Genomic DNA, 57671 nt, shown 5'->3' on the forward strand with positions numbered 1-57671 from the left:
AAATAAAATTTGTTTAGGATAGTGAAATATTAGTATATTTATATGAGTAGAATTTTTCATATAATTTTTTTTTAGACCGCGTTATGCGGTCTTTTTATATTAAGAAGTTGATGATTTGATATAGAATAAAACACGCTAATTAAAATTTTAATGTTATTCTACCAGTAAAAAAAATTCAAGTTTTAGTAAGTACTTAACTCTTGGGAGCTTAAATAATACTTTGATATAATTGTCTTATCTGTAAAACTTTTCAACAAAGTTTATTAACATAACAATTCCAGATATTACCATAGTGGAAAAGCCAAGAGTATAAAACCATTTTATACTAATCCGTAATATAATTTTCTTCATAAGATAAGAAGAAAGTATTGCGGCGCATCCTACAACAATTCCTATTTTAAAAGAGGTGATTGTAAATAATCCGAGGTATATATAGGTGCTAAGTTTTACGATATTCAGTGTAATCTCATTTGCAGCCCTTGTAGCAACAATTTGCTGATTTGTCATTCCGATTTTCATGTAAAATTTATTAAAAAGAATTCCTCCGGCACTGATAAAACCTGAAGTAAGACCTGCAAAAAGACCTATGGTAAGTAAATTTACTACTCTTAATTCTTTTTCTTCAGTTTTATAATCTTTACCTTTAAATATTTGTGGTAGATTTCCAATAAGGAAAAGAGCCATGATTAATTCAACCCATAAAGGTTCAACATATGTAAGCATCCAACTTCCCAACAATACACCTGGTAACGCTGTCGGTAAAAAAAACGAACAATCTTCCAGTTAATATCCTTATAAAAAATAACAATACGGGAGAAAGAGCTGCTTGAAGTCCCAATTGATAAAACAGCAGGAACCTGAATCACAGGTAGAAATCGATTAAGAACAGATAACAATATCAGTCCCGCACCACCACCACAAACCACACTTATCCCAAATGCAATAAAACTGCATGCAAAAATTACTACGTAAAGCATATTAATAAATTAATGGAGGGGGTGACAATTGTGTAAGAAATCATCCGTCGGAATCATAGAAAATAAATTGACCAAAGGACGTTGAGCAATTGAAATAAGAATGTGAAAAAGAATTGCACATCTTAAATAATTTTGAAAGCTATATATCAAGTCAATTGAACTTATTATTTCAGTTTTAGAATAAAGCTGAATTCTATTATATCTGGAATAAAGTTTTTTCCAGGTCGAAAGAATTTTTATCATTATGTTTTTTTTAATATTAAAATTATAATATATTGCCTTTATGCTTAACTTATTGAATAAAAAAGGTCTTTATATGCTTAATTTTCAACAAAAAGCATATTGTATATTTTTTATATTCGTATTTTGACTTTTTTTAAAACTATTATAAAATGTGAAGTCAAATTAAATCAACTCTACATTTATTTTTATCTACTAAAACTTCCGGTAGGGAAAGAGCTAAAATTTTGCGTCATGGAAAGTACTGTATGAACTGCTGCATTAGCTGGAATTGTCTGCAACAAAGGCTTTAATGTAAATGGTAATGGGCTGTTATCAGGATAAGGTTCTATGCTAATGACAATCGTTTTTTCTTTAAGATCAGTAGGAAATGTAAGCCCTGTCGGTGCATTTTTCAAAAAATCTTCCCCAGGAAAAGCAGGCCCGTTATTCGCAGATTCTTTATATTGAGATGTATTAGCATTATCGTCTGCAATGGATGGACTGGTAAAAGTTCCTGTACTTACAAATATTCCGTTTATTACTGCCCATCCCTCATACTTCCAACCTTCCGGTAATGTAGGAAGCGATAAACCCGCAACAGCAGAACCAGATGAATTATCCAGAAACCAAACACCACTTTCTTCGTTGGTCATAGCCCCACCATCTGTAGGTGTTGCCAAGATGTATTTTCCCGCTGTTGTAGAAAAATTATTGCCTAAAGCTGCAGTGTGATATATACTTGCAGTACCTGTATTTCCGTTAAAGTCTCCAGCCAGAATATGAACTTTGCTTGGTGCAGGATCGTCATTTGTAGAAGGCTCTATAGTAAGTATAAAAGCTTTAGCTGTGCTCAATTGTTCATAAGGAACAGGGAACAATGTTTGTGACAATTGTCCGGAAGAATTTACAGTAAATCTACCACTAGAAACAGGCACTCCGCTTACCATAAGCCAACCTTCATAGACATAATTACTTCCTAAATTTTCTAAACCGTGAATACTTAATGTAAGATTTTTTGTAGTTGGAGGATCATTATCATTATTACAAGAGCTAAGTAATAAAGAAGTGATTGTCAATGAGCTAAAAACTATTTTTTTCATATTATTAAAATTGTAATACAAAGTAAATGTGAAAAATAATTATACATTGTTAGAATTCTAACAAAAATTTATTTTTCAATAAAATCTTACCTTTTTCCCATAGAAGAAAATCATCTTCCTGCAGTTCGTTGATTAAAAGATTAAAGGTAGAGCGTGATGTTCCTATCAATTTTGCCATTTCGGATTGAGAATAGGGATTTTGTACTAAAATTTCACCATTCAATAGTTTTTGAGAAGCAAAACCGTCATCCATCATTTCTTTTATAAACTCAATGGCTCTGGTCTTGGTATTTCTAAAGAGCATTATTTGATATTTCCGCTCTATTTTTCTGAATTTATAACCAATAAATTTATAAATACTGACACTGAAATTATTATTACCTTTCATTAGCTCTTCAGCTTGTCTCAGAGTTACATGGCAAAGCTCAGTCTGGTTTTCTACTGCTTGTGCAAATTCTTTTCTTGTTTTTTGGTTCAGCATCACACTTTCGCCAAAGATTTCTCCCTTTTTAAGGTAAGCGGTTACAATCTCTTCACCAGATTCTTCCCTAAACCCAATTTTTACCTTTCCTTTACTTATCAGATAGAATTTTTTTGCAACATCTCCTTCCATGTATATAAAGTCATTTTTCTTAAAATGCAGAAAAGTATGGGTATCTGCAAAAGATTTGAACTTATGCGGACAAAGCAAGTCGAATAAATTAATATTCTCGAAATACCAAAATTGATTCATTGTATATTTTTGTATTTTAAAGTTGTGTAAAGTAAAAAGAAAGAATATTGTAAATAATCAAGGTATATATTAAGTGTTAAGCTTTACAATATTCAGTGTAATCTCATTTGCAGCCCTTTTAGCAACAATTTGCTGATTTGTCATCCCAATTTTCATGTAAATTTGATTAAATAGTATTCCTCTCGCTCTGATAAAACCTGAAGTAAGGCCTGTAAAAAACTAATGGTAAGTAAAATCTACTATTCCTAAATCTTTTTCTTCGGTTTTATAGGTTTCTAATAAGGAAAAAGAGCCATGATCAATTCATAAATGTGAACATATGTAAGTATCCAACTTCACGGCAATATATAAGGTAAGGTTGTTGGTAAAAAGCGAACAATCTTCCAGTAAATAGCCTTATAAAAAATGACAATATGTGAGAAAGAGCTACTTGAAGTTCCAATTGACAAGACATTAGAAACCTGAATCACAGGTAGAAATCGATCAAGAATAAATAACAATATCGGACCTGCACCACCACAAACCACATTTATCCCAAATGCAATAAAACTGCATGCAAAAGTTATCACGTAAAGCATATTAATAAATTAATAAAGGGTGAGAATTTTGTAAGAAACCATCCGTTGGAATTATGGAGAAAAAATTAACCAAAGGACGGTGAGCAGTTGAAATAAGAATGTGATAAAGAATAGCACATCTTAAATAATTTTGAAAGCTATACACCAAGTCAATTGAGCTTATTATTTCAGTTTTAGAATAAAGCTGAATATTATTATATCTGGAATAAAGTTTTTTCCAGGTCGAAAGAGTTTTTATCATTATGTTTTTTTAATATTAAAATTGTAATATATATTGCCTTTGTGTTTAATTTATTAAATAAAATCAGTTTTTTTATGATTAATTTCAAACAAAAATATAATATCTATTTTTTTTATACTTTTTTTATTAGCGAAAAAAATAAATGACGCTAATAGATATTAACAATTAAATTAAAAAAGTCATCCGATTGCGAGAAAAATATTTTAGAGAAAATTGAGAATAATTGCGTCTTATTTTTGGGAGAGTATTTTGATGAAGAATTTGCGTATTATGAATTTTAAATAATGAAGTATGTTAAATTATTTACTCTTACTTACTTATTTTTTGATAGATAATATTTTATATTGGTAATTGATTTGTACAATTGGAAAAGCAATAATATTAAAAGTGGGTAAAGAGCTATTCTATAATAATATTTGATTTTTAAAACTATGTTTCGGCGGCGGCAAAGCCGCCGCCGAAACATAGTTACAACATCGGATGCCGTTCAAATTCTTTTTCTCTATCGAATAAGTATCTGTAGGTGGCTAGTTTTCTTGTCACCGTCGTATCCAGATTCTCTGCAATTTTTACCATTTTTGGGTTAAAATCACCAATCCATTGCAATTCGGTCACTTTAAAATCAGTATATTTTCTCAAATGTTGAGTTCCTTCCCAAATCATATAGCCATCGATACCTTTTGTTTGCCATTCGGGAACAACTCCAAAAACAAGCCCTACCATTTTCTCATTTTTCTTAAATTTTTTTATCCAAAGGAACTTAAGCTTTTCCCATAAACCAAATTTTCCGTTTAAGTATTTAAGCCATTGATTCAGATCCGGAAGATTCATCCACATGGCAATCGGTTTTTCCTTTTCATAGACAAACCAGGAAATATGTTCGTTTAAAATAGGCTTCATTTTTTTAAACATTTTTAATACCTTCCCTTCGCTCATCTGTTTCCCTTCTCCGTGTGTGGCCCATGCTTTATTATAAATTTCGGTGAAATCTTTTGAAAATTTTTTCAGTTGATCCTTTGTCATCGGTCTTGCAGATATGTCGGGATTTCTGCTGTGTTTGGCATGCATTACAGTGAAGACCCTTGAGACATCGGCAAAGATAGGCCTTGAAAAGCACAGCTGCTCAAAATAAATTTTTAAGCCATAATTCTCAAAAAGCCCTTTATAATAAGGAAAATTATAGTTCATTCCATAAAGAGGTTCGATAAAATCTTCAATCAGGAGCCCCCAGAATTTATCACGCTCCCCGAAATTGATAGGTCCGTCCATCGCTTCCATTCTTCGCTCCTGAAGCCAGTTTTTGCAATAGTCAAAAATAAAATTGGCAGTTTCCTGATCATTGATACAGTCGAAGAAACCAAACCCTCCCGTAGGCTGCTGCTGCTTGTAAAGTTTGTTCACAAAAACAGCAACTTTTCCCACAATTTCACCTTGCTTATTTCTGAACAAAAACCTGCTGCATTCTCCATTTTTGAAGAACTTATTTTTTTCAGGGTTAAAAATTTCCTCAATATCCTTATTTAAAGGTCTGATGTAGTTTTTGTCATGTTGGTAAAGTGTTGACGGGAATTCTAAAAAATCCTTTTTCTGAGTTTCATTTTTTACTTCTTCGACAATAATCATAGTATAAACTGAGAGTGGTGGTGAAAGATAATGTTTTTCGGTCAAAATAAATATGATCAACAGATTTTATCCGTATTTTTGTGCAAAATAAATAAAAATGGTTGATTTTACTGATAACGACGATGATATTTTCACAGGAAAAGAACATACGCCTATAAGGAAAGATGCTTTTGATAAATCACCACAGGAAAAAATAGAAAAAATTACAAATCTTTTCGGAGAAATTATGGAAACATTGGGGCTTGATATGACAGACGATTCCCTGAAAGATTCTCCGAGACGTGTTGCTAAAATGTATGTCAATGAAATTTTTGGAGGGCTTCTTCCCGAAAATAAACCGGGAATTTCTACTTTTTCAAACAAATATAAATACCGCCAGATGCTGGTAGAAAAAGATATTACGGTATATTCTTTCTGTGAGCATCATTTTTTACCAATCATTGGGAGAGCGCATGTTGCTTATATTTCAAATGGTGAAGTAATTGGTCTTTCCAAAATCAACAGGATCGTAGATTATTATGCTAAAAGACCGCAGGTTCAGGAGAGATTGACAATGCAAATCGTCGCTGCTTTAAAAGAAGCTTTGGGAACAAAAGATGTGGCTTGTATTATCGATGCAAAACATCTTTGTGTAAACTGCAGAGGAATAAAAGACACGGCAAGTTCTACGATTACGGCAGAATTAAGCGGAATTTTCAGGACCAATCCTATTACAAGACAGGAATTTCTACATTATGTAGGAAGTCATGCGAAATTAGATTAAATTTGAATTAATGGATTATCAGATTCTTAAAAATATTGTTGATGAACAGCTTCTCAGATTTGAAGAAATGTATGAAGAAGACTGGTCGTATAAAGCTTCTCCCGAAAAATGGTCTAAAAAGGAAATTTTAGGGCACCTTTGTGATAGTTCTTTGTCAAACATCAGAAGATTTATAATCACACAGTATAAAGAAAACGAGAATATTGTTTATGATCAGGATTTTTGGGTAAAAGCTCAGGATTATCAGAATACTCCCACTTCGGATATTATCAACCTTTGGAAGTTTCTGAATTACCAGATCGTCCGCACCGTGGAAAATTTACCGGATGAAGCTCTGCAGAGAAACTGCGATATGACAAAAAACGAACCTCAGATTTTCACGCTGGAATTCATCATCAATGATTATATTGGTCATTTACAACATCATTTAAAAGCGATATAATAATGATAAAATTTAAAAAAGTTTCTGATAAAATTTTCATCACGACCATTATTTGTTGTGACAGGATTTGTTTTGACTAATTTTTAAATCTTTAATCATTAAATCTTTTAATTAAAAAAATAAATGCAACTAAAAATATACAACTCGCTTACCAGCGAAAAAGAAATATTTAAACCCATTTTAGACGGAAATGTAGGAATGTACGTGTGTGGACCGACGGTTTACAGCAATGTACATTTGGGAAATGTAAGGACTTTCCTGTCTTTCGATTTCATTTACCGAAGTTTGATGCATTTGGGGTATAAGGTGAGATACGTAAGAAATATCACCGATGCAGGTCACCTCACCGACGATGGAGACGTAAATAACGACCGTTTCGTAAAACAGACCCGCCTTGAAAAATTAGAACCTATGGAAATTGTACAAAAATACACAGTAGATTTTCATAAAGTTCTGGATTTGTTCAATCTATTACCTCCTAATATTGAACCTACAGCAACCGGCCATATCGTGGAGCAGATTGAATTAACCCAAAAATTAATTGAAAAAGGATTCGCTTACGAAAGCAATGGCTCCGTATACTTCGATGTATTGGAATACAATAGAAGAGGTTTAAATTATGGTGAATTGTCAAAAAGAAATATCGAAGAACTTTTCGCCAATACCCGTGATCTGGACGGGCAAGGTGAAAAGAAAAACCCACAGGATTTTGCCCTTTGGAAAAAAGCTTCCCCGGCACATATTATGCGATGGAATTCGCCTTGGGGAGAGGGCTTCCCGGGATGGCACCTTGAATGTACTGCAATGAGCACGAAATATTTAGGTGAAACTTTTGACATTCACGGAGGTGGAATGGATTTGAAATTCCCACACCACGAATGTGAAATCGCACAGGGAAAAGCCTGCAATGATACAGCTCCGGTGAATTACTGGATGCATGCTAACATGCTGACCATGAACTCTCAGCGTATGAGTAAATCTACAGGCAATTATATTTTGCCAATGCAGTTGGTAACTGGTGAAAATGATTTCTTTGAAAAGCCTTTCCATCCGTCTATTGTCCGTTTTTGCTTTTTACAGGCTCATTACAGAAGTGTTTTGGATATATCCAATGATGCGATGATTGCGAGTGAAAAAGGTTTCATCAGATTGATGGAAGCGTTGAAATTATTACCTTCAATCCAAGAAAATTACAAAAGTAACAAGGATGTTGATCTTTTTAATAATTTATCACCTAATGCTCTTCCTTTTGACGTAAAATCATGGGTTAATAAATGTTATGAAGCTCTCAATGATGATTTTAATTCTCCTATTCTAATTTCTTATATTTTTGAAGCTGTTAATAATATTTATAAACTTAACGCTGTAAAATCTGAAATTAAAATACTATCAATAGAGGATCTGGAGTTACTTGAAAAAACATTGAATGCCTTTGTTTTTGATGTTTTAGGACTTCAGACCATTGAGGAAAGCAACAACGAAAAGCTTGATCAGACCTTGAACGTTTTAATTGAATTGAGAAATCAGGCCAGAAAATCTAAAAACTTTGAGCTTTCAGACCAAATCCGCGATAAGCTCCTTGCAGAAGGCATTGAGCTCAAAGACGGAAGAGACGGAACAACCTACGTTTTGAATTAGAAGAAGTTAAAATTTTAAATATATCTCTCGCAGATTATGTAGATTTTATAATAAAGTCATCTGCGTAATCTATAAAATCTGCGAGAGTTTTTATGCATAAAAGCTGTCTTCCTGAATGACGCAAAGCGGAACGAGGAACCTTTTTGTTTAACTTTAATAGAGATTCTTCCTTCGTCAGAATGACATAATTTGTGGATAACTTAGCAGAGTGAAGCATCTTTGTGAACCAAAATGTTCTCGATAATTTAAAATTGATCTGGCGAACGTTGCGTTTAAAATAGATTCTTATTCCAACCTTGGATATTTTTTATTAACGAATTAAAAAATTATGTAACTTAGTCATACTAAAATGATTAAACCAAAATTTATATATTATGAAAAAACTTTTATTCCCTTTATTTCTGCTTGCATTAGGAGCAAATGCCCAGGCGCAGCAGGATTTCTTTGCATTGGTCGGAAAAGATACACCTAATATTATTTTCAGCGATTTCCGTGCAATAGATGTAACAAACGGTATTTCCGGAGAGAAAATTTTCACCGCTGATTCTCCGGCAAGAGTATTTTCACAAAACAAAAAGGGAATTGTAACCGAAGATAAGAATGCATATAACAACTCTCAGGCTGTGAATATGGCTGCCTTGGCTTACGATCCGTTTAATAACAATCTAGTGTATATGCCGATGTTTTCATCTAATATTTATGTTTTAAATTCCAAAACAAAAGAAATTACTTTGGTGGAAAATAACCTTTCAAAAATTACTTCCTGTGATGTCAACTCTCACATGACAAGAATGGCAACGGGATATGACGGCAATATTTATGCGATCAACAATGCCGGAACCCAGTTTCTACAGATCAGCAGAAAAGGAAATCAATATATTGTAAATGATTTGGGAATTATCAAAGACGATGCTTCTAATGGTAAAAATTCTTTCACAACCATACAGACCGGATTTGGAGGGGATATGATTGCCGATGCAGAAAATAATTTCTATGTTTTTTCAGTTTCGGGGAATGTCTTCAAGGTTTCAACAAAAGAATTGAAGGCGAAATTTATAGGTAAAATTTCCGGAATTCCTGAAAATTATTCAGTAAACGGTTCCGCAGTGAATGCTAAAGGAAATGTAGTCATAGCAAGTGCAAAAGGGGCTCCTCTGTATGAGGTAGATTTAAATACTTTACAGGCAAAACAGTTGGGGGGCGAGCAAAACCTGCATATCTATGATTTGGCAAGTAAATATTTTGCAAACGATAAGGCTGTTTCAGGGAACGTTTTTGCTAACCTTGATATTTATCCGACCCGCGTTGATGAGCATTTTATCAATGTTAAGGTCAATGATAAAGCCGTAAAAGAAAATATTAAATTCAATGTTTTTGATCTTTCAGGAAAAAATGTAATGATGCAGAATTTATCAGTAAAAGAAGGATCTTTAAATCAGCAGATTTACCTTAAAAATCTCGTTGCCGGAGCTTATCTGGTAAGCATTACTGATGAATCAGGAAAAATTTTATTAAATAAAAAAATCCTTATTATAGAATAAACTGTTGTTTTCTAAATGGAATAAAAACCTTTTCAAAATATGAAAAGGTTTTTTAATGGATATTTGATATTCAATAAGTTTTATTTTTCGAGATTAAAATGTATTTTTATAAAAAAATGTAAATGAAGCTTTATTTTAATGTAGATTACAGTGCAAAAGTAGGAGAAAAGTTGCTGCTGATTATCAATGAAGAAGGAGCTGTATCGCAAGATCACATCATGTTTTATACTGAAAATGGTTTATGGAAATGTGAGGTTGATTATTTTTCAAAATCTATTTCTTATAAATACCAACTGGTAGATGACAGAGGAATTGTTCTTCGGGAAGAATTTGTTTCACATCATCTTAATTTTCCTCACAACTATAAGGAATTCCTGATTTTTGATGAATGGAATAATAAAAATTTTCCTGAAAATTATCTGAACAATAAAATTCTTTACAATAAGCTAAATCAGTTTTCTCCTGAAAAAATTTCAGTTGTAAAAAAGCATACCCATTTATTTAGAATCGAAGCCCCGATCTATAATCAGCACTGGAAAATAGTCTTGTTCGGAAGTACACCTTCTTTGGGAAGCTGGGATTATGAAAAGGCCATTCATTTGTCTCAAACAAGCTTCGGGGTTTGGGAAACTTCAGTTGAAATTCCTGAAAATGAATATATTCAGTTCAAGTACTGCCTGTATGATGTACAGGTCGGAAAAGTAATCGATGTAGAGACCGGAGAAAACAGATTCACAGCTCCCAACCAGCTGAAAGATGTCCTGCAGGTTGTTTCCAATCATTATTTTAAGTTCAAGCTGTATCAGCTGTATCATGATGCAGGGGTTGCAGTTCCGGTTTTTTCATTGAGAACTGAGGATGGTTTTGGGGTTGGGGAATTTTCTGATATTAAAAAACTTGCAGATTGGGCTAATGAAACGAATCTTGGGATTATCCAGATTTTACCGATCAATGATACAACGGCAAATTACTCATGGACGGATTCTTATCCTTATGCCGCAGTTTCGGTATATGCGCTGCATCCACAGTATATTTCACTGGAAAATCTTGATTTCCAGTTACCGAAAGAATTAGTTGAAGAATATCAGTCTGAAAAAACGGCTTTGAATTTATTAGAATTAATTGATTATGAAAGAATGATCTCTTCTAAATGGAAGTTTCTGAAAGCTGTTTTTTATGAAGATAAAGACAATATTTATAAAGACAGGAATTTTAAAAAATTCATAAAAGATAATGAAAGCTGGCTGGTTCCTTATTCGGTATTTTGTGTCCTGAGAGATAAGTACAAAACCCCGAACTTCAACGAGTGGAAAACACATAGAAAATTTATAGCAGGAAAAATTTCACAATTTTTTACAGCGAAAAGTAAAGACTATGATGCTTCGATGCTTCACGCCTGGGTGCAGTATCAGCTTCATAAACAGCTAAAAGATGCTGTTGACTATACTCACAATCTGGGCATTTCTTTGAAAGGAGACCTGCCGATCGGAATTTACAGGTATTCTGTCGAAGCTTGGACGGAACCTGAGTTATTCGGGATGGAGTTTCAGGCGGGTGCACCACCGGATCAGTTTACGGAGCTGGGGCAAAACTGGGAATTCCCGACCTATAATTGGGAAGCCATGAAAGCCGACGATTACAGGTGGTGGAAAAACAGGTTCAAGGCGTTGGAGCAGTATTTTGATGCCATGAGGATAGACCATATTTTAGGCTTTTTCCGGATTTGGAGGATGCCAATTTCTGCTACACAAGGCATCTTGGGTTATTTTTATCCTGCTGTTCCCATTACTTTGGAAGAGTTCAATGCGTGGCATATCCCGTTTAATTTTGACAGGTATTGTAAACCTTTCATCAATGATCAGATTCTCTGGAAATATTTGGGTGAAGATAGTGGTAAAGCCCTTGAGTTTATCAATAGTAACGGAGATGGAACTTATTCTTTTAAAGAAGAATTTAATACTCAGAGAAAATTAACCGATTTCTTTAAGAAGAATCCAAGAGGCATAATTGAGGAGCAATTAATTTCACTTTGCGCTAATGTTTTATTTTTAATTGAAGAAAAAGGGGGGCAAATTGTTTATCATCCTAGATTTAATATTTATAATACAGATTCTTATCAATTTTTATCAGACTGGGAAAAGAAAGTCATCTATGATCTTTACCATGATTACTTCTTCAGCAGACAAGATCACCTTTGGTATCAAAAGGCGATGGAAAAGCTTCCAATGATCCTGAATTCTACAAAAATGCTGATTTGTGGAGAAGATTTGGGCATGGTTCCGAACTGTGTACCTGTAGTAATGGATGAGTTGGCAATTATAGCCTTGAAAGTACAGCGTATGCCTTCTGATAATATTCCGTTCTACAATCCTAAAAATGCTGGATATTTAAATGTGGTAACAGCTTCGTCGCACGACAGTTCCACATTAAGGCAGTGGTGGAAGGAAGATCCGGTGCTTACACAAAAATATTTTAATCAGCAGTTGATTCAATACGGAAGAGCGCCTGAAGAAATGGATGCTTATCTTGCTGAAATTATAATGAAGCAGCATCTTTATAGCAATGCAATGCTCGCCATTTTCCCGATTCAGGAGTTTCTGGCTATTGACAAAGACCTTACAAACCCTAAAATGGATGATGAAAGAATTAATAATCCAGCTGTTTTTCCGCATTACTGGAGGTATAGAATGCATCTGAAATTAGAAGATCTGAAAAAGCATGAAAGCTTTAATCAAAAAATTGCTTATTGGGTGGAAGATAGTGGGAGATTATAAATTTAACATTTGATTATCAATTAGTTAATAATAAATTAAAAGAAGTTTTGTCGAAAGATTTAACTTCTTTTTTGTATTTATATCCAAAAGATAGAATTAAATATTCTACTATATTAACCAATAACGACTATAAAAATGAAAAAAATATTAATCGGTTTTGCTATGAGCCTGGCGGCTTTTTCGTTCGCTCAGCAGTACCCAAATAACGGATGGGGAAATGATGACGGATATTATAATGGAGGAGGAGGGTATTACAGTGATCAGGATGATCAGAATTATTTCCCGGATGACTATTATTATAATTATCCGCAGGATTATTATCCTAATGATTATTATCAAAGTAATTACAATGACTACAGAAACAGTATCGTAAGTATCAACTGGAATATTTTCTTTGCTCAAAACAGATTATCCCGGTGGCAGATTGATCAGATTTTAAGACTGAATAATTTATATGTAAGCTTCTCAGCATGGAATGATTTCTATAGATACAATCCGGACAGATGGTACTACGACAGGTTCTATGCACTACAAAGAATAATGGGGCCAAGAGTATTTGTCGTTTTCCAGAATAATTATTATAGAGGATACAGTCCGGTAGTGTATTTCCAGAATTACAGAAGAACACACTATGCTGCAATATGCAGACCAATACCAAGATATAGAAATGTAAATATTAATATTTACAGGGTTGACAGAACAAATTTCCATAGAATGAATAACCCTACATTTAATATTGTAAGAGGCAGCGACAGACCAAACAACGGTTTTAGAGGGTCGGTGAGAGATGGTAACAATGGTGGTTTCCGTAATCAGGTAAACAATAACAATAATTCCGGCTTTAGAAATGAAAATAACGGAATAAGAAGCGGAGGTTTCAGGGGAGATGGTAACACCGAAGTAAGAAATAATGGTGGTTTCCGTAATCAGGTAGACATTAACAATAATTCCGGCTTTAGAAATGAAAATAACGGAATAAGAAACGGAGGTTTTAGAGGGAATGGTAACCCGGAAGTAAGAAATAATGGTGGTTTCCATAATGAAAGAGCAGAAAATGAAGGTAGATTCAGAGGTGGTGAAATGAGAAGAGAAAGTGCTCCAAGAAGAGAAAATAATGGGGGAGGTTTTAGAAATGGAGGTGACGGCGGTTTCAGAAGAAGTGAAAATTCAGCTCCAAGGCAGCAGAATAATGGCGGCGGAGAAAGGCACGGCAATGGAGGCTTCCGAAATGGATTTGCAAAAAATTAATTTTCATATATTATATTTAAGTGGTGTGAGGGCAGATTTTAGGATCTGCTCTTTTATTTTATTCTTGTTTTTAAATTAATATTAAAATTTAACATTTTTTATGAAATTTTCTTTTTAACTTTAGTTTTAACTAATAATCAAAAAGATGTATAACAATTAATTAAAAATTTAATAAGATGAAAAAATTAGTTTTAGCAATAGCATTTATCGGATTTGGAAGCTTTGCAATGGCACAACAGACTACTCCTCAGGACAGACAGGCAAAAAGAGCAGAAATGCAGCAAAAAATGCAGCAGAGAGAGCAGGAACACTTAGCACAGATGCAGAAAGATCTGAATCTTAATGCGGGTCAGGTTGAGAAAATCAAAGCGCTTCATGAAAGTAGAAAAGCTGAAATGAAAGCGGATTTTGATAAAAACAAAGGTCAAAGACAGGACAGAATGGAGCAGATGAAAGCTAAAAAAGCACAGATGGATGCTGATATGAAACAAATCCTGACTCCTGAACAATACGACAAATGGCAGGCAGACAGAAAAGCTAAAATGGAGCAAAGAAAAGCAGCTATGAAAAATGGAAAAATGATGAAAAGATCAATGAATACGGCTGCTCCGGAAACGAATTAATAGTTTGTAATTTTGATTTTTTAATGTTATCTGGGCGGGATTTATTCCGTCCTTTTTGTATTAATTTTCATTAAATCTTTTGATTTCGGGGTTTAATTCCCTAATTTTGAATCTAAATTTATACTTATGGTTAGCGAGAAAATTGCAAAATTAATTAACGAACAGATAGCTCACGAACAATACGCCGCTCAATATTATCTTTCTATGTCTGCATGGTTTTCCGGAAAAGATCTTGATGGAATTGCCAACTATTTCAGAGTGCAAAGCAAAGAAGAATTAATGCACGCAGATAAAATGTTCGATTATTTGAATGATGTAGGAGGTGAGATTATCATAGGTGAAATTCCAAAACCACCACATGAGTTTGTAAATGCTATTGATATTTTTGAAAAAGCTTTGGAACATGAAAAGAAAGTAACAAGAAGCATCTTTAATATTGTAAAAAATGCCAATGATGAAGGTGACTTTGCTACAACTTCTTTTCTGCAGTGGTTTATTAATGAGCAGGTGGAAGAGGAAGCGAGTGCATCACAATATGTAACTAAAATTAAAATGGTTAGTGATAATCCGTCTGCTATATACCTTTTTGACCAAGAATTGGCACAAAGAGTTTTTAATCCTAATACGACGGCTTAATATTACTCAGAAATAATAGTTTTCGGCCTCGTCAAAGACGAGGCCGAAACTATTAAAGATAAATCAGTTGAGTTTTCAATACTTTTCTCCCTAATTTTTCCAGTATTTTTTTATAATTTTCAATCTGTCTTTCGTTTTTGATATTTTCTTCACCAGTTTTAAAATCCACGATAATATAACCTTCACTGCTTTTCAAAATACGGTCAGGGCGATATACATTACTTTCGCCATTCTCAAAAATCATAATATTTTTTTCATTCATCACTTCCCATTTTTCATCGAAGAATTCGGAGTAGGCTCCAATGATCTGCTCCAGATCTTTTTGTATTTTTTTTCTTTCTTCTAAAGTAATATGGCCTTCAAGAACGTAGCATTCAAGGACTTTTTCAATGTCTTTTACTGTATTGATCTGGGAGAGAAGCTCGTGTACAAAGAGCCCGATCCTTACTTTTTCATTTCTTACCTGATAATTTCTGGATGGTGTAGCAATTTTTATAGAAGTACTTTTTTTATTAATATTTTTAAGTACACGGATGTCTTTTGTTTTGAAAGACGATGTTTTATCTTTTGAATGTTTTTTCAATATTTCGGGATTCACTTCGTATAAATCAAATTCATCAAAATTTTCGCTGTTTTTGGATTGAAGAAATTCCAGCAATTCCAGATTGTTTGAAGTTTTATTCGCTTTTTGAATATAAAAAAACAGCTGTTCTACAGGCCGTGTTGTTGCAACATATTGAAGACATAGACGATCAACGAAGTTTTTATAAGAATTCTGCTTATTAAATTTTAGAATTTCCTCATCATAAACCTCTAAATTTTTACTAAACTGATTGATATTAACTGATTTTAAAGCAACCTCCTGTGCGGTCTCAAACCAATTTGTAAATTCGGCATCACGGTTTTTGTTCATCATCGGAATAAAAACAATAGGGAACTCAAGGCCTTTCGCTTTATGAATCGTCATAATTTGGATAGCATCAATGTTTTCCGAAGCCTGGATGGTGTAAGCTGAAGCCTCTTCATCCCAGTATTTCAAAAATTCCTTCGTACTTGCACCGGCGTTTTGTGTAAAATTAAAAAGCATTTCCAGAAAATTCAGAAGAAAATCGGTTTCTTTATCTTCAACAGAAAATTCGTTAATATAATATTCTACAAAATTGTACAGATTAAATCTTGGAAAGTTATCCTGCTTTAATTTTACGGTATATTTATGCTGGATATAATCTAAAATTTCTTCATGAGATTCTATTTCTAGAATTTCTTTCATTTCCAGCGTGAAATCTACCATATGAATTCTACCAAATTTATTCAGGTAATACATCATCATGATCAGATTTGGTTTATTTTTAGGATTTACCTCCCATTTCAGGAATTCTATAACAGCTTTTAGAGTATTTGATAACTCTAAAGTCAACCCTTTTTCTGAAATTGTTTTGATATTGGTCTCTTCACCTTTATAAGTAACCTTTAAATTTCCTAATTTCTGGGAATAGCTGAAAATATCAAAGTTTCCTCGACAAAGAATTGTAATATCGGAAAATTTAAAGCCATTATCCAGACACTCCTGAATATCTTTCCGCATCCTTTCTGAGGTGTCAATATAAAAATCTTCGTTGGTCAGATTTTCAATAAGATTCACTTTTACGCGGCCTTCAATACCTGATTTAGGATTTTGTTCAGCATCTGTCCCGAAAATATTTTTATGTTCTTCCTCTAAAATATCCGCGTGAAATTTATAAAGCTCATTGTTAAATTGTACAATATTTTTTGCACTTCGCCAATTGTCTTTCAAAATGAGAAGTTCTGCTTCTTTTGGCGAAATTTCTTTTTTATTAATAATATCCAGCATTAGCTTACTTTCACCTCCACGGAAGCGGTAGATGCTCTGTTTAGGGTCACCTACCAATGTAAAGGAAGTATTTTCCATAGAAACAGAATGGTTTCTCAAAGGAATAAAATTTTGCCATTGAAGCTCGGAAGTATCTTGGAATTCATCAAAAAAATAATGCTGGAACTGCGAGCCTACTTTTTCATAAATAAAGGCAGAAGGCTCATCACGGAGATTTTCATTAATAAGAATATTGAATTTTGACAGCAAAACCAGGTCGTTTTCTTCTTCAATTTTTTTCAATTCATCCTGAATATCTTTATTAACCTTTAAAGGAAGCAATGCCGATAAAATTTTCTCTTTTTTTTGAGTTTCGATGTATAAAAGTATGAGCCGCATTCTGGTTTCCAGTAACTGATCCAGGATTTCAAAAATTTCAGATTCTTTATGTTTGGATTTTGAAGCTGCTCCCTTTCGGTAATTGTTTACAACAGAGTCTTCAGCTGTGGTTGGAAATGGAAATCCGGGTCTTTTCTGATTGTAAAAATCTAATACTTTAGTAAAAAATCCTCCGATACCGTTTTTTCCTTGTGCAAAATCTTCAATTTCAATATTTCTTGATTGATACAGCTCAATTGATTTTCCAGCAAGTTCAACAGCCTGCTTTTTGTTTAAAGTAATTTCTTTTCGAAGAGTGGTTTTTATATTTTCATAATTGGTATTATCAAAATCTTTATTGTTTTTAAGATGCTCATAATGAATGTCTTTTACGAATTCTTTTGCAGAATTATAAAGATTTTTATTTAAATTAATCCGTTCATTATTTTCCAGACTGTAATCCACATAGTCCATGAAAGAGTTGGAAATCACCTCATTTTCACCGATCTGGTCCAGCATTTTATCAACTGCCTCAATTAGAAACGGTTCGGCTTCTATTTCAAGGTTAAAATTTTTCGCTAAACCTAATTCGTAGGAAAAACTTCGTACCAACCGGGAATTGAAGCGGTCAATGGTTCCAATATTTAATGTAGAATAATTGTGGAGAATATAATCCAATAATTTTTTTGCACGATGATGCAGCTCATCAATCGTAATTTTTAAACCTTCTTCTTCAAAAGCTTTCTGAATATTCTTTAAATCTACATTTTCTGCGAAATTATCATTTGAAAAATTTCCAAGCCAGGATAGAATTCTTTCCTTCATTTCATTGGCGGCTTTATTGGTAAAAGTCAATGCCAGAATATTCCTGATCGACTGCTGCTGATTAGGATATCGAAGACAGATCATCAAAAGCCGCTGAACAAGGGCATAAGTCTTCCCAGAACCCGCGGAAGCATTGATAACTGTATAAGAATTTTGCATTTTTCTGATAGATTATGACTGCAAGTTAGCTAATTTTTAAGTGAAATTTTAACAATTTTAATTCACTATTTAACAGTTTTAAATATGAAACTCTAAAATAAATGCTAAAACGCGTTAACTGTGGTTAAACTTATGAATTAATATAAAAATAATTTTAGTTTTGCTTTATAAAAAACAGCCCGTGAAACTTAAACTATTCTTTTTTTTATTTATCTTATTTTTCATCAATATTAATGCCCAGAATTATATTTTCGGAAAAGCTATATCGGAAGATAATGCAGAAATTCCTGACGTTACGGTGATCAATATCAGAACTGATGAAAGGGTTGTAACGAATCGCGACGGGCATTTTATGATTTCCGGGAGAGCTGGTGATGAATTACGATTTATAAAAACAGGCTATGAACGGGGCAATAAAAAAATTACAGGCGACAATATTGGATTGCCTGTCAATATAACGTTGATAAGAGCTGCTACTTTGATCGCGGAGGTTGAAATCAAGAAAGGTATCACCGGAGATCTTAAAGCGGATGCAAAAAATCTCAGTCCACCTAGAAAAGTTCAGAAGCTGAAAAGTGATCTTGGAAAATATATGGCCCAAAGGTCTGATCCGAGAGTTTTGGGAGCAAGGCCGGGAGAATTTGTACAGCCTGTCACCAAAGGTGTTTTTTCGTTTGGAAGGATTAAAAATAAATGGGATGATATTGATTTCATGAATTATCTGCAAACAGCTCTTGGAGATAAGTTTTTTGAAGACCTTAAAATTGATAAACCGCAGATTGAGCATTTTATTCTTTATATTTTCAGGACAGGGTTTGAAAGAAAAACTATTCTAAAGTACAGCTATTGCAGTGAGGCGGATTTGAACAGGTTTAAAAATGCAGTATTAAACAGAATTTCTTCATACAGAACTTCTTAAAAGTATTCTCATGCGAAATCTGATTATTAAATGTGCATATGTATTGCTCTCTTTTGTTTTTATTGAGACTTATGCTCAGCAAATGGTAAAAGGGAAAATTTCAGATGAAAATAATTTTGATTTAGCTGCTGTTACGGTTATTAATGTTTCTAAAGATCAGAAAGTCCTGACCAACTCTTCCGGCGAATTTTCCATCGAAGCTTGGGAGAATGATGAAATAAGATTCATTAAAACAGGCTTTGAAAGAGCTTCCATAAAAGTTCTTGCTAATGGAAATAACTCTTTCCTGTTTGTAAAAATGATAAGAATTGCTCAGGAAATCGAAGAGGTGGAATTAACAAAACTGACCGGCGATTTGTCCAAAGATTCCAAAAGGATGGCAAAAGTTGATGCAGGGAAAATTGTAGAAGATGCAGTCGGGCTTCCACAACCAGTTGGGAAAATGCGTGAAAAGCCTGCGGAAGTGAAACAGGTTTTGATACCCATGCTTTTGGGGCAACTTAATATTCAAGGGGTGTATGATCTGGTGAGCGGAAAGGCGAGAAGGCAGAAACGGTTATATAAATATGATGATCTTCAGGACGATATTATGTGGATCAAAGAAAGGGTGGAGGAGGAATATTTTACTAAAGAAGGAATTCCTAAAGAAAGAATCTCAGAATTTATTGAATTTTCGTTCTTAACGGAACCACAGGTAAGAATGTTTGTAAGGGCAAAAAATCTCTCCGGTGCATTATTGAGAATTGAAAAAGCAATACCTGTTTATGCCGGGAGATTGAAGAAAAATGAACGTTAAAATAATCTTAAATTTTGGAATGAGAATTGATGTAATGTTTTGAAGTATATAGTTTAAATTACAATATAAATACACAAAGTTTTATGAATAAAAATATTATTGCTATTGCTGTTGGAGCATTAGGTTTTATTATTGGCCTTGGGCTTCTCGGAAGCGCGATCAAAAACAGAAACAAATCTGAAAATACAATTTCCGTTACAGGACTAGGAACCAAACAATTTACATCTGATTTAATTACATGGTCAGGAAGTTTCTCTAAAAATAATTTTGACTTAAAATCGGCTTATGACGAATTGGATCTAGATCGAAAAACTATTAACGATTATTTGCTGTCGAAAGGAGTGAAACAAAACGAAATTGTGTTCTCTTCTGTTGATATTCAAAAACAGTTCAAGAATGTTACTGATTCTAATGGAAATAATGTTCAGAACGAGTTTTCAGGATATAATTTAACACAAACAGTCTCCATTGAAAGTAAAGAAGTCTCGAAAATTGAAAATCTTTCAAGAAATATTACTGAAATTATCAACCGTGGAATTGAATTTACTTCATCTTCTCCAAGCTATTTCTATACAAAACTGGCAACTGTAAAACAAGAAATGATCGCAGCTGCAACTAAAGATGCAAAAGAAAGGGCCGAAAAAATTGCCGAAAACTCTGGAAGTGATCTTGGAAATCTAAAAAAAGCAACGATGGGTGTAATCCAAATTACAGCTCCGAATTCCAATGAAGACTACTCTTATGGCGGTACTTTCAATATCTCTTCCAAAGAAAAAGAAGCAAGTATTACAATTAAATTAGAGTATGAAGTAGATTAATATATCACAAACCTTCAGGGTTTAATAATTTTAATGATAAACTACATCATAAATTTCATCTTTAATTTCCTTTAAATTTTCAGGAGAATAATTGGCAAGCAGCCATAAATCCAAGGGCTTTTTACCTTGGCCGTAACTTGGCTGGACGTACATTTCATCAATTATATCAAAGCCGCTTTTCTGGTAGAAAGAATATCTCTTTTTCGCATCGTCACCCCAATGTTGAGGTTCTATTTCTAGGATAATTCTCGGTTGTTTTTCCAATAAATATTTCAAAATATCCGAGCCTAATTTCTGATTCCTGAAAGCTTCAAAAACTTCGAAATGCTCCACAAAAACAAAATTACTCAACTCCCAAATGATAAGATAGCCGATATTTTTTGCATTATGCAAAACAGAAATTATTTTCGCATTGGGATGGGTAAAAAGAAGAGAAAATTTGTTCCAATCTCTTCGTTCGTCTTCGAGAAACGTACTATTGTAGGAGTCAAATATTTCCCGAACCCTGTAATCATCAGGAGAAGCAACCTGCAAAAATTCCATAGTTATAAATCAAAAACACTTGGCCTTCTGGTAATAAAAATATCTTTCACCCAAAGTGTAAATGCCAGTCCTAAATAAATCAAAAAGAAAAAGCCTGCTGTAGCAAAAGTAGAATAGATAAAGAAAACTCTCAGCTTAGATACTGGAATTCCTAATTTGGCTCCTGTTCTCGTAAGAACACCGAACCATTCTCTTTCCATTTTATGGCGAACATTATCAAACATTTGAAGATTTTTTTAAAATTTTAAATCCGATACTGCAATTTAAGCAATTTTTTTCTTCGCAGAAATTTTTGAAGTGATAAATCATGCTTTGGCTTTCTAGGGCTGTTTTACATTTTAAACCTAATTTTTTCCAATTATCAATAACGGAATTTTTTTCTGCTGAAATGTTTTTATAAAAGGTTAATATCTCATCGACAATTTCTTCATTATAATGTTTGTGATAAGTATATTTTAAAGGCAAAATTGTATTTAGAATGACTAATTCAATAAAGTCTTTGCTTAAAATTTTAGACTGGTCAACAGGTGAAATTTTCCCGAAATTAAAATGAGTATTCCAATATTCGGAAGCCTTTACATTTTTAAAAATTTCAAACAATTCTTGTGAATTTCCAGAATGAATGATTTTTGAAAATAGATTCTGATGCTGATGATAAAGATTAGCCAATTGAGATAAACGAATGGTAGGAAAATTGGGCGGTCGCAGCCTCAAAAATTTGGGATAGAATTTTAAATCTGAAATTGAAAATTTAGCTTTAACAAAATCAAATTCACGCTTCCATATTTTCATTGATTCGTCCTGTGGATTTTCCAGCCAGCCGGAAATACCGAAAAGCAATGATTCAAGCTGGGTTTCGTTTTGACGGATTTTATTAATGATCGTAAAATCGATGCTTTCAGCAATTTGTCTAAAAATAAGAGCATTTACTTTTAACCCAAAAGAATAAGCAAGGCTGTGAAATAAAACCGCTTCGAAATTATTCCTGAATTGTTCTAAGTTTTTCTCAAATTCAAGTGACTTTTCCTCAAGTCTTTTTAACACATTCTCTTCATGAAAATTGATAGGAATTTTATCTGAATTAAATATATTTTCGCAAGGAATAAACTGATTACCGCTGATTAGTTTTTCATATTTCCAGAGGATGCTTTCATCAATATGATCTTTCAGCTCAAGTGTCGGGATGTTGTTTTCTTTCAGTTCTTCAATATCAATATCGTTTTGAAAAACTGCATGAAGAATGATATTCTGATAATTCGGATCTTTTGAATGGTTGTGAAAAATCCAGTCGGAAGATTTTATGTGAAGTTCAATATTGCCTGCAAAAACAATATTATTGATTTTAATTTTTGCCGTTAAGAAGTCCGGGCCGGAATCTGTATTCCATTTCCCAAAATCTATAATTTCAACGGAATTCCCTTCAATATCCTTGAAGTCAAAATGTTTGAAAATCTTAAAGTTCCAAAGATATTGAAGTAGTTTTTCCGTCATGAGTGTGACACAAATATAGCAGAAAGGTTACACTTTTGTCAACTCCTTTTTAAAATTTTCGATCGTTGTTCTATACATTTCTTCATATGTGGGAAGAATATTTTTCAAATCGAATTTTATGGCTTGTTCTTTCGCATTTTTCTTCATTTCAGTTAAAAGATCATCATTGCTCAGCAGTTTTATAGTGTAATTGCTCATTGCCTCTACATTTCCAATTTCTGCCAAAAATCCTGTTTCTCCCTGGATATTTACTTCCGGGATCCCCCCTGCATTAGAGCTGATTACGGGAGTATTGGCAGCCATAGCTTCCAACGCAGCCAAACCAAAGCTTTCCTGCTCAGAAGGTAGTAAGAATACGTCTGAGAGCTGAAGAATCCGGTATAAATCATTTACTTTACCTAGTAAACGGATTTTTGAAATCAAATCTGGGTTTTCTTCCAAAAACTGGTTGATTTTCTCCATATCAGGACCTTCGCCGATTATAATTAATTTTGATTTTACCTTTTTCTCTACATTTTTAAAAATCTGCAGCACTTCATCCACACGTTTTACGGGGCGTAAATTGGAAACGTGAATAAGGATTTTCTCATCAGGATTGGCAAATTGTGTTCGCTGGCATTCATTGCATTCATCAAATTCTGAATTGTCAATGAAATTGGTGATTACCTGTATTTCTTTTTTTATTTTAAAGAATTGTAAGGTGTCTCTTTTAAGGCTTTCAGACACAGAAGTTATTGCATCTGATTGATTAATAGAGAATTCTACGGCATGCTTATAGCTAGGGTGCTGCCCAACCAACGTGATATCTGTTCCGTGAAGGGTAGTTACCAGCGGAATATCATTGTTGTCTTCCTTTAACATCTGTTTCGCTGTAAAGGCTGCATAAGCATAAGGAATTGCATAATGTGCATGAAGCAGATCGAGCTTATAAAGATTGACAACACGGTAAATCATTGAACTTAACGCAATATCATAAGGCTGATACTGGAAAAGCGGATAGGTCTGAACGTTTACTCTATGGAAAAAGATATTAGGATTGGTAATATCAAGTCTTGCCGGTAGTGCAGAGCTGATAAAATGGACCTCATAGCCTTTTTTGGCCAGCGACATTCCCAGTTCTGTTGCCACGATACCGCTTCCGCCGTATGTTGGATAGCAAAGTATGCCTATTTTCATTAGTTTATTGTTTTGATGTTGTAAATGTTGTTGAACTTGCACTTGCAGAATTGGTTTTAGGATCTAGATCCATTCCCATTCCTGCTTTCAGTTTGTCATTAACCAGAACAGGAAGCCTGCCCCAGATTTTTGTTTTTCCTTTCAGAGCATTTGCTGTTGCTGTCATTGAATCGTCATTGTTTTCGTAAGAAACCAAAACTGTTGAAACTTTTGAGATGTCAATATCTTTCAAAGCATAAGCGCTTCCAAAAATAGTTAGAATAATATTTTGATTCTTTGTTAAATCAGTTAAAATTTTTTTTGAAGTATCTGAAATTTTATAAGGCTTATAAGCCGTTGAATTGTCTTTATGGAAACCAGCGATTACCGTAGAATTGGCAGGAATTGTATTGATTTCACCTGCTTTTTTGATGATAACATTTGAACCCAATTCATTAGCAAAAGTTTGATACGGAGCCTCTTCTAAAGGAACGTAATAGATTGGATTTTCTTTTAATGGAAGCAGTTTTTTATCATCTTTAAGCAATGTCAAAGCGTTTGAATATAAATTCTGTACCAATGTTTTATGAGAATCATTATTTAAATCAGAATTAATATTTTCAGGATTTTTTGGAGTGTATTTGTCTAAGCCTAAAAAATATTTCGTTAAAAGAATTTTCTTCACACTTTCTTCTACTCTTGCCTGTGAAATTTCTCCGTTATCAATAGCTTTTTGAATTAATTTTTTACCCTCAGCAACGCCTTGGGAAAAAAGCATGATGTCGTTTCCTGCTTTGAAAGCCATTGCATCTAACTCGCCTGGCTTGTATTTATTGGCTACAGCGCCCATATTCAGGGCATCAGTGATAATTAATCCTTTATATCCTAATTTATTTTTTAATAATCCGGTAATAATATTTTTAGAAACTGAAGCAGGAATTCCTTTTGCCGGTTCCAGTGCAGGGACATACAAATGAGCAACCATTACACCGCCAATTCCTTTATCTATCAATGTTTTGAATGGTGCAAGTTCGATATTATTTAATCTTTCCAGATTATGTGAAACAACAGGCAGATCGAGATGGGAATCTGTACTTGTGTCGCCATGTCCCGGAAAATGCTTGATAGCCGCTAAAATATTATTATTCTGAAGCCCGTTTGAATAAGAAAGAGCAGAATTAATAACGTTATTAACTTCAGAGCCGAAACTTCTGTTGCCGATAATTGGGTTGTTAGGATTAGTATTTACGTCTACTACTGGTGCAAAATCCCAGTTGATACCCATTCTGTGGCAATCTTCGGCAATTTTAGCAGACATTTGCTCAATTAATTTTTTATCCTGAATAGCTCCCAAAGTCATTGCCCAGGGGAACTTGTGAGCGATTGCAATTCTTTGGAATAATCCCCATTCTGCATCCATTCCGATCATTAATGGAACTTTTGATTTTTGCTGGAATTCATTAACGAGGTTGATTTCTCTTGCTGCGTCGTCCTGCATTAAGATCAGTCCTCCAATTTTCTCATTGGTGAGGATATTTCTGACGTTACTGATCTCAGTTTCACCTTTGTTGGTGTAAAGGGCAACAATGAAGAGCTGTCCCAGCTTTTCTTCCTGAGAAAGGTTTTTGTATGTTTTATCAACCCATTGGTTTGCCTTTTTAAGATCTTCCTGAGAAGTGTTTTTAGGCTGATATTGAGCTGAAATTTTTAAGCTTAAGAATATGAAAATAAAGAGCGAAATAAAAACCGTTTTCTTCATAATTTTTTGAATAAGAACAAAAATACAATTAAAAAAATGAGGAAAACAATGTTTTTGAAATTTTTGGTATATGATTTGAATAAGCATTACAAATAATAAATAACTAAAGTTTTATAAAAATGAAAAAATTTCTTCCAATTCTATTATTAGCTTTTGTGGGCTTATTCATATTCAGCTGTGATAATGATAACAATAGCAATTTTGTAGATCATGATACATATTCTCATATGAAGGATGTAAATGGAACTTTAAATAGTGGTAACACTTATTCTATTAATGTTCCTATTAATATTGAGTCTACCGATGTAGTTTTAGTGTATAGAAGGGATGTAGCTAATGGTAATGCTTGGCAACTTTTACCTAAGACTTATTATCTGACAGGTGGTAGAGTATTAGATTATAATGCTCTTTTTAGCTCTCAAAATGTAGAGATTTATACAGAGGCAAACTTTAATCAGTCTACGATGACTTCATCTGAAGCTAATACATATTTGAACAACCAGACATTTAGAGTTGTTTTAGTTCCTGCAAGTTCTGCTAAAACAAGTGTGGACTATAATGACTATCATGCAGTTGTAAAATATTATAATCTTGACGAATCTAAAGTAAAGACTATTAAAGTCAACTAAGAAAAATATATCTTTTCAGTTTTTTATAATTACAAAAAAAGCTCCGGAAGAAATTTCGGAGCTTTTGCTTTATTTAATTGTCATTATCATCAAGTAAATGACCAAAATAATCTTTCTTTGTCTGTAAGTAACCTTTACTTATCTCGTTTGCAGGAATCTGCAAAGGAATCCTTGAGTTCAGATGGATATTACTTTCCTCTACATACTTTACCTTTTCAGGATTATTGGTAAGAAGGTTGATATCTTTTACATTGAGAACATTTAAAATTTCAATGGCTACTCCGAAGTTTCTATCGTCTGCTGGAAGCCCGAGCTTTAGATTTGCTTCTACCGTATCAAATCCATTTTCCTGTAGAGAATATGCTTTTAATTTGTTGATGATCCCGATATTTCTTCCTTCTTGGCGAAGGTAAATTATAATTCCTCCATTTTCATGGATATATTTCATTGCAGCGTCCAGTTGCTGCCCACATTCACACTTTTTTGAATGGAAAACTTCTCCGGTAATACATTCTGAATGGAAGCGCACATTTACAGGTTTTGAAAAGTCTGTATTTTCGGCAATAATAGCCATGTGAGGCATCCAGTCGTTTTCGTTTTCGGAGAAAGCAATCATTCGGAAATTGCCGTGTTCCGTAGGAACATTGGCCTCCGCCTGAATCTTAATCATTAATGTTATAATATTGGTTTTTTAATTTCTTTTTATAGAATCTTCAAGTACAGAAATATTGGTTTTTAATCTTACCAGATATCTGTTCAGAACTTCGTTGTCATCAATACTGATATTTTGTCTGAGCTTTTGGATTTTTTTATAAGCTTTTTCGAAATCTTTTAAAGCTCTGTTTTTTCCAGAAATATTACTGGCATCAATTGCATACAGGTAATTCTGTAAGCTATATTTCAATGTAGTAATTTCTGTGTTTAAAGATGTATTTTTAAACTGAGGGAAAGTAGCGATCAGATTAGAAATTTCCGAAGCATTTACATTTTCTTTTACGTTAATTTCAATGTTGTTTTTCGTTCCCCTGTCAGAATCAGAACCTTTTGTTTCGCTATAAAAACTAGTTGACAACGGAGAAAAGTTTGGCTTTTCCGTTGCACAAGAAGATGTTATAATTAGTAGTACTCCAAAAAAAATTAGTCGTTTCATTTCTGTTGCCCCTTTTGATAAAGGATTGGGTTAAGACTTTCATCATTGTACATTTTCATTTGTTTGTACACTTTCATCTTAACGTTACCGTTCTCAATATCAGTAAGCAACTGATTAATAGAAGTAGACAAGTCCTCTTTCTGAGTGAGAAGCACATCTAATTTTGCCTGGCAATTAGCTCTGTGCTCTTCGGAAGCGGATTCTCGATTTGCTTCTAACGACATATGATAAACCTTTAATGCAAGTATAGACAGTCTGTCTACCGCCCACGCGATAGTTTCAGTATTGATCTTTGCCTCAGGTTTAGGAGTTATATTTTCAAACTTATTAAGAAACCAACTGTCTATAAATTCCACCAAATCAGTTCTTTGCTGATTGGAGGTGTCTATTCTTCTTTTGAGCTGAAGAGCTTCAGTTGGATCAATATTTTCATCTCTAATTATATCTTCCAAATGCCATTGAACGGTATCAATCCAGTTCTTTGCATACAAAATCCGTTCCAAAGTGTCTTTTTCGAACGGGTTATTAATTAGAGTATTAACGTTATCAGACACGTGATAGTCTTCAATAGACCTATCAAAGACTGTCCATGCGGTCTCTGTAAAATTCATCGGATATAAGAATTTTTAGTTGCTGGAAGAGTTGTTGTTTGTTGTTTTGTTTTCAGAACCTGGTTTGTCCTCTTCTTTTACTGCATCTTTAAATTCCTTAATACCAGAACCTACACCTCTCATTAATTCCGGGATTTTTTTACCTCCGAAAAGTAATACAAGAAGTATCGCTACAATTAAGATATGTTGCCAAGATAATGACAATATTGTTAGTGTGCTCATTTCTAAATTTTTTACAAAGTTAAATCTTTTTTAATAAGAAACCCAACCTAATGGATCAACTGGTGTGGTTCCGTTCCATACTTGGAAATCAAGAGTGTAAGAACCGTCAAAATCCTGCCCTACAACACCTACCATTGTTCCTGCAGAAACCTGCTGCCCTTTGGAAACACCTACACTTCCCAGGTTAGAGTAAATAGTGAAGTAACTGCCGTGCTTAACCATTACTGTTTTTGTGCCGTCGCTATTTGCTAAAATAGAAGAAACAGTTCCCGGGAATACAGATTTTGCACGAGTGCCGGAAGGAACAGATATTTTGATACCATTATTTTCTTCCATAATATTTTTGAAAACCGGGTGGGGCTGTCTTCCGAAACGGTGGGTGATTTGTCCTTTATCTACAGGGAATCCCATTCTTCCTCTGTTGTCTGCAAAATTGCTCCCAGCAACTGTTGAAACTCCGAAATTAGTCATTGCCTTAGTTTCAGCAGCCTTTTTCTCATCTTCTTTTCTTTTTGCCAATGCAGCTTCGGCAGCTCTTGCAGCAATTAGTTTATCAGATGCTTCTTTTGCTTTTGCAGCGGCTTCATCGGACGCTTTTTTTGCAGCAACTTTTCTTGCTTCATCTCTTGCGGTGGCTTCATTTCTTGCAGCTTCCTCGCTTCGTTTTCTTTCTTCTTCTGCTCTTTTTGCGGCTAATTCTGCAGTTTTTCTTGCTTCTGCTTCCGCCGCTAACCTTTCTCTCTCCAGCGCTTCTGCTCTTGCTTTATTTTCTGCTTCTATTCTTGCTTTTTCTCTCTCGGCGGCAATTTTTGCCAGACGGATTTTTTCTGCCTCTGCTTTTTTCCTTGCTTCTTCTTCTTCTTTTGCTTTCCTAATTTCTTCTGCAATGATCAGTCTGATTTGGCTTTCCAATGTTTTGGACTGTGATTGTTTTTGCTTTAATTCTGCAGTTAATTTCGTTTCATTCTTCTTAAAGTCGGCTACCAACTGTTCTTTTTGAGCCCTTTCTGCATTAATTGTTGTTAAATCTTTCTGTTGATTTATTAATAAGTTGGCTTTTTCCCTTGCAGAATTTTGCTTTAACGCAATTGATCTTTTGATCTTTGCTGCTGCATTTGTGATTTCTGCGGCTTTTTTGTCTTGATAATCAGAATATTGTTTTAAATATTGAACTCTTCTGATTGCCTCTCCCATATTTTTGGCAGAAAGAATGAAGGTTACTTTATTTTGTACTCCTTTATTTTTGTAGGCATTCACCAAGACTTTGGCATAATTGTCCCTGAGAACTTTCAGCTCCCTGTCTTGGCGGTTAATATCCAATTGACGGAGATAAATTTCGTCTTCAATGAATCGTTTTTCCTTTTGGGTATTGTTATAAACTTTTTCTCTTAATGCTAATTTTTTATTAACATTATCAAGATAAGCCACGGAAAGTTTAGATTCAGTTCTGGTTTTAGCTAAATCTGAATTTATTTGTGCAATTTGTTTTTTAAGTTCGGCATTTTGTTTTTGAAGTTGTTCTTTTTTACCAGTTTGTCCCTGATGTAATCCGAACAATAAAATACCAATTAAAAAGCTAAATTTTTTAATCATTTAATCTCAATTTTCTTGTAACTGGATGGCACGGAATAAGGTGTCTCCATCTTCGAAAAGTCAAATTTCGTATTTTCCAATAAAATTTGACTGTTTTTTGAACCTTTTATAATTATTTTAACATTTTTTGGAAGACGGATTCCATTGATTTCTTCCCAATTGCTGTAAGAGATCTCCAGTTCGTCCGAAGACAAGACGTCTTTTAGATTAACGCTTAATAAATCATAATTGTTATCATATTGCAAAACGGTTTTGTACTCTCTCTTTTTTTCTTCATTTTCAAATTTTTGATTAACATTGGAGGCCATTTTGTAGCCCTGAGCGTTTTTCGTTAAGGTAAACTGTGAGTCGTTTAATTTAACGAAAGTTCTTCCTATCAGAATTTTTTCCAAAGATTTATAATCAATGAAGTTGACATTCAGTAAATTATTTAAATAATCAAAATCTGAATCAATATATGTTTTGCTAGTTTTATCCTGACCTTTGATGCCTTCCGGGGTGGCAATTCCGCGGGCGACATTGATAATGAATGCCTGAAGGTTCATCCATACTTTTTTATCTTTTTCCATATAAATAGTAGCGTCAAGTGTAGGAATGAAGCTTCCTGTTTCTACATTGACTTTGCTATTGATCTTAATTTGCTCAAACTGAGGAGGTACAAGTACATGCTCAAAAAAAGGCAGCTTATTTCGTATCGGGTCATTGACATCTTTAGGATTGCTGTCATCTTCCAAAACAAAGGTGCTGTCTATTTTGATTGTATTGTCTCTGTCTTTTTTTCTGTGTGCATTTCTCGTTTTACAAGAAGTGACCACACAAAGCAATAATAGTACTATGATACAGTTTCTCATGTATTTACCTTTTCAATTTTAAAAAAATATGGTGCAATATTAACGCCAAACCACACAAAACATTTTGTGTGGTCTGAATATATTTTATTTAAGTTAAATATTTTCTGGTCTAAATTTTATTTAGACAAAAAATCCAAAACTGAATAATCTCCTAAAGAAATTTCTCTTGCTACGCCGAAATACTGAGCAGAATTTCCAATCATCGAGTTAGAAAGATTTCCGTGATTGATTCTTGTATTCTCTTGTATTAGAGAGTTTTCGATATTTGAATTTATAATAATTGTATTATTCCCCAAAGAAACTCCAGGTCCAACTTTCGAGTTTGATATCTTCACATTTTCCCCGATAAAACAAGGCTGGATAATTAAAGAATTTTCAATTTGAGCAGAAGCTGGAAATTGTGACATTTCTTCTTTTTCGTACTCCAAAATTTTGCTGTTGGTCTCCACTGTTGCGTTTTTGTTTCCGCAATCCATCCAGTCGTTCACCTTTCCTAAAGTGAATTTTGCGCCTTTCGCTCTAATATTTTCTAGTGCTGTTGTTAATTGATATTCACCACCATTTTTAATATCATTATCCATGATATAATTGATTTCGTCCATCAATTTTTCTGCGCTGTTGAAATAATAAATTCCGATAATCGCCAAGTCTGAAACGAAAGTTGTCGGTTTTTCGACGAAATCCGTAATGAAACCGTAATTATCCAATCTCACCACTCCGAAAGCTGAAGGATCTTCTACGCTTTTCACCCAAATGACACCATCTGAATTTTTATCTAATTGAAAATCAGCTCTGAATAATGTATCTGCGAAAGCAATTACCACATCACCCGTCATCGACTGTTCTGCGCATTTGATTGCGTGAGCCGTTCCCAGAGGATCGTTCTGATAGTAGATGCTTCCTTTTGCTCCTAATTTTTCAGCAATCTGAATAAGAGATTTTTCAATCTCCGGACCAAAATCTCCGATAATAAAAGCTACTTCTTCAATTTCTTCACCTGCAACTTTAGCAATATCTTCTACCAATCTCTGTACGATAGGTTTTCCAGCGATAGGAATAAGAGGTTTTGGAACCGTCAATGTATGTGGGCGTAATCTGGAACCACGTCCAGCCATAGGAACAATAATTTTCATAAATTATATATATGTATGTTTTTTTGTTAGTTTTAATATTATGGTTAAAGATAATAATTAAAATCATAGTTGTTGCATATGATTTATATCTTTAGGTATTGCTGCATTAAAATAGGATTGATCATTAGCAAAACCGATACCAACTTTAATTTCTTTTGATTTTTGAGAGGATCATGTTTTTTTCGGAGTAAATTAAAATTCCAGCATAAAGTAGGAATAGTAAATTTCCGATCCATAAATTATAATCAAAAAACTCGACAATTACATAGCTGAAAACAGCTAAAAGGATGATGAAAAAAGAAATTTTCTTCATTCTGTAAGGAATTGGATAGTATTTTTGACCCAACCAATAAGAAAGGATCATCATTAAAAAATAAGCTGCCAAAGTTACCCACGCAGAAACCATAAAACCGTATGTTTTTAACAATGCAAAATTTAAAATAATAGTAAGAATTGCACCTGCCCAAGATATATAAGTTCCAACTCTGGTCCTGTCGGTTACTTTGTACCATGTTGAAAGGTTATAATAAATTCCGAAAAATAAATTAGCGATAACAATGATCGGGATAATATTAATTGCGATCCAGTAGGAGCTATTCGGAACTAATAAAAGTTTAAGCCAAGATACATTTGCAATAATTCCTAAAGCAACGACTGATGCAAAAAAAGAGAAATACTCAGTTACTTTTGCATAGGTAGCCTTTGCATTTTCATTTTGCATTTGTTTAAAGAAAAAAGGTTCGATTCCCATTCGGTAAGCGGTTACGAAAAGCGTCATTAAAACTGCCATTTTATAACAGCCACCATAAGCTCCTGCATCAGAATCTTCAATTAAAAATCTTTGAATGAATTTATCAAAATTTTCATTAACCATAAATGCTAAACCAGCAATCATAATCGGCCATGAATATTTAATCATTTGAAGAAAAAGATCTTTTGAAAACTGTAGTTTTACCTTTAAAATAATAGGAACAACTAATAAAACTCCAAGAAAGCTAGCTGCTAAATTGCTGTAAAAAGGATAAGAAACTTTTTCCTTTAAACCTAATTTTAAAGAAAATTCTTGCGGAATATATAGGAATAATGCAATCGCAAAAGCACTTTGGAAAATTGCTTGTATGACTCTAATTGCTGTATATTTTATAGGTCTGTTATGAAATCTGAACCAGGCTAAAGGCATCACAAGAATATTATCAAAGAAAGCAATCCATGCAAACCATCGAATGAATTCTGGCGTGTTGGAATAATCAAAAACATCTGCAATTGGCTGGTTAAATAATAAAACTGATATTAAAAAAACAGTTGATAAACCAGTTAAAAACCAAAAAGATGTGTTGAAAACTTTTTGCTCATTTTCTTTATCAGATGAAAATCTAAAGTAAGCTGTTTCAAAACCGAAAGAAAGGATAATATTAACAAACGATATCAAAGCATAAAGATTTGTAAAGATCGCAAATGCACTATTGTCGATATTTTTAATAAATAAATAATTAAGCAATACAACAATTATCCTCGGCATAATTGCCCCAATTCCATATATAATTGTCTCGTTGAGAAGTTTTTTCAAAATGTGAGATTTTTTCTGCAAATGTAAATATTTAGAAATTGATTTTTTATCAACGACATTAAAATTCATTCATAAACCTTAATTTTGTGTTTAATAGAAGTTAGAGATTAGAAGTTAGAAATTAGTGATCAGCATGATGCCTTATTTATAATGTATAATTTTAAAACTAACTTCTAATCTCTAACATCTAATTTCTAAGTAAAAAATGAAGACCTTAATCAAAAATGTAAAAATCGTCAACGAAGGAAAGATCGTTGAAGGCGATATTTTAATTGAAAATGATTTAATTTCCAAAATAGATTCTCAAATTTCTGTAGAAGCAGACCAAGTTATAGATGGTGAAGGAAAATATCTTTTGCCAGGAGTGATTGACGATCAGGTGCATTTCCGTGAACCGGGTTTGACTCATAAAGGTGAAATCGAAACCGAATCCCGTGCTGCCATTGCAGGGGGAACGACAAGTTTTATCGATCAACCCAACACGGTTCCGAATGCTGTAACTCAGGAGTTATTGGCGGATAAATATGAAATTGCTTCTCAGAAAGCCTACGCAAATTATGGTTTCATGATGGGCGGAACGAATGATAATCTGGAAGAAGTCTTAAAAACAAATCCAAGAAATGTTCCCGGAATTAAATTATTTCTAGGTTCTTCCACAGGAAATATGTTGGTCGACAATCCTGAAACTTTGGAAAATATTTTCAGCAATACAAAAATGTTGATCGCGGTTCACTGCGAAGATGAAGCAACCATTAAAGCCAATACTCAAAAATATATGGATGAATATGGTGAAGATATTCCTGTGAAATTCCACCATTTGATCCGAAGTGAAGAGGCTTGTTATAAATCTTCTTCAAAAGCAATTGAGTTGGCAAAGAAAACAGGAGCAAGACTTCACGTTTTCCATTTATCAACAGCGAAAGAAACGGAATTGTTCAGAAATGATATTCCTTTAAAAGATAAAAAAATTACGGCAGAAGTTTGTGTTCATCACTTGACTTTCACGAATGAAGATTATGAAACAAGAGGTGGATTAATCAAGTGGAATCCTGCTGTAAAAACGCAAAAAGACAAAGATGGGCTTTGGGAAGCATTGTTGGACGACAGAATTGATGTGATTGCAACGGATCACGCGCCTCACACTTGGGAGGAAAAGCAAAATGTGTATACAAAATGTCCTTCCGGAGCGCCTTTGGTACAACATTCTTTGGTTGTAATGCTAGAAAATTATAAAAACGGAAAAATTTCTTTAGAAAAAATCGTTGAAAAAATGTCTCACAATCCTGCAATTCTTTTCAGAATTGAGAAAAGAGGTTTCGTGAGAGAAGGTTACAAAGCAGACTTAGTTTTGGTTGATCTAAATGAAAACTGGACGGTTGAAAAAGAAAATCTTCTTTATAAATGCGGCTGGAGTCCGTTGGAAGGAATGAATTTCCATTCTAAAGTAACCCATACTTTTGTGAACGGAAATCTTGTTTTCGAAAACGGAAAAATTAATGAACAAAAATTCGGAGAACGTTTGCTTTTTGAAGTTAATAATTAAATATAATTTTTTCGGTAGTGAGACACTTCCTTCCCATCCTTCGTCCTAAAATAAATCTATTTACTATCAACCTATTTTAAGATGAATCAGGTTTTTGAATTATCTTGCGGGGTATAATCCATAAAGATACCGCCATCTATATTCACAGATTTTACTTTTTTCTTAATAGGAATCGTAAGCATGGTTTGCTTCTGATCTTTCTCCCAAAGCGAAGGTGAAAAATGAAGCTTTTCCACTGTGCCATCTTCATAGTTCAATGCAGCATCAAAAGGTATTGCAAAACCTCCTACGTTGTCGATGTTTACGATTAGAAGATCATTCATCTGCGAAATATTAGATATCTTTAGGTCTATATAATTGTTGGTATAGAACCAATTATTGAAAAACCAGTTCAGATTTTTTCCTGATCCCGTGTTCATAGAATTAAAATAATCCCATGGAATTGGATGTTTCCCATTCCAGTTATTCATATAATGATGAAGAGCTTTTTTAAAAAGATCATCCCCTAATAAATCTTTTAAAGCTAAATAAGATAAGGAAGCCTTCACATAAGAATTGTTTCCGTATCCCGCTCCGCTTACCTGTGTACTCATCGTAATAATCGGTTGATCTTGTTCTGTTGACGGGTCATTAATCCACTTTTTTACCCTGAAATTTTTGTAAAACTCTTTCGCTTTTGCTTCACCGTTTTCATCAATTCCGATTAAATATTCCAACGTTGTTGCCCAACCTTCATCCATAAAAGCATAACGCGTCTCGTTGATTCCCATGTAAAAAGGAAAATAAGTGTGCGCAATCTCGTGATCTGCCGTTAATCTTGCATCTTGAAAATCATCAGGAATACTTGTATCATTAATCATCATTGGATATTCCATATCTGCAAATCCCTGAATTGCCGTCATCGCATTATAAGGATATTCCACTCCAGGCCAGTTTTTTGAAAACCAATCGAGATTGTATTGCATCCATTCAACATAATGTTCAAAATCTTTTGCATCAGGCTTATATCCTGCTTGTACGCTTGCTCTTTTTGTTTTTAACTGAACACTTGCAGCATCCCAAACGTAATGATTGCTCAATGCAAAACAGAAATCTGTGATATTGTTGGCTTTAAATTTCCAGACGTTCCATTTATTTGGTTTTGTTACTTTTCCGGACTTCATGTCGTGTTCCGTCGCAACGTGAATTACTTTATCGCTTTTTAATGAAGATCTGTATCTTTTTAAATATTCGGATTGAAGAACATTTTCAGGATTCAGGAAATCTCCTGTTGCCCAAACTACATAATTTTTCGGAGCTGAAATCGCGAAACTATAATCATTAAAATCATTATAAAACTCCTGTCTGTCGGAATGCGGAAGCATATCCCAACCATTGTAATCGTCATAAACAGAAACTCTCGGGAAAGAATATGCCACGTAGAAAGTTTCAGGATCAATCTGTCCTTCTCTTCCACTTTGTACTGATAATGGATATTCCCATTCTATTTTTATTTCGGCTTTTGTTTTAGATTTTAAAGCAGAATTTAATTTTACCTTTTCCACTGTTCCCCAACCTTCGCTGTCAACGTTATATTTTTCACCATTTACAATAAATGATTTAATATGTAAACCTGAAGAAAGAAAATCTTTGGAAACGACTCCCGATCTTGGAGCCTGAGGTTTGTGTAAATTATTGACGAATCTTATCGCCAGTTCGTTCAGATCATTTGGGCTGCTATTGGTGTAAACAATCGTTTCTTTTCCAGAAACAACCTTCGAACTCGCATCTACCTTCACCTCAACATTATAAACCCCTTTGTTCTGCCAATAATTTTTTCCCGGAGCGCCCGATAAGTCACGCGTTCCGTTTTCGTATGCTTTTTTAATATTTCTCGGCATATACAGCTCCTGTGCAGAAAATTGCCATGAAGCCAAAAGCAATAACCCAAAAACCAATCTTTTCATTAAAATTATTCCTTATTAAACTTAAATTCTCTTCCGCCCTGATTAAAAGTAATCGTCTTTTTATCCTGACTGAAAGTCATCGAAATCTGCGCCTCTTCAAACGTAAATGTATTGTTTCCCGTATATTCAAGTGCAATTTCCGGCTGACCGGTTGCTTGTGCGTACAACTTATTATTTTTTTCAGAGAAAGTAATTTTTATAGGAATATCTTTATTTCCATAAGTTCCTGTGAAATCTTTAGGATTGATTGTTTCCACATATTTTGCATCAGCAGAAGACCATGTATTATTTTGAAGATTCGCATCAGGAATTTGAGAATTTGGATCTAGTTTTACCTGCTGGATTTCCTTGTTCGACTCTAATTTAAATGTCCATTCCGTATTTCTTTTCCAAACTTCGATCGGCAGCTTTACAATCTTTTCCGTTCCGTCTTTAAATTTCACCTGAACTGTCGTCGGCATCGGCAACTGACCAATATTTTCCACCGTAATTTGCGCTCCGTTTTTGAAATCTCCGTTTACATATCTCACGTTTTTCACAGATTGATCGATTTTCCATTTGTTGATAAACCAACCTCTCCAGAACCAGTTCAGTTCTTCACCTGAAACATTTTCCATTGTGTGGAAAAAATCCCATGGTGTTGGATGTTTGAAAGCCCAACGGTTAATATATGTTCTGAATGCCTTATCAAATTTTTCAGGTCCAAGAATCGATTCTCTTAACATTTGTAATCCCATTCCCGGCTTGAAATATGCTAAAACACTAATGCTGCTTTCCTTCATATTATCGGGACCAACCATGATCGGTTCAAAACCGTCATTCATGATGTAGCCACCCATCTGAGCAATATTTTTCTTATCATAATATTCACCGTTATTGAAAGCTTCCGTTGAAAGCTCGTTGATAAATGTGTTGAAACCTTCATCCATCCATGCAAACAATCTTTCATTAGAACCGACAATCATAGGAAACCAATTGTGTCCAAATTCATGATCGGTAACGCCCCAAAGTTCGCTTCCTTTGGAATCCATATTACAGAAAACGATTCCCGGATATTCCATTCCCCCTTCGTTTCCGGCAACGTTGGTTGCAGCAGGATACGTATATTCATACCATTTCCCTGAATAATGCTCTATTGCAGCTTTTGTATATTCCGTAGATCTTCCCCAAGCTTTTTCACCAGCACTTTCGGCAGGATAAGCTGAAATTGCTAAAGATTTTTTACCACTCGGAAGATTAATTCTCGCCGCATCTAAAATAAACGCCGAAGATGATGCCCAGGCAAAATCCCTTGCTTGCTTGATTTTAAATTTCCAGGTTTTAGTACCTGTTTGTGAATTTTTTCCAATCTCAGATTCTGAATGAATCGTTATAGTTTTATCACTACTCTTAGCCTGTTCCCAACGGTTGTTTTCTTCTTTTGAATAAACTTCTTTAGTGTTTAATAATTCTCCGGAAGCCACAACGTAATGATTGGCAGGAACGGTAATATTAGCTGTAATATCTCCGTATTCTAAATAAAATTCGGATGCACCAACATAAGGCAAAGTATTCCAACCCATGACATCATCGTAAACGCACATTCTCGGATACCATTGAGCTATTGTAAAGATTTTCCCGTTTTTCGTATCCTGAATTCCCATTCTGTCGGAGCCATATTTTGGAGAAAGGAAAGAATATTCAATTTTAATTTTTGCTACGCCTCCCTGAGCTTTCAGTTCAGATGGAAGATCAATCTGCATTCTGGTATCGGTGATGGTATATTTTACATCTTTACCGTCATATTTTACGGATTTTATTCTGTAGCCGCCATCAAATTCTTCACCATGCGCTCCGTTTCGACTTCCTGACATTGGAACGACAGCATTTCCTCTTGAATCTTTAGCAAATAAATTTTGATCCAGTTGCAACCATAAAAATCCTAATTTATCCGGACTGTTATTGGTATACGTGATTTCTGCTGTTCCCGTTAGCTCATTTTTAACTTCATTAAGACTTACATTCAGATTATAACTCGCAGAATTTTGCCAGTATGTATGTCCCGGCTGTCCGCTTGCAGATCTTGTCGATGTGCCTGTTTGTGCATAAAAAAATGGCTTAAAAGCTTCTACATAATCATATTTAGGAGCTTCCTGAGCCAATGCTGCTGATGAAAAAAACATCACCGCAAGAACAGAAATGAGAGTGGGAAGTTTGAAATTCATATTACAATTTTTAATTAACAAAGTAAACAAAAATAAGACTTTCCTGAACAGAAAAATCTTACGCATCGATTTTATATTGTTAAATTATCTCAATCTTCTCTTACTGAAAGGAAATGTTTGTAAAATCTTTTTCGGAAACTGACAATTCACTTCAAGTTTTCCTATTTTGATGATTGGCATATCTTAAACCACAAAAGCAACAAAAGATTTTAACAATTTAGTTATCTCAAGTTGATTATCTTAAAGGTTAAAATTTAATTAATTTGATTTTTTAGCTTTAATCATTGCTTCCAAAGCATCCCACATTTCCTGTGGAATATCTTCCAGCATATTGAATTCACCTGCACCCTGTAGCCATTCTCCACCATCAATTGTTACCACTTCGCCATTCATATAAGCTGAATAATCGGAAACAAGATAAGCGGCAAGATTTGCCAATTCCTGATGTTCTCCGACTCTTCTCAACGGAACTTTTTTCCTCATATCAAATTTTTCCTGAAGATTTCCTGGTAGTAATCTGTCCCAAGCACCTTTCGTTGGGAAAGGTCCCGGAGCTATAGCATTGAATCGAATCCCATATTTTGCCCATTCAACAGCCAGAGATCTTGTCATGGCCAAAACTCCTGCTTTTGCACAAGCGGATGGAACGACGTAAGCAGAACCTGTCCAAGAATAAGTTGTTACGATGTTTAAAACTGTTCCCGGAGTTTTAGAATCTATCCAATGTTTCCCGATGGAAAGTGTACAGTTTTTTGTTCCTTTCAACACAATATCCAAAATGGAATCAAATGCAGAATGTGTTAGTCTTTCTGTGGGAGAAATGAAATTTCCGGCTGCGTTATTTAATAGAATATCTATTTTTCCAAATTCTTTTAAAGTTGCTTCTTTCATGGCTTCAACTTCATCCCAGTTTCTTACATCACATGCGACACAAAGAACTTTACCTCCAGTTTGTTCTTCTAATTCTTTTGCTGTTTCCTGCAGTTTTTCAATATTTCTTGATGTAATTACTACTTTGGAGCCTAGTTGAAGAAAATATTTGGTCATTGCTTTACCAAGACCACTTCCGCCTCCTGTAACAATGGCCACTTTATCTTTCAATGCACCTTCACGAAGCATGGGTTGTGTATAAAGATTCATATTTTTTTGTTTTTAGTAAAAATAAGCTTTTAAGTTATGTAATGAGTTATAATTAATATGCGCAAAATAATTTTGTTAGATATTTTAGGCTTCGGCGGCAAAGCCGCCGAAGCCTAAATAAAATAAACTGTAAAAACATTTAAAATTAATTAATCTGAGTTCGGAATAAGCATTACTAACAGAAAATCATTAATTTATATTTAGTACTTTCATTTCTTGCTCAACTTTTTGATTTTCAGGATAGAAAAATGGTTATAAACCAGAAATAATGATGTCATCTAAAGATCTGAAAGCGAAAGATTTATTAAGTTAAAGTTTTGATTTACAGTAATTAAACTAAATTTCCGCTTATGTTTTGTGCTAATAAAATTACTGAAGTTTTCTCCAAAGTTGAAGATCTTTGTAAAGAATTATCCTGGTTTGGGAAACATCTATTGTTTTTACGTTTTAAACTTCATATTTTTACCAACAACAAAAGCGGAATCATTGATTGTATGGTTACTGCCGAAAATGTAGATGATAGAAATCCATTGCAATGTAAAAATTTCGCCAAAAAGCTTTATGAGAAGTTGTTTTGAGACAAAGAATATATCTCAAAAGAGCTTTTTTCAAATTCTTTTTCTCAGAGTATTCATCTGGTTACAAAGTCTAAAAAGAAACGGAAACAAAACCTTTAACTCCAATGTTCGATGCTTACATGCTGTGCAAAAGAGCTAATGTGGAGACTATTTTTGACCAGCTTAAAAATATTTGCCAGGTGGAACACTCCAGATACAGAAGTGTTGCCAATTACTTTAATACTATTTTTTTTGCATTGATAACATATAATTTCATGGATAAGAAGCCGTCCCTGAAAAACAATTTTGTTGATACCAAACAACTTTATTTATTTCAATAATTATATTGAACTCATGTTAAGTGTTTGAATTTCAAAAACTTAATATGAATAAAATATATAAAATTAAGATTCTGCAAACCCGTTTTTAATGGCGAAAACGGCCAAGCCGACACGTGTTTTCAGATCCAGTTTGTCACAAAGCTGATCCCTGTAGCTTTCTACAGTTCTTGGGCTGCAGCACATTTTGTCGGCGATTTCCTTATAGCTGAGTTCTGTTACGGTGTATTTCAAAAACTCTCTTTCGCGATCGGAAATTCTGATACTGTTGGCGGTTTCTTCATTATTCATATTCGAAAAAATGATTTTTGAAGCCCATTCCGGATAGAAAAATCCATCGTTATTGAGTTTTGTTAAAGCGTTTTCAAGCTCTTTCGGATGCGTGTTTTTCAGTAAATATCCTTTTGCTCCGTTTTTAATCATTTTGATGACGCTTTTATCGTCGCCCTGCATACTCAGAGCCATTACTTTAATATTGGGATGATGTTCTTTAAGCCAGAGTACGGTTTCAAAACCATCCATGATAGGCATACTGATATCCATTAAAATAATATCTGGAATTTTGCTGTTGTTTTGGAATTTCTGGATGAGGTCTTTACCGTTTTCGGCAACGTAGATGACTTCGAATTCTTTAAAATTATCAATAATTCCTTCAAGCGCTTTTGCGATAAGTACGTGATCATCAACAATCACTATCGTTTTTTTCATGGCTGTCTTTTTAAAATAATATTGAGCGTGGTTCCCAGATTTTCCTGACTTTCAAGGCTGAAATCTGCCCCGATGATCTTGGCTCTGTTTTTCATATTGGTAAGGCCGATCCCGTTTGATTTTATATTGGATTTATCGAACCCTACGCCGTCATCTTTAATATTCAGTTCCCAAAGTGATTCCTCAGAAGTGTTCAGATTAATGAAAATATTCTTGCAGTTGGCATGTTTTATACTGTTCTGAATAAATTCCTGAGTAATCCTAAGGAGAACATTTTTGTGGACAAATCCCAGATTAAGCTGTTTAAAATTATGTTCAAAGCTTACCTGGCATTTTTTGAAGGCATTGGTATTGTCTACTTCTTCCTGTATTAAAGTTACGATTTCCTTTTGATTTATATTATCGTCAGTTAAAGTTTTTGAAAGACTCCTCAGATCTTGTAAGGACTGATTGATGATCTGTGACACCTGATCGATTGTTTCGTTTACCTCCGGGACCTTATTTTCATATAAAAGCTGTTGGGTGTAAAGGCTTACAAGGGTCAGTTTTTGTCCGATATTATCATGAAGTTCACGTCCGATCTGCTGCATGGTGGCCTGTTGAATTTCCAATTGGGTGGCGAGAAGCTCACGCTTATGAATTTCGTTTTTTACCTCAATTTCATTGAGATATTCCTTTTTGCGTTGTTTATATTTTCGGATATAAACCATGACGGCAGCCACAAACAACACAAAAAATATGTTGAAAAGAATGATTGTTACTAAGAGCTCTGTTTTCCCCATATGAATGAAATTGAAAATAATGAATACATAACAATCGCCGAAATTAAGAAATATGCAAAATAAATATTGTAAATCTCTCTGTAAGGCTTAAGCAGCTCAAAAAATGTCCAAAACGGCAATGTTCCAATATAGAACAGGGTTACTCCCAAATTAATGTAAAACATCCTGTTCTTATCAAAATCAAGAATATTGGAAGAATTAATCTGTTTGTAATATTCCATAACCACCAAAATCATTAAAATAAGGCATCCCAAAGTATAATTGAGTGAAAACATGACTTTATCATAAGTAAAAATGAATTCGCTGGGAATAAATGAGAGGAGATATATAAATGATAATGTGAAAAAAAGTTTTGATCTATTAAACGATTTTGCAGCATATAGCCAGTAAAAAAATATAAATTCGATTGGGATTACAAAATAATTATAGAATGCCTGTTTATTGTATTCTACAAAATATCCACCCCATTTACCAATGGCTTCTGATACAAAAATGAAAATCAAATAAAACACAAAATACTTCCAATATTCATTTTTTATTCGATGATAGTATAAGAGAGAAACTACAGCGGCGATACCTTCGCTCCAAAACATTAACTCTTGTACAATTCTTTGGAAATCGGCCATTTTGTGTTTATTTTAATTATAAATATGGTTTTTAAAATGATTCAGTCTTTGTGCTGTCAGGCGGAACAAGATTCCCGTGATTTTGAGAAATAATTTTCCCTTCCAGATGTGAGGTTTTAACGGATGCCATGGCCAGAAATTTTCCATCATTAGCAGAGCTTAAAGGGTTAAAATCGTACGGCAGCATTTCTCCGTTTTCATCTTCAATTTTCATGGTAGGCACCATTACTAAAGTATGTTTTTCGGCATATTCTAGACCGATCGATGTGCCTGACATGATATCCCAGTTGTCAGCTTTCGGATAGGCTGCGTAATAAAATCTTATTCCCAAATCCTTGGAAGGAATCCCCGGATGGTTTTTCTGAGTTTTAGCTTCAATATCAGAAATAAACTTTTTCAATGTAGCCAAATCAAAATGGATAGAATGGGCATCATCGATTCCTAATTTGTCTTTTACAAATACCAGATGGTTTTTTCTGTAGTTGTTTACCAAAGTTTGGATAAACTCACAAGTCATGGTGCTTGGCACTGAGATAGTCTCTAGCGTGTCAATGTCTAAGTTAGGTTTTGTTTTCATAGAGCTAGTTTTTTATAGTATGCTGTTAGTTTGTTCTACAAATTTCGTAAAATTTTCATGTTAAATATCACGTTTTTTCACCATTTATTTACCGTGTTTTTACGGATTGTGATTTTTAATTAAAATTATCAGGAATTTGAATGGGTTTTATTAAAAAAATAAGTGCCGCAGATTTCTCTACAGCACTTACTTACAAAAATAATATATATGAAAAAACTACTTATTGTTCAGTAGGTCTGAAAACCAAACCTGTTTCCTCAAAATAATCCAAAGTGATTCTGTCGCCGTCATTCACATTTCCAGCTAAAATCTCTCTTGATAATTTATTTAAAACTTCCTGTTGAATAACTCTCTTCAACGGTCTTGCTCCGAAAGCAGGGTCGTATCCTTTATTCATCAGATAATCTACAGCATCCTGAGTTGCTGTCATAATGATATTTCGTTTTGCCAACATATCATTGAATCCTCTCAACTGGTATGTCACAATTTTTCCGATTTCCTTTTTTCTCAAAGGCTGGAACAATACCACCTCATCAATTCTGTTTAAGAATTCCGGACGTAAAGTTTGTTTCAATAAATCGAAAACCTCATCTTTTGTTTTATCAACAATTTCATCCTGATTTTCATCAGTAATATTTTCAAAATTTTCCTGAATAAGGTGCGAACCTAAATTCGAAGTCATAATGATAATCGAGTTCTTGAAATTCACGACTCTACCTTTATTATCCGTCAAACGACCGTCATCCAAAACCTGTAACAACGTGTTGAAAACATCAGGATGTGCTTTTTCAATTTCATCCAAAAGTACCACAGAATAAGGTCTTCTTCGTACCGCTTCGGTCAACTGACCACCTTCATCATAACCCACATATCCAGGAGGCGCACCCACCAATCTCGAAACACTATGACGTTCCTGATATTCACTCATATCAATTCTCGTCATATTGTTTTCATCATCGAATAAAAACTCGGCTAATGCTTTTGCCAACTCGGTTTTTCCGACGCCGGTGGTTCCTAAGAATAAGAACGAACCGATTGGTTTTTTGTCGTCACTTAATCCCGCTCTGTTTCTTCGGATGGCATCTGCAACAGCTGTGATCGCTTCATCTTGACCAACAACTCTGTGGTGCAATTCGGTTTCAAGACTTAATAATTTTTCTCTTTCGGATTGAAGGAGTTTTGTAACAGGAATTCCTGTCCATTTTGCAATCACTTCAGAGATGTTTTCAGAAGTTACTTCCTCTTTAATCAATTCATTCTGATGATTTTGCATCTCTATTTCCAGTTTGGAAAGCTCTTCTTCTTTTTCACGAAGCTTTCCATATTGAATTTCTGCTACCTTTGCATAATCTCCTGCTCTTGAAGCTCTTTCTGCTTCTAATTTCAGAGATTCTATATCTTTTTTAATCTGTGTTAAATCCTCAGATTTTTGTTTTTCTTTCAACCATTTAGCATTGATTTCATTTCTTTGCTCAGAAATTTTTGCAATGTCTTCTTTTAAATGGTCGATTTTCGTCTGATTTCCCTCTCTTGAAATCGCAGCCAATTCAATTTCCATCTGCATCAGCTTTCTGTCTAAAACATCCAGTTCTTCGGGTTTTGAATTGATTTCCATTCTTAATTTCGCAGAAGCTTCATCAATCAAGTCAATCGCTTTATCGGGTAAAAATCTGTCCGAAATATATCGTTGAGACATTTCCACCGCTGCAATAATCGCCTCATCTTTGATTCTTACTTTGTGATGCGCTTCATATTTATCTTTAATTCCACGAAGAATGGAAATGGCTGATTCAGTATCTGGTTCTTCAACCATCACTTTCTGGAAACGTCTTTCCAACGCTTTATCTTTTTCAAAATATTTTTGATATTCATTTAAAGTCGTTGCACCGATAGCTCTTAATTCACCTCTTGCTAAAGCTGGTTTCAAAATATTCGCTGCATCCATCGCGCCTTCACCGCCTCCGGCTCCCACCAAAGTATGGATTTCGTCGATGAAAAGAATGATTTGTCCATCTGATTTGATGACTTCATTTACTACGGATTTCAAACGCTCTTCAAACTCACCTTTGTATTTGGCACCAGCGATCAAAGCTCCCATATCCAATGAATATAAAGTCTTATCCATCAGGTTTTCAGGAACGTCGCCACTGATAATTCTGTGGGCAATTCCTTCAGCGATAGCAGTTTTACCAACACCGGGTTCACCGATTAGAATAGGATTATTTTTTGTTCTTCTTGAAAGAATTTGCAAAACTCTTCGGATTTCTTCATCACGACCGATTACCGGATCCAGTTTTCCTTCTGCTGCTAATTCGTTGAAGTTTTTAGCATATTTATTTAAGGATTGATACGTTTCTTCTGAACTTGCAGAAGTTGCTTTCGAGCCTTTTCTCAACTCTTTAATTCCACCCTCAAGAAGATTTTTTGTAACGCCCATATCTTTCAGCATTTTAGAAACTTCCGAATTTGTTTCTAGAAGGGAAAGCCATAAATGTTCGATCGTTACATATTCATCACCCATTTTTTTAGCGATGTTGGGTGCATCAAGCAAAACTTTATTTGCCGATTGTGAAAGATAAATATTTCCTCCCTGTACTTTAGGAAGCTTTTCTAAATTTTCACGGTTGCGCTCTCTTACCAAAGCAGCATCTGCTTCAGATTTTTTTAATAAGAAAGGCGATATATTTTCGTCTACCTGGAAAATTCCTTCCAGTAAATGTTGAGGTTCAATCTGTTGGTTGCCAAATTCCATTGCTACTTGTTGCGCTGCCTGGATGGCTTCCTGTGATTTTACAGTATATTGGTTTAAGTTCATATTTTGTATATTTTTGATTCTAATTTTTTGGTTTTCACTTTTAGATTTTAGACATCAGATTTCAGACCATACGAGTCAAATACATATTAATTTTCTAATTCAAAGTTCTAATTTCTGATGCCCTCGATCTTATTTAATCATTTAATTCTGACCGGTATACCGCAAAAACTGTTCAATTGTTGAATTTTTAAAAAAGACAGACAAATTTTCCGAATTATATATTTTTAGCGGATTTTAAAAAGACAAATTTTCCGAATATGATGGACAGGTTTCAAAATATCGGAATAACAGTCATATTAATTCCAGGCACTTTCTTTACAAAAAATCATTCACTGAAAAATCAGGATATTAAATCAAAATAATTACTTTTGCGATTATCAGATGGAGTTAAAAGAAAAACAAAAGAAAATATTAGACGTTGCCGTAGAACTTTTCAAAGAGAAAGGGTATATGGGCAGCTCTGTGAGAGATTTGGCAACGAAACTCAATATTAAGGCAGCTTCCTTATATGCACACATCCGTTCGAAGGAAGAAATTCTGGAATGGATTTGTTTTGGTATCGCTCAGGAATTTTTCGATGAACTTCAGGAGGTAAAAAGCACCAATATTCCGCCAAAGGAAAAACTTAATCTTTTTATTGATAAACATTTATCGGTTGTTCTTAAAAACCGTGACGTTACTCATATTTATTCCAACGAATGGAAACATTTGGAAGAAAGATTACCAGAATTTGTAGAATTAAGAAAAAATTATCAACAGGAAGTGGAAAATTTAATTTCTGAAATTTACAAAGCGGAAAATTGGGAATTAAGATCTTCCGCTTTTACTACAAGATTTATTTTGCATACTTTAAACAATTCCTATTTTTGGTTTAAGAGAAATATCGAATCAGGTTCTGAAATTACCGATGAAATAAGGGATAAAATTCTTTTTGGATTATTGGGAAATCAGAAGAGTAATTAATTCATTTTGTTTAACCAAAGTTATCCGAAGTGTTTGTCATTCCACTGGAATCTCTACAGCTACAACGAAAACTTCGCTTAGATTTCATGTTCCATTTGGTTCGTTCTGAATGATAAATTCAACATAAAATCTGCCTTAAACTCAATCTAAATCTTAACCTCAACTATTTAGAATTATTCAAAATATGATGAAAGTCATAAAAATTTTGCCATGTTCCAAAATCTTTTTAAATTTACACCTAACAAATGTTAGTTAGTTATGGATTTTGATGTTGAATATCTAAAGCTCGATCAATTGAGACAGCTTCAATCTGAGCGATTGGCGAAATTGGTAGACTATCTTGGGGAGAAGTCGGAATTTTATAAAGAAAAATTTAATAAATCAGGAATATCTCCACAAGATATAAGGTCGATCGAAGATATTACGAAACTTCCGATTACTTACAAACAGGATTTGAGAGACAATTACCCGTTCGGATTATTCACGGTTCCAAAAAATGAACTACAGAGAATTCATTGTTCAAGCGGAACGACAGGAAAACCTACGGTGGTAGGATATACAAAAGAAGATGTTGATTTATTCAGCGAAGTAGTGGCGAGATCTTTGAACGCAGCCGGAGCAAAACCGGGGATGCAGTTGCACAACGCTTATGGTTATGGGATTTTCACAGGCGGATTGGGATTACATTACGGAGCAGAAAAATTAGGAATGAGCGTTCTGCCGATTTCAGGAGGAATGACTTCAAGACAAGTCGATTTAATTATAGATTTTCAACCTGAAGTTCTCTGCTGTTCGCCATCTTATGCTTTAACATTAGCTGATGAATTTGCAAAACGAGGGATTTCCGCTGACGAAATCAGTTTAAAATATGCGGTTTTAGGTTCAGAGCCCTGGACAGAATTGATCAGACATCATATCGAAGAAAGATTGGGCGTTCATGCAACCAATATTTATGGCTTGAGTGAAATTATCGGTCCCGGAGTTTCAATGGAAGATTTCGAGGAAAAAGGAGGAGCTTACATTTGGGAAGATCATTTTTATCCTGAAATTTTAGATCCGGTTACCAAAGAACCTGTTCCTTTTGGTGAAGAAGGAGTTTTGGTAATCACGACTTTAACTAAAAAAGCAATGCCGCTGTTACGTTATTGGACAAACGATATTACAAGTCTTTATTATGATGAAAGTGGTAAAAGAACAATGGTGAAAATGAAACCAATTCTTGGGAGAACCGATGATATGCTGATTGTAAGAGGAGTAAATGTCTATCCAAGTCAGATTGAAGAAGCGTTTTCCCATGTGGAAGGAGTGGTTCCGAACTATTATTTAACTCCGATTGAAAAAGAACAAATGTGTGTTGCTTTGGATATTGATGTTGAAATTGATGATGATTTGATCGCTTCTAAAAATTTAAATCAAAATACCGACGATTATGCTATTTTTGTCGGAAACTTTGGAAAAAGCATCGAAAACGAGATTAAAAAGAGGGTAGGAATTACTACAAAAGTGAAAATCCACGCTCAAGACAGTCTTCCGAAATGTGAAGGCGGAAAAATTAACAGAATACTTAAAAAATAAATGAATTCATTTTATAAATTAAAAACCGTAAAGGTTCAGAAAGATACGACGGATGCCGTAAATGTAGCTGTTGAAATTCCTGAGGAACTGAAAGATAAATTCAGATTCAAGCAGGGACAGTATCTTAATTTCCGAATGATGATCGACGGAAATGAAGAGAGACGTTCTTACTCAATCTGTAATGCGCCAAGTGAAAAAAGCAACACGCTGGAAGTTTTGGTAAAATTATTGGAAAACGGGAAAGTTTCAGGTTATTTCAACGAGCATCTTCACATGGATGAAATTCTTGAAGTAATGCCTCCAATGGGTGGTTTCAACACTTCTTATCACCCGACAAACGTAAAAACTTACGTTGGTTTGGCAGCAGGAAGCGGAATTTCTCCGGTTTTATCGAATATTAAAGAAAGTCTTTATCAGGAACCAAATTCAAACGCTTATTTGTTCTACAGCAACAGAAGCATGAATCATGTGATGAAAAAGGCTGAAATCGATAAATTGGTTGAAACTTTTAACGGAAGACTGAAAGTTGTTTATTTAGTAAGCCGTGAAAAACATGAAGACCCGATTTTTGAAGGTAGAATTTCTCCTGAAAAATTAGATTTACTGTTCGAAAGATATGCTGATATTGATGTAAAAGAATCTACTTATTTCATTTGCGGACCTTCAGAAATGATTAAAGGAATCGCAGATTATTTAAAGAAAGATAAAAAAGTACCTGCCATTCAGGTTTTATTTGAATATTTCACTGCTCCTGACGAAGAAAATACGGAGGAAATGAGCGACGAATTCAAAGCCATTGCGAATATCGAAAGTATGGTAACGGTAATCATCGACGATGATGAATATTCTTTCCACCTGAATTCAAAAAAAGAGAGTATCTTAGATAAAGCATTGAAAGACAATCTTCCTGTGCCTTTCGCTTGTAAAGGAGGAGTTTGTTGTACGTGTAAAGCCGAAGTTTTGGAAGGTGAAGTTTTCATGGAAAAAAATTATGCGCTTACCGAAGAAGAAGTAGCCAGAGGTTACGTTCTTACCTGTCAATGTCACCCGACAACGAATGTGGTGATGCTTAATTATGATGTTTAAATCAGTTTGAAAATGTGCTAATTTGGAAATTTGAAAATGGCTAACCGCTTATTTTCACAAGTTCAAATTAATTTTCAAATTAACTAATTCTCAAATTTTCAAATTTAAAAAGATGGACTTAGAAAAATTTGTACAATACGTACATGACGAAAATAAAGTAGAACCAAAAGACGTAATGCCCGATGATTACAGAAAACTATTGGTTCGTCAGATTTCACAGCACGCACATTCTGAAATTGTCGGAATGCTGCCGGAAGCCAACTGGATTTCCAGAGCGCCTTCATTGAGAAGAAAAATGGCTCTTTTGGCTAAAGTTCAGGATGAAGCAGGCCACGGTTTATACCTTTATTCTGCAACTGAAACATTAGGAAACGGAACTATCAGAGCAGACAGAGATGCAACTTACGACGATATGCTGGAAGGAAAAGCGAAATACTCAAGTATTTTCAACTATCCGACGTTGAGTTGGGCAGATATCGGAGCAATTGGCTGGTTGGTTGATGGTGCTGCAATCATGAATCAGGTAATGTTGATGGGAAATTCTTATGGTCCTTATTCAAGAGCGATGGTGAAAATCTGTAAAGAAGAATCTTTTCACCAAAGACAGGGCTACGAGATTTTGATGGCACTTTGCCGTGGTACAAAACAGCAGAAAGAAATGGCGCAGGCTTCGTTAAACCGTTTCTGGTGGCCGGCTTTAATGATGTTTGGTCCGAATGACGACAGTTCGCCAAACTCTAAAATTTCTATGAATTACAGGGTTAAAAGAGAGAGTAACGACAGTCTTCGTCAGAGATTTATCGATGTTACGGTTTCTCAGGCTGAATTTTTAGGATTAACAATTCCAGATAAAGATTTAAAATGGAATGAAGAAAGACAACATTACGATTTCGGAGAACTTCCATGGGATGAATTTATGGAAATCTTAAAAGGAAACGGCCCAGCCAACAAAAAGCGTATCGAAACCAAGAGAAAAGCACAAAGAGAAAATTCTTGGGTTAAAGAAGCGGCGGCAGCTTTTGCGGAAAAACAGGAAAAAATTTCAATATAACAATATACCGATGTAAAAATGTAGCAATTCAATTGTCATTCTGAGCAAAGCGAAGAATCTCATTATTGTTAAACTGGTACATTGATACATTGTTAAATTTAATTTTATTTATGGCAAATTTAGATATGTGGGAAGTGTTTATTCAGACTAAACCGGGATTATCTCACAAACACGTTGGAATAGTACAGGCACCAACAGCAGAAATGGCTTTGCAGAACGCAAGAGACGTTTATACAAGAAGAAAAGAAGGAACTTCTGTTTGGGTGGTTCCAAGTAAATATATTGTGACTTCAGAAGGAATTGATAAAGAAGCTTTCTTTGATCCGGCTGATGACAAATTGTACCGTCATCCGACGTTCTACGATATTCCTAACGATGTAAAAAATATGTAATTAATAAAAGACTTCAAGATGTGAGATATCAGATAATAGACTTATTGTCAATCTGAAATCTAGTGTCTGAAATCTGAAATCTACTAAACAATGAACCCATTATATAATTATTTATTAAAACTAGCGGACGACAGTTTCATTATGGGACAACGTTTGTCTGCGTGGTGCGGTGAAGGTCCTTATTTAGAGGAAGATATTGCATTAACAAATATCGCTTTGGATGAACTTGGACAGGCAAATAACTTTTACGTATATGCCTCAAGAGTGATTGACAATGGTAAAAGTGAAGATGATTTAGCATTTTTAAGATATGAACACGAATATGTAAACGCACACTGGACAGAACTTCCTAATGAAGATTATGCACAGACGATTCTTAAAGTGTATGTTTTCGCAGTGTATCAGAAATTGATGTATGAGGCATTATCAAATTCTGCGAATGAAGAACTTTCTGCCATCGCTCAGAAATCGTTGAAAGAAGTAAGATATCATTACACTCACGCTGCTTCCTGGATGAAAATCTTCGCTCAGGGAACGGAGGAAAGTAAATCCCGTTTGGTAAAAGCGATTGAAAATATCTGGGAATATACAAAAGGTTTATTCGCAAAAACAGAAGGAGAAGATGATTTGGTAGCTTTAAATATCGCTCCGAATACAGATGCTCTTTATGAAGAATTTTTAGCGATTACTCAGAAAGATTTTGAAGGTTTCGGTTTAGAATATCCTACAAATCCTTTCATGCAGCCAAAATCAAGAACAGGTTATCATACAGAATATTTTGGATATATTCTTTGTGAATTGCAGTATATGCAGAGAGCGTATCCTGGTTGTACGTGGTAAAAAATCAATGAATTAATTTGAAAATGTGCTAATTTGAAAATGGCAATCCACCTATAATTTTCAAATTATCCAAATTTTCAAATTTTCAAATTAATTATGAAAAATCCTTTAGAAATATTAGAACTCGTTCCCGATCCGGAAATTCCGGTAATCAACATCGTGGAATTAGGTATTGTAAGAGAAGCAAAAGTTACCAGCGAGAATTCTTGTGAAGTAACCATTACGCCGACTTATTCTGCCTGTCCCGCTATGTTTACCATTGAGGAAGATATCATAAAGATTATGAAAGAAAATGGTTGGGAAGCGAAAGTAGTCACTAAAATGTTTCCGATTTGGACAACAGATTGGTTGACGGATGAAGCAAGAGAAAAACTTCGTGTTTACGGAATCACACCTCCCGAAAAAGGAGCAGATGAACATCATATCGGGAAACCGAAAAAATGTCCGCGTTGTGGTTCTATGAATTCAAAGCAGATCAGTAGATTCGGGTCTACATTATGCAAGGCTTCGTATCAGTGTTTAGACTGTTTAGAGCCTTTTGACTATTTTAAATGTCATTAAAATTAATTTAGCAATGTATCAGTGTAAGAGTTTACCAATATGTTCAGTATGACATATAATTATTACATTGTTAGAATAATAAATTGTTACATTATGAGTAAATTAGTACATTGTTAAATTAAAAAAAATAATACTATGTATACACAACTTGATATTGAAACGCATTTTGACGGAAAACTGAAAATTGCCTACCTGAATCAGCCAGAAACCATGAACGCGCTTACAAAGCCATCTTTATCAGATCTAAAAGATTTTATTAAAGAATGCAGCGAAGATCCAACGGTAAGATGTGTTGCGATTTCGGGAAGAGGAAGAGCTTTTTGTTCCGGTCAAAATTTGGATGATGCGTTTGTTCAAGGAAACGAGCATCATGATAACGACATTATCAGAAAGATTGTAGTAGATTATTACAATCCTTTGGTTACGGAAATTACACGTTGCAAAAAACCTGTAGTTGCATTGGTAAACGGTCCTGCAGTAGGAGCTGGGGCAATGTTGGCTTTAATTTCTGACTTCGTTTTAGCGGTTGATAAATCATATTTTGCACAGGCGTTTTCGAATATCGGATTGATTCCTGATACGGGCGGAACATATTTCCTGCCGAAATTATTAGGAAGACAATTGGCAAACTATTTAGCATTTACGGGTAAGAAATTATCTGCGGAAGAAGCAAAATCTTATGGTTTGGTTGCTGAAGTTTTCTCTGAGGAAGAATTCGCTTCTAAATCATTGGAAATTTTAGAGAAAACATCAAATATGCCAACTGCTGCAATTAAATTAACCAAAAAAGCGTTCGCTGCTTCTTACAATAATACGCTGAAAGAGCAATTGGAATTAGAAGGAGATTTACAACAGGAAGCTGCAGAAACAGAAGATTTTAAAGAAGGTGTAAGTGCCTTTTTAGGAAAAAGAAAACCTAATTATAAAGGAAAATAAAATTATAGAATTTAGAAATTAGAGGTTAGAAATTAGCAAAAGTCTAACTTCTAACTTCTAGCTTCTAACATCTATAAAAATGAAAAATGTAGGAATTATCGGTGCCGGAACGATGGGAATAGGCATCGCACAAGTAGCCGCAACGAACGGATGCAAAGTTTGGGTTTACGACGCCAACGCAAAACAAGTAGAAACGGCAACCGTAGGTTTGGAAAAAACATTAACCAAATTGGTTGATAAACAAAAAATTTCGGCAGAAAAAATGACTGAAATTTTAGCCAATATTTCCATTGCTACAGAATTGAAGGACTTCAAAGATTGTGAACTCATCATTGAAGCCATTATCGAAAACAAAGAAATTAAAACCAAAGTTTTCACAGAATTAGAGAAACATATTTCAGAAAGCTGTGTCATTGGTTCCAATACATCATCTATTTCCATCACCTCTCTCGGTGCGGAATTACAAAAACCAGAGCGCTTCATCGGAATTCACTTTTTCAATCCGGCTCCGTTGATGCCTTTAGTTGAGGTCATTCCATCTTTATTAACAGAAAGATCTTTAGAGGAAAAAATCTACAATCTAATGAAAGATTGGGGCAAAACACCTGTTGTTGCTAAAGATATTCCCGGATTTATTGTGAACCGAATTGCTCGTCCTTACTATGGTGAAGGGTTGAGAATTGTTGAAGAAAACATCGCAACGGTAGAACAGGTTGATGATGCTATGAAAACACTAGGAAACTTTAAAATGGGACCTTTTGAATTAATGGATTTAATTGGTGTTGATGTCAATTTCTCTGTAACAACAACGGTTTATAACGAATATTTCTACGATCCGAAATATAAACCGTCTCTTCTTCAACAAAGAATGTCGGAAGCAAAACTGCACGGCAGAAAAACAGGAAAAGGTTTTTATGATTATTCCGAAGGAGCTGAAAAACCTGTTGCAGAAAAAGACGATGCACTTTATCAGCAAATTTTCCTGAGAATTATTTCAATGTTGATTAATGAAGCCGTTGAAGCAAAAAGATTAGGTGTTGCCAACGATGAAGATCTGGAACTGGCGATGCAGAAAGGTGTAAATTATCCAAAAGGATTATTGGCTTGGGGAAAAGAAATAGGATATGCAAAAATCTCTGAAACCCTGCAAAATCTTTACGGAGAATATCAGGAGGAGAGGTATAGACAAAGTCCTTTGCTGCGTAAATTGAATTAGACAATTTGAAAATGTGTTAATTTGAAAATTGATTACAGCAGGTTTTCATTTTCAAATTCTCAAATTGATTTAATTTTCAAATTAATATTATGGATATAGAGAATTTCAGAGCCGAATTGGAAACAAGGCTTATGATTGAAAAAGAATATGTAATTCAGGAACTTTCCTCGATAAGGGAATATCAGGAAAAACTGGATTTATTAGGAAAATTCAATGAAAAATATAGAGGTATTATTAAAAAAATTGCCATTGAAGAAGGTATTGATTTAAATGCTCCTTATCCATCCGACAATCCATCGAATTCAGAAAATCTTACTTACGAGCAGATAATTCTTGGGAAAACCATGAGTATTTATGACAAATTGGTTGATGAATTACATGAAGAAATAACAAGTACAAAGTAAAAATGAATCCAAGACAGGTTGCAGAATATATGTTTGATCAGGATTATTTTTCCCAGTGGATGAATATTAAAATGATCGAAATCAAAGAAAATTATTGTTTACTCGAAATGCCCATCAAAAAAGAAATGCTGAATGGGTTAAAAACCGTTCACGGAGGGGTCACATTTGCTTTTGCAGATTCAGCACTGGCATTTTCATCCAACAATTCCGGAGATGCTGCCGTTGCCTTGAACTGTATCATCAACTTTACCAGAGCCGGAAAAGAAGGTGATGTTTTCAGAGCTGAAAGTATTTTGGTAAATGATACCAGAAAAACTGCTGTTTATGACATTAAAATTACCAATCAAAACGAAGAATTGGTTGCAAAATTTGTCGGAACAGTGTATAAAATCGGAAAAAAAATAACAGAACTATAAATTTGAAAATAAGGCAATTTGAAAATTATTTTTAATGCTTTATTTCATTTTCAAATTCTCAAATTAACACATTTTCAAATTAAATAAAATGAACAACGTATACATCATAGATTATATAAGAACGCCAATTTCAAAATTATCTGGTAGTCTTTCAGAAGTTCGTGCCGACGATTTGGCAGCAATTGTTATTAAAGAAGTAGTAGCACGAAATCCCGAAGTTCCTGTTGAAGAAATAGAAGATGTTATTTTCGGATGTGCAAACCAAGCAGGTGAAGATAACAGAAACGTAGCAAGAATGGGGCTTTTATTGGCTGGGCTTCCATACAAAATAGGAGGGGAAACGGTCAATAGATTGTGTGCTTCAGGAATGTCAGCGGTGGCTAATGCTTTCCGTTCGATTGCAGCAGGAGAAGGTGAAATTTACATCGCAGGTGGAGTAGAACACATGACGCGTTCACCTTATGTAATGTCTAAACCAAGTGCTGCTTTCGGAAGAGACAGTCAGATGTTTGATACAACCTTCGGATGGAGATTTATCAATCCGAAAATGAAAGAATTATACGGGGTTGACGGAATGGGAGACACTGCTGAAAACTTAGCAGATATCCACAACATCAGTCGTGAAGATCAGGATAAATTTGCCCTTTGGTCACAACAAAAAGCAACAAAAGCTCAGGAAAGTGGAAGATTAGCAGAGGAAATTGTAAAAGTTGAAATTCCGCAAAGAAAAGGTGAACCGAAGATCTTCGATACAGACGAATTCATCAAGCCAACTTCTTCAATGGAAGGTTTAGGAAAACTTAGTCCGGCTTTCAGAAAAGAAGGAACAGTAACAGCCGGAAACGCTTCAGGAATGAATGATGGTGCAACAGCTTTAATTTTAGCAAGCGAAGAAGCTGTAAAAAAATATGGCTTAAAACCAAAAGCAAAAATCCTAGGATCATCTGTTGCAGGTGTTGAGCCTAGAATCATGGGAATCGGCCCTGTTGAAGCAACTCAAAAGTTATTAAAAAGACTGAATCTTTCATTAGACGATATGGATATCATCGAATTGAACGAGGCTTTTGCAGCTCAAGCTTTGGCGGTAACAAGAACTTTAGGTTTAAAAGATGATGATTCAAGAATAAATCCAAATGGAGGAGCTATCGCAATAGGTCACCCACTGGGAGTTTCCGGAGCAAGAATCGTTGGTTCAGCGGCTATGGAACTTCAAAAACAAGATAAAAAATATGCATTGTGTACCCTTTGTATCGGTGTCGGACAAGGGTATGCAATGGTGATTGAAAAAATGTAATTTTTTCAATAGTGTAACAATATAAAAATGTATCAATGTAACAATTCCATTGTCATGCTGAGCTTGTCGAAGCATCTATTGGTAAACTGTTAGATTGATACATTGTTAAATTAAATTTTCAACTAAAATTTT

At 34.3% G+C, this 57671-nt stretch carries 54 protein-coding genes; 27 read left to right on the forward strand and 27 right to left on the reverse strand.

Going from position 1 to position 57671, the window contains the following annotated elements; translation table 11 throughout:
* Nucleotides 1-234: 234 nt before the first annotated feature.
* The 5 genes from BW926_RS07025 to BW926_RS07045 all read right to left on the reverse strand — a co-directional run bounded on the left by BW926_RS07025 (nt 235) and on the right by BW926_RS07045 (nt 5474).
* A complete protein-coding gene (locus BW926_RS07025) occupies nt 235-723 on the reverse strand; it encodes a sulfite exporter TauE/SafE family protein (RefSeq protein WP_262484490.1) in 489 nt (162 codons plus the stop codon).
* On the reverse strand, nt 687-977 hold the full coding sequence (locus BW926_RS14540) for a hypothetical protein (RefSeq protein ID WP_228403416.1): 291 nt from the start codon (nt 975-977) through the stop codon (nt 687-689). The genes BW926_RS07025 and BW926_RS14540 overlap by 37 nt, the downstream gene beginning before the upstream one ends.
* A 428-nt stretch (nt 978-1405) precedes the next feature.
* A complete protein-coding gene (locus tag BW926_RS07030) occupies nt 1406-2299 on the reverse strand; it encodes an anti-sigma factor (protein WP_076445579.1) in 894 nt (297 codons plus the stop codon).
* A 49-nt stretch (nt 2300-2348) separates the two neighbouring features.
* Complete coding sequence (locus BW926_RS07035; protein ID WP_076445582.1) at nt 2349-3032, reverse strand: Crp/Fnr family transcriptional regulator; 684 nt, start codon at nt 3030-3032, stop codon at nt 2349-2351.
* Nucleotides 3033-4319: 1287 nt separating this feature from the next.
* Entirely contained in the window at nt 4320-5474 is a 1155-nt protein-coding gene (locus BW926_RS07045) for a hypothetical protein (protein ID WP_076445587.1), read from the reverse strand.
* A 97-nt stretch (nt 5475-5571) separates the two neighbouring features.
* Here BW926_RS07045 and folE point away from each other — a divergent pair, with 97 nt between their 5' ends.
* From folE to BW926_RS07085, 8 genes are all read left to right on the forward strand, one after another.
* Nucleotides 5572-6237, forward strand: a complete 666-nt coding sequence (gene folE, locus BW926_RS07050; protein WP_076445589.1) for a GTP cyclohydrolase I FolE — start codon at nt 5572-5574, stop codon at nt 6235-6237.
* A gap of 10 nt (nt 6238-6247) precedes the next feature.
* Nucleotides 6248-6679, forward strand: a complete 432-nt coding sequence (locus BW926_RS07055; RefSeq protein WP_076445591.1) for a DinB family protein — start codon at nt 6248-6250, stop codon at nt 6677-6679.
* 123 nt (nt 6680-6802) lie between these two features.
* A complete protein-coding gene (gene cysS / locus BW926_RS07060; RefSeq protein ID WP_076445593.1) occupies nt 6803-8317 on the forward strand; it encodes a cysteine--tRNA ligase in 1515 nt (504 codons plus the stop codon).
* A gap of 374 nt (nt 8318-8691) precedes the next feature.
* A complete protein-coding gene (locus BW926_RS07065) occupies nt 8692-9858 on the forward strand; it encodes a T9SS type A sorting domain-containing protein (RefSeq protein ID WP_076445595.1) in 1167 nt (388 codons plus the stop codon).
* A gap of 122 nt (nt 9859-9980) precedes the next feature.
* Nucleotides 9981-12632: a 4-alpha-glucanotransferase gene (locus tag BW926_RS07070; protein ID WP_076445597.1), complete on the forward strand. Its 2652-nt coding sequence runs from the start codon at nt 9981-9983 to the stop codon at nt 12630-12632.
* A gap of 135 nt (nt 12633-12767) precedes the next feature.
* Complete coding sequence (locus tag BW926_RS07075; RefSeq protein WP_076445599.1) at nt 12768-13880, forward strand: hypothetical protein; 1113 nt, start codon at nt 12768-12770, stop codon at nt 13878-13880.
* 176 nt (nt 13881-14056) lie between these two features.
* The gene (locus BW926_RS07080) at nt 14057-14503 is read left to right on the forward strand and encodes a hypothetical protein (RefSeq protein ID WP_076445601.1); all 447 of its coding nucleotides are present in this window, start codon (nt 14057-14059) and stop codon (nt 14501-14503) included.
* A gap of 126 nt (nt 14504-14629) precedes the next feature.
* Complete coding sequence (locus tag BW926_RS07085; RefSeq protein WP_076445603.1) at nt 14630-15139, forward strand: ferritin; 510 nt, start codon at nt 14630-14632, stop codon at nt 15137-15139.
* A gap of 52 nt (nt 15140-15191) precedes the next feature.
* Here the strand turns inward: BW926_RS07085 and BW926_RS07090 are convergent, their stop codons facing one another.
* Entirely contained in the window at nt 15192-18332 is a 3141-nt protein-coding gene (locus BW926_RS07090; RefSeq protein WP_076445606.1) for a UvrD-helicase domain-containing protein, read from the reverse strand.
* Between the two features lie 181 nt (nt 18333-18513).
* Here BW926_RS07090 and BW926_RS07095 point away from each other — a divergent pair, with 181 nt between their 5' ends.
* The 3 genes from BW926_RS07095 (at nt 18514) to BW926_RS07105 (ending at nt 20865) form a co-directional block, all read left to right on the forward strand.
* A complete protein-coding gene (locus BW926_RS07095) occupies nt 18514-19251 on the forward strand; it encodes a peptidase associated/transthyretin-like domain-containing protein (RefSeq protein WP_076445608.1) in 738 nt (245 codons plus the stop codon).
* 10 nt (nt 19252-19261) lie between these two features.
* Complete coding sequence (locus tag BW926_RS07100; RefSeq protein ID WP_076445610.1) at nt 19262-20047, forward strand: peptidase associated/transthyretin-like domain-containing protein; 786 nt, start codon at nt 19262-19264, stop codon at nt 20045-20047.
* An 83-nt stretch (nt 20048-20130) separates the two neighbouring features.
* Nucleotides 20131-20865: an SIMPL domain-containing protein gene (locus tag BW926_RS07105; RefSeq protein WP_076445613.1), complete on the forward strand. Its 735-nt coding sequence runs from the start codon at nt 20131-20133 to the stop codon at nt 20863-20865.
* Between the two features lie 30 nt (nt 20866-20895).
* Here BW926_RS07105 and BW926_RS07110 read toward each other — a convergent pair whose 3' ends face one another.
* Genes BW926_RS07110 through BW926_RS07130 form a run of 5 tightly spaced genes read right to left on the reverse strand, consistent with a single transcriptional unit; the run spans nt 20896 to nt 25813 of the window.
* Nucleotides 20896-21408 carry a GNAT family N-acetyltransferase gene (locus tag BW926_RS07110; RefSeq protein WP_076445615.1) on the reverse strand — a complete coding sequence of 171 codons (513 nt, stop codon included), beginning with the start codon at nt 21406-21408 and terminating at the stop codon, nt 20896-20898.
* 2 nt (nt 21409-21410) lie between these two features.
* Nucleotides 21411-21632, reverse strand: coding sequence for a PspC family transcriptional regulator (locus BW926_RS07115; RefSeq protein ID WP_076445618.1), 222 nt, complete (start codon nt 21630-21632; stop codon nt 21411-21413).
* Nucleotides 21625-22899, reverse strand: coding sequence for a DUF2851 family protein (locus BW926_RS07120; RefSeq protein WP_076445620.1), 1275 nt, complete (start codon nt 22897-22899; stop codon nt 21625-21627). The genes BW926_RS07115 and BW926_RS07120 overlap by 8 nt, the downstream gene beginning before the upstream one ends.
* A gap of 27 nt (nt 22900-22926) precedes the next feature.
* On the reverse strand, nt 22927-24075 hold the full coding sequence (gene bshA, locus BW926_RS07125) for an N-acetyl-alpha-D-glucosaminyl L-malate synthase BshA (protein WP_076445622.1): 1149 nt from the start codon (nt 24073-24075) through the stop codon (nt 22927-22929).
* A gap of 4 nt (nt 24076-24079) precedes the next feature.
* A complete protein-coding gene (locus BW926_RS07130) occupies nt 24080-25813 on the reverse strand; it encodes a glycoside hydrolase family 3 protein (protein ID WP_076445624.1) in 1734 nt (577 codons plus the stop codon).
* 155 nt (nt 25814-25968) lie between these two features.
* Between BW926_RS07130 and BW926_RS07135 the strand changes: the two genes are divergently transcribed.
* Nucleotides 25969-26442 carry a hypothetical protein gene (locus BW926_RS07135; protein WP_143756514.1) on the forward strand — a complete coding sequence of 158 codons (474 nt, stop codon included), beginning with the start codon at nt 25969-25971 and terminating at the stop codon, nt 26440-26442.
* Between the two features lie 73 nt (nt 26443-26515).
* Here BW926_RS07135 and ribA read toward each other — a convergent pair whose 3' ends face one another.
* The 8 genes from ribA to BW926_RS07175 form a co-directional block, all read right to left on the reverse strand.
* Nucleotides 26516-27112 carry a GTP cyclohydrolase II gene (ribA, locus tag BW926_RS07140; protein WP_076445628.1) on the reverse strand — a complete coding sequence of 199 codons (597 nt, stop codon included), beginning with the start codon at nt 27110-27112 and terminating at the stop codon, nt 26516-26518.
* A 21-nt stretch (nt 27113-27133) separates the two neighbouring features.
* Nucleotides 27134-27592, reverse strand: coding sequence for a hypothetical protein (locus tag BW926_RS07145; RefSeq protein ID WP_076445630.1), 459 nt, complete (start codon nt 27590-27592; stop codon nt 27134-27136).
* Nucleotides 27589-28203 carry a DUF4254 domain-containing protein gene (locus tag BW926_RS07150; RefSeq protein WP_076445632.1) on the reverse strand — a complete coding sequence of 205 codons (615 nt, stop codon included), beginning with the start codon at nt 28201-28203 and terminating at the stop codon, nt 27589-27591. Before BW926_RS07150 ends, BW926_RS07145 begins: the two co-directional genes overlap by 4 nt.
* A 15-nt stretch (nt 28204-28218) precedes the next feature.
* Entirely contained in the window at nt 28219-28425 is a 207-nt protein-coding gene (locus tag BW926_RS07155; protein ID WP_076445634.1) for a twin-arginine translocase TatA/TatE family subunit, read from the reverse strand.
* A 30-nt stretch (nt 28426-28455) separates the two neighbouring features.
* The gene (locus tag BW926_RS07160) at nt 28456-30018 is read right to left on the reverse strand and encodes a peptidoglycan DD-metalloendopeptidase family protein (protein ID WP_076445636.1); all 1563 of its coding nucleotides are present in this window, start codon (nt 30016-30018) and stop codon (nt 28456-28458) included.
* Nucleotides 30015-30869: a lipoprotein insertase outer membrane protein LolB1 gene (locus BW926_RS07165; protein WP_076445638.1), complete on the reverse strand. Its 855-nt coding sequence runs from the start codon at nt 30867-30869 to the stop codon at nt 30015-30017. Before BW926_RS07165 ends, BW926_RS07160 begins: the two co-directional genes overlap by 4 nt.
* Nucleotides 30870-30985: 116 nt before the next feature.
* Complete coding sequence (locus tag BW926_RS07170; RefSeq protein WP_076445640.1) at nt 30986-32002, reverse strand: sugar phosphate nucleotidyltransferase; 1017 nt, start codon at nt 32000-32002, stop codon at nt 30986-30988.
* Nucleotides 32003-32147: 145 nt separating this feature from the next.
* Nucleotides 32148-33569, reverse strand: coding sequence for a lipopolysaccharide biosynthesis protein (locus BW926_RS07175; RefSeq protein WP_076445778.1), 1422 nt, complete (start codon nt 33567-33569; stop codon nt 32148-32150).
* Nucleotides 33570-33774: 205 nt separating this feature from the next.
* Here BW926_RS07175 and BW926_RS07180 point away from each other — a divergent pair, with 205 nt between their 5' ends.
* A complete protein-coding gene (locus BW926_RS07180) occupies nt 33775-35112 on the forward strand; it encodes a dihydroorotase (protein WP_076445642.1) in 1338 nt (445 codons plus the stop codon).
* Nucleotides 35113-35198: 86 nt separating this feature from the next.
* Here BW926_RS07180 and BW926_RS07185 read toward each other — a convergent pair whose 3' ends face one another.
* From BW926_RS07185 to BW926_RS07195, 3 genes are all read right to left on the reverse strand, one after another.
* Complete coding sequence (locus BW926_RS07185) at nt 35199-37058, reverse strand: M1 family metallopeptidase (RefSeq protein ID WP_076445644.1); 1860 nt, start codon at nt 37056-37058, stop codon at nt 35199-35201.
* Nucleotides 37059-37063: 5 nt separating this feature from the next.
* On the reverse strand, nt 37064-39262 hold the full coding sequence (locus BW926_RS07190) for a M1 family metallopeptidase (protein WP_076445646.1): 2199 nt from the start codon (nt 39260-39262) through the stop codon (nt 37064-37066).
* 258 nt (nt 39263-39520) lie between these two features.
* Nucleotides 39521-40402, reverse strand: a complete 882-nt coding sequence (locus BW926_RS07195) for an SDR family oxidoreductase (RefSeq protein WP_076445648.1) — start codon at nt 40400-40402, stop codon at nt 39521-39523.
* A gap of 350 nt (nt 40403-40752) precedes the next feature.
* On the opposite strand from BW926_RS07195, the gene BW926_RS14635 reads away from it, so the two are divergent.
* The gene (locus BW926_RS14635) at nt 40753-40980 is read left to right on the forward strand and encodes a transposase (protein ID WP_076445650.1); all 228 of its coding nucleotides are present in this window, start codon (nt 40753-40755) and stop codon (nt 40978-40980) included.
* A 104-nt stretch (nt 40981-41084) separates the two neighbouring features.
* A complete protein-coding gene (locus BW926_RS14735; RefSeq protein ID WP_076445652.1) occupies nt 41085-41300 on the forward strand; it encodes a transposase in 216 nt (71 codons plus the stop codon).
* Nucleotides 41301-41363: 63 nt separating this feature from the next.
* Here the strand turns inward: BW926_RS14735 and BW926_RS07210 are convergent, their stop codons facing one another.
* The 5 genes from BW926_RS07210 to clpB form a co-directional block, all read right to left on the reverse strand.
* The gene (locus BW926_RS07210) at nt 41364-42005 is read right to left on the reverse strand and encodes a response regulator transcription factor (RefSeq protein ID WP_076445654.1); all 642 of its coding nucleotides are present in this window, start codon (nt 42003-42005) and stop codon (nt 41364-41366) included.
* The gene (locus BW926_RS07215) at nt 42002-42787 is read right to left on the reverse strand and encodes a sensor histidine kinase (RefSeq protein WP_076445656.1); all 786 of its coding nucleotides are present in this window, start codon (nt 42785-42787) and stop codon (nt 42002-42004) included. Before BW926_RS07215 ends, BW926_RS07210 begins: the two co-directional genes overlap by 4 nt.
* Nucleotides 42766-43413 (reverse strand): hypothetical protein, encoded by a 648-nt coding sequence (locus BW926_RS07220; protein ID WP_076445658.1) that lies wholly within the window; start codon nt 43411-43413, stop codon nt 42766-42768. The genes BW926_RS07215 and BW926_RS07220 overlap by 22 nt, the downstream gene beginning before the upstream one ends.
* A 31-nt stretch (nt 43414-43444) precedes the next feature.
* On the reverse strand, nt 43445-43990 hold the full coding sequence (locus BW926_RS07225) for a hypothetical protein (RefSeq protein ID WP_076445660.1): 546 nt from the start codon (nt 43988-43990) through the stop codon (nt 43445-43447).
* A 220-nt stretch (nt 43991-44210) separates the two neighbouring features.
* Nucleotides 44211-46805: an ATP-dependent chaperone ClpB gene (gene clpB / locus BW926_RS07230; protein WP_076445662.1), complete on the reverse strand. Its 2595-nt coding sequence runs from the start codon at nt 46803-46805 to the stop codon at nt 44211-44213.
* A 381-nt stretch (nt 46806-47186) separates the two neighbouring features.
* Here clpB and BW926_RS07235 point away from each other — a divergent pair, with 381 nt between their 5' ends.
* The 12 genes from BW926_RS07235 to pcaF all read left to right on the forward strand — a co-directional run bounded on the left by BW926_RS07235 (nt 47187) and on the right by pcaF (nt 57539).
* Nucleotides 47187-47768 carry a TetR/AcrR family transcriptional regulator gene (locus BW926_RS07235; RefSeq protein ID WP_076445664.1) on the forward strand — a complete coding sequence of 194 codons (582 nt, stop codon included), beginning with the start codon at nt 47187-47189 and terminating at the stop codon, nt 47766-47768.
* A gap of 258 nt (nt 47769-48026) precedes the next feature.
* On the forward strand, nt 48027-49343 hold the full coding sequence (locus BW926_RS07240) for a phenylacetate--CoA ligase family protein (protein WP_076445667.1): 1317 nt from the start codon (nt 48027-48029) through the stop codon (nt 49341-49343).
* On the forward strand, nt 49344-50429 hold the full coding sequence (locus BW926_RS07245; RefSeq protein WP_076445670.1) for a 2Fe-2S iron-sulfur cluster-binding protein: 1086 nt from the start codon (nt 49344-49346) through the stop codon (nt 50427-50429).
* A 112-nt stretch (nt 50430-50541) separates the two neighbouring features.
* Nucleotides 50542-51480: a 1,2-phenylacetyl-CoA epoxidase subunit PaaA gene (gene paaA / locus BW926_RS07250; protein ID WP_076445673.1), complete on the forward strand. Its 939-nt coding sequence runs from the start codon at nt 50542-50544 to the stop codon at nt 51478-51480.
* Nucleotides 51481-51590: 110 nt separating this feature from the next.
* Nucleotides 51591-51872, forward strand: a complete 282-nt coding sequence (paaB, locus tag BW926_RS07255; RefSeq protein ID WP_034679196.1) for a 1,2-phenylacetyl-CoA epoxidase subunit PaaB — start codon at nt 51591-51593, stop codon at nt 51870-51872.
* Nucleotides 51873-51962: 90 nt separating this feature from the next.
* Nucleotides 51963-52712: a 1,2-phenylacetyl-CoA epoxidase subunit PaaC gene (gene paaC, locus BW926_RS07260; RefSeq protein WP_076445676.1), complete on the forward strand. Its 750-nt coding sequence runs from the start codon at nt 51963-51965 to the stop codon at nt 52710-52712.
* A 96-nt stretch (nt 52713-52808) separates the two neighbouring features.
* Nucleotides 52809-53273 carry a 1,2-phenylacetyl-CoA epoxidase subunit PaaD gene (gene paaD, locus BW926_RS07265; RefSeq protein WP_076445678.1) on the forward strand — a complete coding sequence of 155 codons (465 nt, stop codon included), beginning with the start codon at nt 52809-52811 and terminating at the stop codon, nt 53271-53273.
* A 135-nt stretch (nt 53274-53408) separates the two neighbouring features.
* Nucleotides 53409-54209 carry an enoyl-CoA hydratase/isomerase family protein gene (locus BW926_RS07270; RefSeq protein ID WP_076445681.1) on the forward strand — a complete coding sequence of 267 codons (801 nt, stop codon included), beginning with the start codon at nt 53409-53411 and terminating at the stop codon, nt 54207-54209.
* Nucleotides 54210-54288: 79 nt separating this feature from the next.
* The gene (locus BW926_RS07275; RefSeq protein ID WP_076445684.1) at nt 54289-55425 is read left to right on the forward strand and encodes a 3-hydroxyacyl-CoA dehydrogenase NAD-binding domain-containing protein; all 1137 of its coding nucleotides are present in this window, start codon (nt 54289-54291) and stop codon (nt 55423-55425) included.
* A gap of 89 nt (nt 55426-55514) precedes the next feature.
* Nucleotides 55515-55829: a hypothetical protein gene (locus BW926_RS07280; RefSeq protein ID WP_076445687.1), complete on the forward strand. Its 315-nt coding sequence runs from the start codon at nt 55515-55517 to the stop codon at nt 55827-55829.
* A gap of 2 nt (nt 55830-55831) precedes the next feature.
* A complete protein-coding gene (locus BW926_RS07285) occupies nt 55832-56245 on the forward strand; it encodes a PaaI family thioesterase (protein WP_076445689.1) in 414 nt (137 codons plus the stop codon).
* A gap of 88 nt (nt 56246-56333) precedes the next feature.
* Nucleotides 56334-57539 carry a 3-oxoadipyl-CoA thiolase gene (gene pcaF, locus BW926_RS07290; protein WP_076445691.1) on the forward strand — a complete coding sequence of 402 codons (1206 nt, stop codon included), beginning with the start codon at nt 56334-56336 and terminating at the stop codon, nt 57537-57539.
* Nucleotides 57540-57671 lie beyond the last annotated feature (132 nt).

The organism is Chryseobacterium sp. RU37D, assembly GCF_900156075.1.
Classification (GTDB): domain Bacteria; phylum Bacteroidota; class Bacteroidia; order Flavobacteriales; family Weeksellaceae; genus Chryseobacterium.

Bases quoted from the DNA above. Each gene is read 5' to 3' on its own strand.
- BW926_RS07240 (WP_076445667.1), top strand. From the start codon at position 48,027: ATGGATTTTGATGTTGAATATCTAAAGCTCGATCAATTGAGACAGCTT.
- BW926_RS07165 (WP_076445638.1), bottom strand. From the start codon at position 30,869: ATGAGAAACTGTATCATAGTACTATTATTGCTTTGTGTGGTCACTTCT.
- BW926_RS07085 (WP_076445603.1), top strand. From the start codon at position 14,630: ATGGTTAGCGAGAAAATTGCAAAATTAATTAACGAACAGATAGCTCAC.
- BW926_RS07070 (WP_076445597.1), top strand. From the start codon at position 9,981: ATGAAGCTTTATTTTAATGTAGATTACAGTGCAAAAGTAGGAGAAAAG.
- BW926_RS07195 (WP_076445648.1), bottom strand. From the start codon at position 40,402: ATGAATCTTTATACACAACCCATGCTTCGTGAAGGTGCATTGAAAGAT.
- BW926_RS07110 (WP_076445615.1), bottom strand. From the start codon at position 21,408: ATGGAATTTTTGCAGGTTGCTTCTCCTGATGATTACAGGGTTCGGGAA.
- BW926_RS07065 (WP_076445595.1), top strand. From the start codon at position 8,692: ATGAAAAAACTTTTATTCCCTTTATTTCTGCTTGCATTAGGAGCAAAT.
- BW926_RS07160 (WP_076445636.1), bottom strand. From the start codon at position 30,018: ATGATTAAAAAATTTAGCTTTTTAATTGGTATTTTATTGTTCGGATTA.
- paaA (WP_076445673.1), top strand. From the start codon at position 50,542: ATGGACTTAGAAAAATTTGTACAATACGTACATGACGAAAATAAAGTA.
- BW926_RS14635 (WP_076445650.1), top strand. From the start codon at position 40,753: ATGTTTTGTGCTAATAAAATTACTGAAGTTTTCTCCAAAGTTGAAGAT.
- BW926_RS07105 (WP_076445613.1), top strand. From the start codon at position 20,131: ATGAATAAAAATATTATTGCTATTGCTGTTGGAGCATTAGGTTTTATT.
- BW926_RS07035 (WP_076445582.1), bottom strand. From the start codon at position 3,032: ATGAATCAATTTTGGTATTTCGAGAATATTAATTTATTCGACTTGCTT.
- BW926_RS07100 (WP_076445610.1), top strand. From the start codon at position 19,262: ATGCGAAATCTGATTATTAAATGTGCATATGTATTGCTCTCTTTTGTT.
- cysS (WP_076445593.1), top strand. From the start codon at position 6,803: ATGCAACTAAAAATATACAACTCGCTTACCAGCGAAAAAGAAATATTT.
- clpB (WP_076445662.1), bottom strand. From the start codon at position 46,805: ATGAACTTAAACCAATATACTGTAAAATCACAGGAAGCCATCCAGGCA.
- bshA (WP_076445622.1), bottom strand. From the start codon at position 24,075: ATGAAAATAGGCATACTTTGCTATCCAACATACGGCGGAAGCGGTATC.
- BW926_RS07180 (WP_076445642.1), top strand. From the start codon at position 33,775: ATGAAGACCTTAATCAAAAATGTAAAAATCGTCAACGAAGGAAAGATC.
- paaC (WP_076445676.1), top strand. From the start codon at position 51,963: ATGAACCCATTATATAATTATTTATTAAAACTAGCGGACGACAGTTTC.
- paaB (WP_034679196.1), top strand. From the start codon at position 51,591: ATGGCAAATTTAGATATGTGGGAAGTGTTTATTCAGACTAAACCGGGA.
- paaD (WP_076445678.1), top strand. From the start codon at position 52,809: ATGAAAAATCCTTTAGAAATATTAGAACTCGTTCCCGATCCGGAAATT.
- BW926_RS07120 (WP_076445620.1), bottom strand. From the start codon at position 22,899: ATGACGGAAAAACTACTTCAATATCTTTGGAACTTTAAGATTTTCAAA.
- BW926_RS07075 (WP_076445599.1), top strand. From the start codon at position 12,768: ATGAAAAAAATATTAATCGGTTTTGCTATGAGCCTGGCGGCTTTTTCG.
- ribA (WP_076445628.1), bottom strand. From the start codon at position 27,112: ATGATTAAGATTCAGGCGGAGGCCAATGTTCCTACGGAACACGGCAAT.
- BW926_RS07030 (WP_076445579.1), bottom strand. From the start codon at position 2,299: ATGAAAAAAATAGTTTTTAGCTCATTGACAATCACTTCTTTATTACTT.
- BW926_RS07130 (WP_076445624.1), bottom strand. From the start codon at position 25,813: ATGAAGAAAACGGTTTTTATTTCGCTCTTTATTTTCATATTCTTAAGC.
- BW926_RS07025 (WP_262484490.1), bottom strand. From the start codon at position 723: ATGCTTACATATGTTGAACCTTTATGGGTTGAATTAATCATGGCTCTT.
- BW926_RS07215 (WP_076445656.1), bottom strand. From the start codon at position 42,787: ATGGGGAAAACAGAGCTCTTAGTAACAATCATTCTTTTCAACATATTT.
- pcaF (WP_076445691.1), top strand. From the start codon at position 56,334: ATGAACAACGTATACATCATAGATTATATAAGAACGCCAATTTCAAAA.
- BW926_RS07190 (WP_076445646.1), bottom strand. From the start codon at position 39,262: ATGAATTTCAAACTTCCCACTCTCATTTCTGTTCTTGCGGTGATGTTT.
- BW926_RS07170 (WP_076445640.1), bottom strand. From the start codon at position 32,002: ATGAAAATTATTGTTCCTATGGCTGGACGTGGTTCCAGATTACGCCCA.
- BW926_RS07270 (WP_076445681.1), top strand. From the start codon at position 53,409: ATGTATACACAACTTGATATTGAAACGCATTTTGACGGAAAACTGAAA.
- BW926_RS07225 (WP_076445660.1), bottom strand. From the start codon at position 43,990: ATGAAAACAAAACCTAACTTAGACATTGACACGCTAGAGACTATCTCA.
- BW926_RS07210 (WP_076445654.1), bottom strand. From the start codon at position 42,005: ATGAAAAAAACGATAGTGATTGTTGATGATCACGTACTTATCGCAAAA.
- BW926_RS07115 (WP_076445618.1), bottom strand. From the start codon at position 21,632: ATGTTTGATAATGTTCGCCATAAAATGGAAAGAGAATGGTTCGGTGTT.
- BW926_RS07045 (WP_076445587.1), bottom strand. From the start codon at position 5,474: ATGATTATTGTCGAAGAAGTAAAAAATGAAACTCAGAAAAAGGATTTT.
- BW926_RS07080 (WP_076445601.1), top strand. From the start codon at position 14,057: ATGAAAAAATTAGTTTTAGCAATAGCATTTATCGGATTTGGAAGCTTT.
- BW926_RS07150 (WP_076445632.1), bottom strand. From the start codon at position 28,203: ATGAATTTTACAGAGACCGCATGGACAGTCTTTGATAGGTCTATTGAA.
- BW926_RS07280 (WP_076445687.1), top strand. From the start codon at position 55,515: ATGGATATAGAGAATTTCAGAGCCGAATTGGAAACAAGGCTTATGATT.
- BW926_RS07055 (WP_076445591.1), top strand. From the start codon at position 6,248: ATGGATTATCAGATTCTTAAAAATATTGTTGATGAACAGCTTCTCAGA.
- BW926_RS14540 (WP_228403416.1), bottom strand. From the start codon at position 977: ATGCTTTACGTAGTAATTTTTGCATGCAGTTTTATTGCATTTGGGATA.
- BW926_RS07275 (WP_076445684.1), top strand. From the start codon at position 54,289: ATGAAAAATGTAGGAATTATCGGTGCCGGAACGATGGGAATAGGCATC.
- BW926_RS14735 (WP_076445652.1), top strand. From the start codon at position 41,085: ATGTTCGATGCTTACATGCTGTGCAAAAGAGCTAATGTGGAGACTATT.
- folE (WP_076445589.1), top strand. From the start codon at position 5,572: ATGGTTGATTTTACTGATAACGACGATGATATTTTCACAGGAAAAGAA.
- BW926_RS07235 (WP_076445664.1), top strand. From the start codon at position 47,187: ATGGAGTTAAAAGAAAAACAAAAGAAAATATTAGACGTTGCCGTAGAA.
- BW926_RS07185 (WP_076445644.1), bottom strand. From the start codon at position 37,058: ATGAAAAGATTGGTTTTTGGGTTATTGCTTTTGGCTTCATGGCAATTT.
- BW926_RS07245 (WP_076445670.1), top strand. From the start codon at position 49,344: ATGAATTCATTTTATAAATTAAAAACCGTAAAGGTTCAGAAAGATACG.
- BW926_RS07090 (WP_076445606.1), bottom strand. From the start codon at position 18,332: ATGCAAAATTCTTATACAGTTATCAATGCTTCCGCGGGTTCTGGGAAG.
- BW926_RS07220 (WP_076445658.1), bottom strand. From the start codon at position 43,413: ATGGCCGATTTCCAAAGAATTGTACAAGAGTTAATGTTTTGGAGCGAA.
- BW926_RS07155 (WP_076445634.1), bottom strand. From the start codon at position 28,425: ATGAGCACACTAACAATATTGTCATTATCTTGGCAACATATCTTAATT.
- BW926_RS07145 (WP_076445630.1), bottom strand. From the start codon at position 27,592: ATGAAACGACTAATTTTTTTTGGAGTACTACTAATTATAACATCTTCT.
- BW926_RS07285 (WP_076445689.1), top strand. From the start codon at position 55,832: ATGAATCCAAGACAGGTTGCAGAATATATGTTTGATCAGGATTATTTT.